Here is a 42,480-nt window from a genome sequence, read left to right as displayed (position 1 = left end):
ATATCTAAAGGTCAAAGAAGAATAAGGAAGCAAAAATCATTGTATCAGCCAAATGACTTGATTAAATATGATGGAAAAGTTTATACAGTTAAAGGCAGTCAAAATGAGGGGCAATATATAGCTTTAAAAGAAATCAAAAAAGTGCCAAATGTAAAACTAATTAAACCATATATATTTAAGAAGGGATTGAATTGGAGTTGTGGATTATGTTAGTAGAAATCATTCTAAGTGTTTGTTATTGGTACATCTGATATTTGTATGTAAATACAGAAAAAACTTGTTAATTAAATTTGGTGATGAAATTAAACATATTCTTAGTAATATAGCAAAAGAAAAAGATTTAATCATAGTGAAATGGAAGTTGATAAAAATCATGTGCATCTATTAGTTAAATATAGACCAACAATTTCTATATTAGAGATAGTAAGATGGTTTAAGCAAATTTCAACTTATAGGATTTGGAGAATTAACAATAACCAATTATATCTTAACAAATATTTCTGGAAGGAAAAAACTTTTTGGTCAGATGGATACTTTGCTTGTAGTATAGGAAATGTTTCTAAAGAAACTATTGAAAGATATATACAAAGTCAGGGATAGGCTTACATCCACTAACCTAAAGGTATAGTGGTTTTACGCCTTAATTTATAAAAATTGAATAAATAAAAACGTATGTGTACTTATCTTAGATAAATTCACATACATTTTTATATTGTTTCATTTTAATAATATTGTTAATATCATTTTAAATTTTTTCTGATATTAATCTTATATTAATTTTGCACTTAAGTCATCATTAATGAATCTTTTATAGACCATCTTTTTATACTTAAGCTACTAATTTATACTATAAATTCTCAACATTCTCATCTAAATCTGCTGGCCATTTAGCCTCTGGATGTTCTTTTGCAAATTTCTTATTCTTATAATGACCTAATGTTAGAAAAGGTATAACTATAGTGAATAGACCAAGATAACCACAATATCCATATCCATACTTAACTATGTTACTTAACCCTGTAAGAGATATAAGCATTGATACTACCATTATTGCACATGCTGTAAATACTCTTCTTTTCATTTTTGAAGAAAGGAAAGAAAGTGCTTTATGGTCTTCAAATCTATTTACAAGACCAAATATTGTAGTTACTCCTGTAGACATCAAACAAAGGAATAGTGCTACATTATAAATTATGTATATAGTGTTATTTCCAGATTGACCTGCAACATAAAGAGTAGGAAGCGTTGTTTGTCCAGCAGCAGTAAATTCTCTATACCATCCCATTAGCATAGTTACAGCAAGCCCCAACGCAACTGCATTCATAGCAAATGAAATTATCATTGCTTTAGTAGCTTCTTTAGAATTTTTAAGAAGTGGTCTTGAACAACTTGCAAGTGTAGGTATAACAACTGATTGGAATCCTGCATAAATAAAAGTATTAAGTATTGGCTTAAAGTATCCAGGTGTGAAGCTTGTTCTGTTTGAGAATATTTCAGATATTTCTGGTACCTTAGCTTTTATACCCACTATAAAAATAGTAAGAGTACATACTAATATAGCTATTGTCATTGCTGTTGCTGCTTTAGATACAAGCATAGCTCCAAATATAGTAAAAATAAGAAGTACAATTCCGATAATAAAGACGGCTATAAAATAATTAATTCCTATACTCTGAAAAACTGCTGCTGCACCTGCTATAACAGCGCTTACAGCTATTAAAACCATTAGATAATAATATATCTCCCATATTATTTCAAGTTTTGGATATGGACTCCAAAGTTCACAAAATAAATCCTTATAATTCTTACAATTATTATTATTATACATTATAATAACTTCTCTCATAGTAGCAGTAAGTATAATCATTGCTAAAATTGCCATGAGTGGTGCAATCCATCCATATTGCACATAATACTGAGTTTCTTGATTTCCTGTAGCAAATCCTCCACCTGCATGCGAACTAAAAAGAACACTTGCAACTCCAAATATAGCTAGAATAGAGCCTGTTGCTTTTGCTTTTTTTACATTTTTTTGCATAAAATCATCCTCTCTAGAAATAATAGTAAAAAATTTATAATTTAACATACATTTGACAAAATAATAACATTTTTGTCAAGTTAATTCAACAGTAATTTTTCTAAAAATTTACAATTTTAATTTTTTTATTTCTAATCAGGTAAATTTCATGCGTTTATTTTATTATTATGAATTAATAATATTTTTATATTATATTTTTTTATATGAAACTGTTTTTATAACGTTAAATTTTTTACAAACGAACTTATGTAATTAGATAATGCTTAACATACCTATAATAGTTATAATCATTTATTACTATATTTGCATTCTTATTGAAATCGTTAAGACTTATATATAAAAATAAATTTATATTTAAAATAATATTGTATTTAGATAAACTAATTTAATTTACTTCTCTTTATATCATCATTATTAATACATAATAAAATTATCTACTAATGAAAATATTAAATAATTAAAAACATCTTTTTTTTTAATTAATACTATACATCTCCTTTTATCTTAAAATAAATACATAATATAAAAAGGGGGGTGTCTCAAAATGAACTTTTTAGTTCATGAGGCACTCTTTTTGTATGAAATCAGATATATTTTCATCATTTCAACAATGAAAAAGAGGCTTATCTCTATTTTGAGACAGCCCCTTTTGCTTTTAATTTATACCTATGTAGTTGTTGTTAATTCCCTTAATTTTTTTGAAACAAACTTATTTTTTTCAAACTCATTATTGGCTTTTCTAAAACTATATAACTTAATTCAAGTCCTATATACTTATAGTTAATCCTACTCCAACTTCATTTACATTTAACATTTCATTCATCTTAGCCTTTACCTTAAAAGAAACACAGTGACAAGGATACAACATGTTTATTTCTTCTTTTTTCAAATATTGAATAGTACTACTTAGTCTATCATCTAATTCAAAAATATGAAAACCACCCAAGATTCCAACAATTCTATTATCACCACATACTTTTTTGGCATATTCCACTATATTACAAATTCCACTATGAGAACATCCTGTAACAATAAAAATACCTTTATCAGTCTTACATGCTATAGCCGAATCATCTAAAACATAATCATCATCCCATAAATTTTCTGATTTATATTTTCCTATTTTTGCTCTTTTTTCAAAGTTATTTATAGAGGGAATCTCTCCTAAGAATATACAATTTTCACTTATCTTAAAAGGTTTACTCTTTGGTTCATACATAAAAGTATTTCTAGCTTTCTCAATAGAAAATGGTGCTCCTATATTATCATCTCCACATTTTTTAGTTTCAAAACAATTAGGGTGTGCTATAAGCTTAACTTTAGATAAATCATATTTATTTTCTAAAAATTGAATACCCCTTGTATGGTCATTATGTCCATGAGAAAAAATAACATGAGTCAAGTCTCCTAAATCTATATCCATTTTTTCAGCATTTGATATAAATACCTCTGAATAGCCTGCATCAAATAAAATTCTATTTCCATCAATCTCAATATAATAACTAACTGCTGGTTCTCCAACAAAGTACCTATCAATATATGTATTATTATCAACGAGAACTTGTATCTGCATCTTTTCCATAATAATCACTCCTTAAATTGTTGTTTAGTTTAATAGTACGATATTACAATGTATTTTACAATTTAATCTCTTCAATTTCATATTAAAAAAGAGAATTCTATAATATAAAATTCTCTTTTTATTAAATTTATTTTCTTTTATAAACTCGTATTATTAGATAGTTTTAAATTAAAAATTTATACATGTTGTATATTCGTATAATTTGATATCTCAGAGTTAACTGTATATAAATCATCAACGCTCAAATCATGTATATCTTTATGACCAGAAATTCTAGCAAAAGTCTTAAGCTCTTCTAAACTAACATTTAAGAAATTTGCCACTCTATTTGCACTATTTTCCATATGTAATCTTTTTCTTAATTCCTCATCTTGAGTAGCTACTCCTACAGGACACTTACCAGAACCACATATACGATATTGTTGACATGCTGCTGCCATAAGAGCAGAACTAGCAATTGCAATTGCATCAGCTCCCATAGCTATGGCCTTAGCAAAGTCAGTAGATATACGAAGACCACCTGTTATAACTAAGTCTATATCTAATCCATGTGTATCTATGTATTTTCTAGCACGATAAAGAGCAAATATTGTTGGAACTGAAGTTGCATCCTTAAGTAACTTTGGACTTGCTCCAGTAGCTCCACCACGTCCATCAATAGTCATAAAGTCAGGTTTAGCATAAGCTATAAATTCCATATCTCTCTCAATGTGCCCAGCTGAAATTTTAATACCAATTGGACGTCCTTCTGAGACCTCTCTAAGCTCATCTACAAGTTTCTTTAAGTCTTCTTTTGATTGTATTTCTTCAAAACAAGATGGACTTATAACATCTTGTCCTACAGGCTTATTTCTAACTTTGGCAATTTCTTCAGTTACTTTTTCACCTGGAAGATGACCTCCCATACCAGGTTTTGTTCCCTGACCAATTTTTATCTCTATAGCATCAGAATTTTTAAGATTTTCTTCAGTTACACTATACTTATTTGGGACATATTCAAAAATATACTTATATGAAGCTTCCATTTCTTCTGGTAATATACCACCCTCACCACTACACATAGCTGTTTTATTTTTAGCTGCACCTTTTGCTAAAGCTATTTTTAATTCTTTAGACAAAGCGCCAAATGACATATGAGAAATATAAACTGGATTTTCTATTACCATAGGCTTTTTTGCTTTTTTTCCTATTATTGTTGTTGTATTTACTTCATCATGTTCATTTAGAGGTAATGGATTTAATTGAGCTCCCATAATTAAAATATCATCCCAAGAAATTACTGGTAGTTTAGTTTTCATAGGCTCTATTATAGACTTTCCTGTAACAGCCATTTCATGAATTATATCCATATGTTGCTCAACTTCATCATCTCTTCTTAAATATGTATTTAAATAATTTAAATCACCTGTTTTTTCACTATTTACATCAGATTTTTCTTGAACAGATGCTTCTATTTTATTTTCTTTATTTTCTTCACCTTCAAAATACACAGTACTTATTTTTCCAAAATAACTACGACCTTTTGTACATACAGGACATGTCCAGTCTTCACTTAACTCATCCCATGTTTTATCATTTTTAGATTCATCATAAATATATCCACAAACACTACATTTATAAATTGACATATTATTTTCTCCTTATACTCTATTAATCTCAAAACAAATAAAAAAAACAAATTAAGATTTGAAATTATATAAATTTATAGGAGGCTATTTTTATAGAAATAAATTTCTATTTTTTAGCCTCCTTTTTAATTCAGTTTATTTAAATATTACAATTCAGCTTTCCATAATCCATGTAAATTACAATAAGCATATGCAGATACTACTTTATCATCATCATTCAAAGCAAATTTAACTACAGGCTCTCCATCTACTGCTAGACATTTACGTTGACCACCTTGTTCAGTCATAAGATACACCCATGCTATATGATGTTCTTTAGTCATTGGATGAGCAACACTACTTACTTTAACAGTAACATTATTTCCGTCTACTTCAATCACAGGCACATGTTTTTCAACTGCTGCATCTGTTGTATTAGGAACAAGCTCTTTCATAGGCTTTCCACAACATAAAACAGGAACACCTGCACTGTGTATCATCCCTATAAGATTACCACAAGTCTCACATATAAAAAATCTTTTTTCACTACACATAAACTCACCTCATTAATTATTTTTAGAATTTGAAAAGTTAACCTACTTGGCTACACTTTCTACAATTATTACAAATCCCTTTAAAACTTATGTTATAAGATGTTATTTTTATGTCTGTTTCTTCTGATATTGATTCTTTTAAATTGCTAAGAATTTCAGATTCTAAATCGTACACCTCTCCACATACTTCACATATAATATGATAGTGATTTTCTGTTCTACCATCAAATCTATCTGGATTTCCTGGAATACTAACTTTTTTTATAAAACCATGTTCTGTTAGCTGAGCTAAATTTCTATACACAGTCCCTAAGCTTAAACTCGGATTATCTTTTTTTAGATTTTCATACAAACAATCAGCAGTAGGATGAACTGGATTATTTAATATTTCATTTAAAATCAGTTCTCTTTGTTTAGAAAATTTCATAGTTAACATTCCTTTTTAATTATAATAATTTTTAATAGTTTTCAGCTTTTATATTGAAATAAGCCTTTGGATGGTCACATACAGGGCATTTTTCTGGTGCTTCAGTACCTACATACACATGACCACAGTTTTGACATTGCCAAACAACTTCTTCTTCTCTTTTAAAGATTTTTCCTTCATTTAGGTTTTCTAAAAGTTTTAAGTATCTTTCTTCATGTTCTTTTTCTATTCTTCCAACAGCTTCAAATAAATAAGCTATTTTGTCAAATCCTTCTTCTCTAGCTTCTTTAGCAAATGTTGCATACATGTCAGTCCACTCATAATTTTCACCTGCTGCTGCATCTTTTAAATTTTCTTCTGTTGAAGGCATTCCATCATGTAAAAGTTTAAACCATAGTTTAGCATGTTCCTTTTCGTTGTTAGCAGTTTCTTCAAATATAGCAGCTATTTGATTGTACCCTTCTTTTTTAGCTTTTGATGCATAGTATGTATATTTATTTCTTGCTTCTGATTCCCCTGCAAATCCTGCCATTAGATTCTTCTCTGTTTTAGTTCCTTTTAAGTTCATAATTAATTCCTCCCTTTTTAATAATAGTAATGATTACTATTTCTATATTTATATAATATATTAATTTCCACTTTTTGTCAACTATATATAATATTATTTTTTTTATTTAAATATTCTCATTTTCTAATATATTATTTAGCATATAATTTTTAGAATTATATGCTGTATGTAACATACTTTCTGCTAAATCAGAAAGTGGACTTCCATAAAATTCTTTATAAACTTGTTTTATATCTAGATTTTCATAGCTAGATTTTATTTTTATAGTATTATCCTTATTATACAGACCAGCTATACGCTTAAACCTAATCATATCTGTGACTTCAAAAGATGTTTTTGGCTGACCTGCCCCACTTATACATCCACCTCTACATGTCATGACCTCTATAAAATCATATTTATGTTTATTATCATTCATACTCTCTATTAGACTTTTAGCATTAGCAGTACCATGTATTACTGCTACATTTATGACTTTATCAGCTACTTTAACTTCTGCCTCCTTTATTCCATCAATTCCTCTAATAGGAGTGAAATTTAGTATATTTTGAGGAGGTTGCTCTCCTGTAATTAGATAATAGGCAGTTCTTATAGCTGCTTCCATAACTCCACCAGTATTGCCAAATATAATTCCTGCTCCACTTCCTCTACCTAGTAAATCATCATATGATGAATGCTCTAGATTTTCAAATGAAATTTCTTCTTCTTTTAACCACTTTGCTAATTCTTTAGTTGTAATCACATAGTCCATATCACGTATGGATTCATCTTTATAGTATTTTCCTGAATCATTCATTTCTGGTCTTAATATTTCATATTTTTTAGCTGTACATGGAGTTACAGCTACATTTACAATTTGTTTTGGATTAAGACCTTTCTTTTTAGCAAAATACGTTTTTATCGTTGGACCTTGCATACCTATTGGACTTTTAGCAGTAGATAAATTTGGTATCAGTTCTGGATAAAATGTTTCTACAAACTTAACCCAAGCTGGACAGCAACTTGTAAATTGAGGTAGTGATTTATCATTCTTTGTTATACGCTCTATTAATTCAGATGCTTCTTCCATAATGGTTAAATCAGCTGAAAATGTAGTATCAAATACATAATCTGCCCCTAATTTTCTTAAAGCAGAAACCATCTTTTCCTCAACATATGTACCAGGTTCCATACCAAATTCTTCACCAAGTGCAACTCTTACAGATGGGGATGTACTGAATATAACTATTTTTTCTGAATCATTAATAGAACTTTTCACTTTTTCATAATCATACACTTGTGTAATTGATTCAACTGGACATACAACTGCACATTGCCCACAATGGATACAGATGGCATTATCTCCTGTCTTATCTAAGTCATACATTTTCCCTACAGCGATTTCTTTCTCACAAACAGTTCTACACTGACCACATTTTACACATTTTGATTCATCCCTAAGTATTGCAGGATTATCCTTTTCAATAGGAATTCTAATTTCAGTAAATGAGTGTTTCATCTAATCTTTCTCCTTATAATTGTGACTTTCTAGTAATTACGCTTTAATTTTCAATATTAATAACGATTACTGTTATTATTTTAGATTATATACCATATTTTGTCAATTTCGGTTTTTGTTTATTCTCTCTTTAAATATTTTAAAATATTTTCTAGAACCAAATATAGTTTAATCTTAAACATTAAAATTAGTTGTCTCAAGGTTGACATACCTTTTGAGTACATACCAATAAATTAGTTTTCTATTACAGATATGTCATTTCCATAATCTTGGATTAAATGTTTTGATATTCCTGTTTTATTACACATAAAAATGTGTACCTCCTATTTTGATAATTGGATTAATACCCTGCTTATCACCATTTTTTAGAAGAATACACATTTTATTTTATAGACTCGATTTTACGGACTTGATAAAAATTTTAATTTTTCTATATCAATTATTTTGATACTTCCTCTTGAAAGTTCTACTATTTTATCATTTTCAAACCTCTTAAGCATTCGACTTATAGCTTCTCGGGCGGAGCCTAAATTGTTAGCTATAGTATCATGAGTTATATTAATGTTTATAGAATCATTTAAATAGTATTGGTCTATTAAAAAATTAGCTACTCTACTATCTAAGCTAAAAAATACAACTTGCTCAAGAACCCACATAATTTGAGACAATTTATCTTGAGTTAAAGTAAGAAAGAAGTTTTGTATGCTAAGATTGTTACTAGAAATTTCTTTGAAAAATTTACTATCAATTATAATAACTGAAGAATCTTTTTCCGCTTCTAAATTGATATCATAAGTAAGATCTTGATATACACAAGAAGAAGATAACATACAAATATCACGTTCAAACAATTTAAAAAGAGTAATTTCTTTACCTGAATTTGAAGTCATAAAACTTCTAAGCTGACCATTTAAAACTACTACTATTCCAGTACAGGCTGAATTTTTAGAATGAACTAGTTCACCTTTATTATATTTTTGAATATAACTTGCTGAAATTAAATCTTTTACTTCACTTTCAGATAAATCATTGAAAAATGGTAGTTTATCTTTAAAATACGATTCTATATTTATATGACTCATATTAACACATCCTAATTAATTATTTTTTTATTATAGAATTTGGAAGTAGTAGAGAACCACCCATAAATAAGACTCCAGTTATAAGTAATCCCGTAAATCCTAAATTGAATAATGATGGAAACTCTGGTGATAAATTAAATAAGGTTAATTTACTCATATCTAAGCTTGAAATTAATCCAATTGATTTTAGAGAAGCATATGACATCGAAAATGCAAATGCTCCAGTAAGTCCACCTAAAATAGTACTAATTGCTTTTTTTAAGTTATCTCCTGATGCTGCACCAACACAAGTACCAGGACAAGTGCCAGCACTTCCAAATCCTAACCCAAATATAATCCCTCCAAGTATAACACCAGTGTTCATAGTTTTAATACTTAAATGATCTAAGTTAAATATTCCTATTAAGTTTGCTAAATATAGGAGTACACTTGAAAAACCTATCGCAAATAATATAACTTTAGCTAAATGTAAATCTTCTAATCTTAACATAGATAATAATTTTTTTGGGCTTGTAGCTCCAACTTTATATAAAGCGTATCCGAAGAATGCTCCAAGTAATATGGCAAGTAATATTTTCATATTATTTTCTCCTAACTTCTTATTAATATTTGAATTTCTTAACTAAAATAGCAGTTGGTATAGCAACAGCAAATACAACACCTGCAAATACATATCCACTAACACTTGATTGCATCATACCACTCATCATATGGCCACTAGTACATCCATCGGCTAATCTAGCTCCATATAATAGTAAAAATCCACCCATAAAGCTAGGCAAGTATTTTTGTATAAAGTTTTTATTTGTATTTACCTTACATATATCCTCTGAATATAGCTTATTTTCTTTTTTATTCCTAGTTGCATGACCTATAAAACTACCTAAGGGTATTGCTAGTACAAATATAAAATCATAATTAATAGGATTTTTTATTGATTTAGCTAGTTTACCATCTGATTTATCATAATACTCATTTGTACTTTTATATCCAGTTTCTCTTTCATTATCTTCTTGTATTATCCCTTGGTCCATAGAGCTATGAACTATACCTGATAGAACTGAAAATTGGGTAGATACTCCTATTGGCTTAATTAATAAAACTGATATAAAAAATGATAACCCTAATATAATTGCTCCTTTTAACCATTTTTGATTATTCATGATTACCTCCTAAAATATTGTAATACTATTTTACTTTTTCTTTGATATATAGCTCGATATTCCACCTTTTAAGTTATAAACACTATTAAATCCATTTCTAGATAATATTTTTGCAGCAGAATTACTTCTTGCACCTGATGCACAATAAACAACTATAGTAGAATTCTTATATAAATCTAAAGTGTTTAATTTAGATTTTAATTCATGTACAGGTATATTTTTAGACTTTGGAATATTGAAAGTACTGTATTCTCCTGATGTTCTAACGTCTAATATTAATGTTTTTTTGTTATTTTTTAAAAGTATGTTTAATTCCATACCATCAATATTCTCATGTTTACTGCCTTTGAAAAGTTCTGAAAAAAAGCTCATATTAATTTCTCCTTTCTAATTATAAGTTTTGATTGCGGTTGATATTTTTTATTATAGTTTAAAAAAACAAAAAGTTATGTGATTAAGTTACAGATTAAAACATGGATTTAGAATATGATAAAGATGTGTTAAAAAAATATCATAAATTTTACAATATATAAAAAGGAGATACTTTTATGAATAAAAAGATTATTATAGTAGGTGGAGTTGCAGGGGGAGCATCAACTGCGGCTAGATTAAGACGTTTAGATGAAAAGGCTCAAATTATAATGTTTGAAAAAGGTGAATATATATCATTTGCAAATTGTGGTCTTCCATATTATATAGGAGGAAGCATAAATGAAAGAGAAAAGCTAATAGTTCAAACTGTAGAAACAATGAGTTCAAAGTTTAATTTAGATATAAGAAACTTAAGTGAAGTTATAAAAATAGATAAAGAAAATAAAAGTGTAAGTGTAAAAAACCACAAAACAGGTGAAACGTATGAAGAAAGTTATGATGTATTAGTACTTTCTCCAGGAGCCAAGCCTATAAAACCACCTATTTCAGGTATAAATGAATGCAAAAACTTATTTACACTTAGAAATATACCAGATACAGATAAAATAAAAACATATGTAGATAATAATAAACCAAAACATGCAGTGGTTATAGGTGGAGGGTTTATTGGTCTTGAAATGGCAGAAAATCTTCATGATAAAGGTATAAAACTTACTTTAGTAGAAGCAAGTGAACAAGTTATGGCACCATTAGATATAGAAATGGTAAGTGTGATACATGATCATTTAATAAGTAAAGATATTGAGTTGATTTTAAAAGACGGAGTTAAATTTTTTTCTGAAAATGGAAATAAAGTAATATTATCCAGTGGAAAAGAAATAAAAACAGATATGATAATACTATCTATTGGAGTTAAGCCAGAAACAACTATAGCGAAAGAAGCAGGACTTAAGTTAAATGAAAGAGGAGCTATAATAGTTGATAATTATATGAAAACCTCTGATGAGAATATATATGCACTTGGAGATGCGGTAGAGATAACTGATTTTATAAATAAAAAACCTACAATGATTCCCTTAGCTTGGCCAGCAAATAGGCAAGGAAGATTGGTAGCTGATAATATATGTGGAAGAGATATTACTTACCAAGGAACATTAGGTTCATCAGTAGCAAAAGTATTTGATTATACAGTTGCTACTACTGGAAATAATGAAAAAACATTAAAAAGAATAGGTCTAGATTATAAAGCTATTCATATACATCCGGGATCTCATGCTGGATATTATCCAGGAGCATTTCCTATATCTCTTAAGATGACTTTCGACCCTAAGACAGGAAAGATTTTTGGAGCTCAAGGAGTTGGAATAGAAGGAGTTGAAAAACGTATAGATGTATTAGCTACAGCAATAAAAGGTGGTCTTACTGTATTTGATTTACCAGATATAGAAACCTGCTACGCTCCACCATATAACTCAGCTAAAGATCCAGTTAATATGTTAGGATATTATGCATCAAATATTATAGAGGATCTGGTTGAGATAGTACAATGGAATGAAGTTGACAATATAATAGCTGATAGTGGTGTAATAATAGATGTAAGAGAAGAGTTTGAATTAGCTACTGGAAAAATTCCAAATTCTATGCACATACCATTAGGTCAGCTAAGAGATAGACTAAATGAAATACCAAAAAATAAAAAGTTATATGCTACTTGCCAAATTGGACTTAGAGGATATGTTGCTTGTAGAATACTTGAACAACATGGGCTTAAGTGTATTAACATAGATGGTGGAGTAAAAACATATTTAGCAGTAAAAAGAGCAGAAGAAAGCATAAATAAACAGAATAAAAGTGAGAAAATAAATACAAATAGTGAGGATTTTGATATGGATATGGAAAACATAGATATAGCAAAAATAGATGCTAATGTTACACTAGATGCATTTGGACTTCAATGCCCAGGACCAATAAGAAGAGTATTTGAAGAAATCAACAAAATGCAAGAAGGTCAAATATTAGAAGTTAGAGCAAGCGATCCAGGATTTAGCAGGGATATACAATCTTGGTGTGAAAAGACAAGAAATACATTAATGAAGGCTGAGTTTGATAAGACAAAGAAAGCATTTGTAGCATATATTAGAAAAGGACTAACTGTATTAAATGTAAATCCATCTTGCAATATAAATCAAAGTGATAAAAATGGAGCAACACTAGTAGTATTTAGTGGAGATTTAGATAAGGCTATAGCGTCATTTATAATTGCAACTGGAGCTGCATCTATGGGTAAAGAGGTAACTATGTTCTTCACATTCTGGGGACTTAATATATTAAAGAGAAAAGATAAGCCGAATGTATCAAAAGATACTATGGAAAAAATGTTCGATATTATGTTACCATCTCATACAGATAAATTACCATTATCTCAAATGAACATGGCTGGAATGGGACCTAAGATGATAAACCAAATAATGAAAAAGCACAACGTTGATGACTTAGATACTTTAATAAAAAATGCTATGGATATGGGTGTAAAAGTTGTGGCATGTACGATGAGTATGGATTTAATGGGAATAAAGTCAGAAGAGTTTATAGATGGTGTTGATTTAGGAGGAGTAGCTTCATATTTAGGTGCTACTGAAGATGCTGGATTGAATCTATTTGTATAAGTTTAAATTAAAAATATATTTGTGATATTATCACAGATATATTTTTTTATTATCATAAAATATAAACATCTTATCAAGACAATAAAAATTATGGAGGATATACAAATGGCACAAGCACTTAATAATAGCAATTTAACAAGGATGTAGAAAAAAATGAGGTTGCTGTAGTTGACTTTTTTGCAATAGCGAATTTCTTGTATTTACATAAAAGAGAGTATCTCATTTATGATTTTCAAAAATCATTTTAAGACACTCCCTTTCTATATTTTTAAGATTAATTTAAATCTATTAAAATTTCATTTACTATAGATTTTGCATCACTTATTATATATTTTGGATCAACCTCATAAAACTCCCTATCTATAAATCTATCAATCTTTTCTATACTCTCTATAGAATCACTTGTAACAAATAACACTATAGATGCATCTTCTATATCATATATAGAAAGTTCATTTTTTATACTTCCATCACTTTGAATTTCATAAACTAAGTCAAACCCTAAAATATTTGCAGCTTCTTTAAGAGAATTTGAACTTTTTTCACTTTCACAAACTGCTACTATCTTTTTATTCATATTTCAGATACCTCACTAATTCTACTCCGGTACAATCATCACTATACACTTTGCTTGTTTAACTACACTTGCTGTTACTGAACCTATCATTCTTGTTAGACCTTTTTTAGTAGATTTTGTCATAACTATAATATCTACATTATCTTCTTTTGCTTTTCTAATTATTTCATCTCCTGGATAACCAAAAGTAAAATGAACTTTAACATCATACTCTCCCATTATCTCTGCTGCTCTGTCCAGGATTCGTCTTCCTAAGTTTTCAGAATTCTTTATCTCTTCAGCTAGGGATATGCCATCAATAAATACTAGTTCTTTTACATTCATTATTTCCACTTCGACTTCATCTTTTTTGAATATTCCTTGTATAAATTCCAAAGAATGCATACTTCTTTCTGTTCCATCAATTGGTACTAATATTTTCTTTTTATTCATGTCACATCTTCCTTTCTTACTTTAGAATAATTAAGTAAAATATATATTTTAAGCTATAAAAATATATAATAAATCTTTACTCTAGGAATAAATATTAATAATATATATAATAATTTTAATATTTATTATTGTGTTAATTTTATAATATTTGACTAATAGTGTCAATGAACAAAATTGTAATTAAAAAAATAAAGGGTATTAAACCGTAAAAGCATTTTCTCTCAACAAATCCCTTAAAATTTCCTCTGGAACAGGTTTAGAGAAATAATACCCTTGTAAATATTCACAATTCATAGACTTTAAATCTTTAGCGTATTCAATGGTTTCAACACCTTCTGCTACAGGTTTCATATTTAATTTATTTATAAGCGATATAATAGTTTCAACTGTGAGCTTATGCTTACTATCTTCATTCATAGACCAAATCAGACTCTTATCTAACTTAATTACTGAAAATGGTAAGGAAAGCATATTCGTAACTCCAGAATAACCAATTCCAAAATCGTCAAGTGCAAATTTAACCCCTAAATCAATTAATTTTTCCATGGTCTCTCTAATTGTATTAAATGAACCTGATGCCACAGTTTCTGTAATTTCAAATTTAAATTTAGTTGGTGACACATTGTATTTTTTCATAATATTAAACAAATCATCAGCCAAATTCTTCTGCATACATTGTACTACAGAAAGATTAACAGCTATGGTGTCTAGCTTTAAATCTTCAAAATCATCACTAGCTATAAATTTACATACCTTCTCAAAAACCACTAACCCAATTGAATTAATAAGACCTGTCTGCTCTGCAATTGGTATAAATTCATCTGGTGGTATAAACCCTAGTTCTTTATGTTCTAGCCTAATCAAAGCCTCAGCTAAAGCAAATCTATCTTTACTAGTAGAAAATATAGGCTGATAATATACATCAAAACCATCATTTTCTAGAGCTTCTTTCAAACAATTTTTTATTATATGTTTTTTCTTTATCTTTTCACTTATAGACGCATCTGCATAAATAACTTGTCTTGATTCAGAGCGTTTTGCTTCATGTATAGAGAAGTCAATTGCAACTATAACATCTTCTGTCGTTTCAGCATTTTCTGGAAAAGAAACAGCTGCAATACTAGTTGATAAATTAAAACTTATTTCTTCTATTAGCCATGGTTTTTTAAATCTTTCTTTTATCTCATTGATAATTGTCTCTGGAGATATTCCTAACTGACTATTAACAACAATAGAAAATATATCTCCTCCTATTCTATATACATGATTTACATCATGAATATGAATCAAATATTTCCCAACTTCTTTTAATGCAATATCTCCATTTTTAGTCCCAAAAGTTTCATTCATAAATTTGAAATCATCAAGAGCAATTGTAATAATAAATCCTGACTGTTCAGTATTTATATTTAAATCTAGTTCTTGAATAAAGGATTGTCTATTAAGTACACCAGTAAGGTCATCAATGATAAGACCTCGATTCTGCATAGAAAGATATGTCAAAAGTAAACTACATGCACATGCTGTTCCTGTAAGAAGATACTGTAAAAAAATCGCTTGTAAAATAATTGCTATAACTGAAACTATAAGAAAACCTCTAATAGCCCATATTTTAGATTCATGCATTGCTTTTTTGTATTTAAAAGATAAAAATGCCGAATATATTGCATAAAAGAAAAATGATAAAAAAGTTGCAGTATATCCATAGCCACGAACATAACCTGTTTCTTTTGACAATCCAAATAAAATGTGTGTAAAAGGATTAGTTATAGATAAAATTATGCAAATTATAAGTGGTATAGATAAAAATAAAAGCTTTTTTTTCATATATCTAATATCCTGATAAATAATAGCCATGACATAAAATAATACAAGAGCCGCTGGTATCGGCAATAAAAATAAATATATTTGATTCAATAAACCAGTCAAAAAAATTGGAAGTTTATTTATATTATTTAGACAAAGTGAGCCTAAAACATTTGAAATTATGAATAAAAATGAACAAATTAAAAGTGCACAGTATATTTTATTTTGTAAAGTAGGTATAAATTTACTTTTAAAAAAGTATACCATCAAAAAAACAACTATAATTGCAGAAAAAATTTCATATTCTATATGCCATACCATAAACTTACCTCACTATTATTGTTTAATTTTCACTATTTTATTTAATATAATATGTTTACAATCATATTATAATTCATATTGATAGCATATTGAGTAATTTTATGGAAAATTTTTATTTGTATACAATTTTTACCTTAAATCCTCATTAAAGCATTAAACTTATCTCAAGCATTGTTATGTATATAGAAATTAAGCAAATAATTCTTTTGCTTTTGTAGCAATTCTTTCTCCAAATATTACAGCTTTTTCGTCTTGTATTTCTGGCCCTTCAATTGAATGTACATGTCCTAAATGTATAAATGGTTTTCCTAAAGAACCACCTCCAGAGTACACAAGCATTCCCTTAACCATTAAATGCCCTACTATAGTAAGAATTGCAACATCAGGACCGCCACAGACATAGTCACATGTAGCAAAAACTGCTCCCAACTTGCCAGCTAGATTTATCTTTTTTGAATCCTCATCAAACCATTTTTTTACTTCCCAAGTTGTATTAGCTAAATATGTTGGTGTTCCAAATATTACTGCTTTACTTTCATTTAAATACTCTGTATCAATACTATCAAATCTCATAAGTCTAACTTCTATTCCTTCTACATTTTTAGCACCATCTTCTATTAACTTAGCTACTCTTTCTGTGTTTCCACTTCTTGTTTGATATAATATTGTAATTTTCAATTTCAATCCCCCCTTAATGTGTAATAAAAACAATTTATTATATGTCAAATTATAGCACTTATTTTACTATCCTACAAAGGACTATCCAATTATTTTTTAATTAACTATTTTATATTAAAAAATCCCCAAACTCACCTTTAACTTGTTTATTTCAATCTCAACTATATCTGATATATCTTCAAAAGACATGCCTCTATCATGAAGTTTTCCTGCAATTTTGATTTTTGCATTTTCTTCTCCTTTTTTAATCAAAGCTCTATTTTCTTTTTCTATTACATTTCTAACATATCTTTTTGCAAATGGCTCATTCCCGTCGCATAAATCTTTATATTTTTCTTTATCTCCTTTGACAAAACTAAGTGCTCTTTTATCTTGTTTAACAGCCTCTGTACAAATTTCTTCTGTTTGTTCTTTCACAAATTTTAGAGCCATTCCATATTGTCTCACTGCTTTCAAGCATATTCCAACAGTCTGTTCCTTTACAAATTCTAAAGCCATACCATTTTGTCTCACTGCTCTTAAGCATATTGTTTCTGTCTGATTTTTTACAAACTTCAAATCAAGCCCATTTTGTCTTACTGCCTCCATGCATATTTCTTCAGTCTGATTTTCCACCCATTTTAAATTATAACTACATTGTTTAACTGCTTCCATACATATTTTATCTGTTTGATTTTTTACTCTTGCTAATCCAAACTCACTATTTCTAACTGCTTCTATACATATTTCTTCTGTTTGCTCTTTTACAAATGCTAAGGCTGTACCATTTTTTTCAACAGCTCTTAAACATAATTCTTCTGTCTGATTTTCTATATATTTTAATGCTGTTCCATCTTGGCTAAGTGCTAACATACATATTTCTTCTGTTGGATCTTCCACAAATTCTAACATTCTCCAATCTTGCTTGACTGCTTCCATGCAAATTTTTTCTGTTTGATTATCAACACATTTTATCGCATTACAATTTTGTTTAACAGCCTCCAGACATATCTTTTCTGTTTGATTTTTTATGTATATTAAATTTAACCCATTTTGCTTTACTATTTCTAAATATTCGTCTTCTGTTTTATTGTCAAAGTCATTGTTATCTATTGATTCAAATATATCATTTTTATTCTCTTGCATATCTTGAACTCACTCCTTATAAATTTTATAAAATTCAATAAATTTACTCTTATTTTTATTCTATCAAATAATATAAGAATTTTTCAGTCTTGTTTTTTTTTATAAAATCATTTGTATGTTAAAAAATAAATTAATTGCTTCAATTCCAGTATACAATACCCAAAATATGTGGTATATTTTAACTATAATATATTTTTATATATTACAGTTGAGATATTTAAAGTTAAATTTATATAAAATATCTTTATTTATATATCATTTAGATTGGATATATTTTTTATTTTCTTTTTTAGTTTTTCGGGTTAGTAAGGGGTTAGTAATTTAGATTTTCATAGGAAATTATTTTTAAAATTAGTTTTTATTTATAGCTAATTTATTTATGTTGTAATTAAATAAAACTAAATATAATTTAAATAATTCCTTGAGATAAATTTAATAAAACTTAGAGTCCTTATCTAAGCTTAAAATACTAAAATTATTAGGAGGATATAAATTATGGACCAAATTAAGCGCTTACACGAATTGCAACAAAAGTCATACTTAACTAAAGAAGAGTTTGAGGAGTTAAAAAACAACACATATATTGAAAAATTTGAATTGAGAGATGAATGTGACAACTCTTATATTTATAATTTTTACACTAATGATAAATGTAATGATATAAAGTTTATAAAATCACAATTTATTGTTACTCTTATAAAAAACGGTTTCTTATGTGATTGTGGTGGTGTATTTAGACAAAAGAAAATAGTTGATGAATATGATTACGGATATAATGCTATATATAAATGTGATTCTTGTGGAAAAGAACTTGATAAAGAAGTAGAAAATTATGATTAAATAACAAAAGAACTATTCAAAACAGTTTTTATAAATGTTAGATAAAAGTCACTCTAATTTTGAACGATACCCCTCTTAGGAGACAGTTAAAATATGTAAAACTGTCTAAAACTAGGAGGGTTTTGTTATGTCCAAAATTAATTAATCTTAATTAAAGTCATCTTAATTGTTTAATTCAATTTCATACTTTTTTATTTTCTTATACAAAAGACTTTTGTGTATTCCCATAACCTCTGCTGCCTTAGAACATTTCCAATTGTACTTCCTTAACACATCAATAATTAAACTCTTCTCATAATTTTCAACCATTTCATGAATTGAGCAATTACTATCCACATTACATTGAGCCACTCTGCTGATATTATCCATTTTAGATGGAAGGTCACACATCATAATGACCATATCATCACTTACAGCATAGGCGCTTTTTATTACATTTTGTAGTTCTCTTATATTTCCTGGCCAAATATAGTTAATAAAACAATTTTTAACCTTATCACTTAAAACCTTCAATTCCTTATATTCAACATTTAATTTATTTAATATATAATTTGCTAGCAATAAAATATCATCTTGTCTATCCTTTAATTCCATCATATGAATATTTATTACATTTAACCTATAGTATAAGTCTTCTCTAAATAATCCCTCTTCAACCATTTTACTTAAATTCTTTCTTGTAGCAGAGATTACTCTTACATCTATCTTTATAGTTTTAAGACCTCCAACTGGTTCTATCTCACTTTCCTGAAGAACTCTTAAAAGTTTTGCTTGCATGGTCAAAGGCATGTCACCTATTTCATCTAAGAAGATTGTACCATTATTCGCAACTAAAAATTTACCTTTTTTGCCGCCTTTTTTTGCTCCTGTAAAAGCTCCTTCGTCATACCCAAATAGCTCTGATTCTAATAATTCTTCTGGTATTGCAGCACAGTTTATACTAACCATGGGTTTGTCTGACCTACTGCTATTATTGTGAATTGCTCTAGCAAAAACTTCTTTACCTGTGCCAGTTTCACCTGTTAAAAGAACTGAGAAGTTCGTTTTAGAAGCTTTCACACCTGTTTTCTTAAGTTCTATGAAATCTCTATTTTCACCTATGAGCTTGTCAAAACCACAGTTATCCTTAAACTGTTCTTTATAATATTGGAGCTCCATATATTCTGACATTAACTTTTTAGCTACATCAAAGGATTGCAATCTAAATTTAACTTGAGCTACTCCTGCAACTACTTCTCCATTGTCATTTTCCACATAAGACCTACTTACTATTACACTTTTTTCTTTTGTATTTCCACCTGAGTAATGATGTATAGCTCCTTCTTCACAATACTTATCTCTCATAATGTCTAGCATTTTTGTATTTGGTATAATACTTTGTATATTGTGTCCTATTATATCGTCTCTTTCTTTCCCTAAGAAGTCACAATATTTATCGTTAATATCTATGATTACTCCATCTTTATTTACAACAATAAAACCATCATCAGTCATGGATAACACTCTTGCAAATATATCCTTATACCAGTGCTCTTTCATTGTTTCATCCCTCCACTATAACCTTCAGCAAAAATAATAAGTCTTACAATACAATATTATAAGACTTACCATTCTATGTATTCAATGTTTTCTAGAAGTTACCTATTTAATGATTCTATTATTTCAGGTAGAATTTCATATAAATCTCCTACAATTCCATAGTCACATATACTGAAAATAGGGGCTTTGGAATCTTTATTTATAGCAACTATATATTTAGAATCACTCATACCTGCTAAATGCTGTATTGCTCCAGATATCCCACATGCAATGTATAACTCTGGTCTAACAGTAGTTCCTGTTTGTCCCACTTGATGAGAATGCTCTATCCACCCTGAATCTACTGCCGCTCTTGAAGCACCAATCTCTGCCCCCAATTTATCCGCCAATTCTTTTATTAGTTCAAATCCTTCTGCCTTCTTTAATCCTCTTCCTGCTGATACTATTATTCTAGCATCAGTTAGATTTATGGATTTCTTTTCTTGTGGAAGCATTTCTACTAATCTAGTTCTAATCATTTTTTCATTAAGTTCTGGAGTAATAACCTCTAAAACTCCAGCCTCTGATTCACTTCTTACAGCTTTTGCCATAACCCCTGGACGAACTGTTGACATCTGTGGTCTATTTTTTGGACAAACAATAGTAGCCATTAAATTTCCACCAAAGGCTGGTCTTGTTTGTAATAACTTATTATCCGTTGAATCTATTTCAAGTTTTGTACAGTCAGCAGTTAGACCTGTTCCAACTTTACCTGCAATTCTAGGTGCGATATCTCTTCCTATAGAAGTAGCTCCAACTAGTACAACCTCTGGCTTTTTCTCTTCAATTAAACCTGCTATTGAAATTGCATATCCATCAGTTGTGAAATCTTTAAGAAGAGGGTCGTTGATATAATATGCTTTATCAACACTATAGTGAAGTAACTCCTTTACTTCTTTCTCTACTTCATATCCAGCTATTACAACTGCAAGCTCTTTTCCTAATTGGTCAGCAAGCTTTCTTCCCTCACCAATAAGTTCTATAGTAACAGGATTGATTTTGCCTTCCCTTTGCTCTCCTATTACCCAAACGCCATTATAATCATTTAAATTTATACCTTGATTAACTTTTGCTCTCATCATCTTAACACTCCTATACTAGTTTCAAATCGAATAGTATTTCTACTAATTTCTCAGCTTTTTCCTTTTTATTTATACCTTCGATTATTTCATTATGCTTGTCTTTAACTGGTACAAAAGACTTGTAAACATTTGTAGGTGAACCCTTTAATCCAATTTGAGTTGTATCAACAGCTAAGTCTTCAAGTGTTAACACAGTAATCTTTGCATCTCCATTATTATAAGCTCCTAAGATTCCTTTGACACTTGGATATCTTGGATTATTTAACTCTTTTATAGCAGTTAGTAAAACTGGCATCTTTGCTTCTATTAAATAATCTCCTGTCTCTGTATAACGAGTTACTAGTAATTTATCATCTTGAACCTTTACTTCTTTTGCATAGGTAACCTGTGGTACCCCTAAGAATTCTGCAACCTCTGGTCCAACCTGAGCTGTATCTCCATCTATAGCTTGTCTTCCACAGAATATTACATCATACTTTCCAACCTTCTCTATAGCAGCAGCAATAATTGTAGATGTGGCCCAGGTATCTGAACCACCAAAAGCTCTATCTGAAATTAAGTATGCTTCGTCAGCGCCCATTGCCAAAGCTTCTTTTAAAGCACTTTTAGCCTGAGGAGGTCCCATGCTTATAACCTTAATCACTGCTCCCAGTTCATCTTTTATTTTTAAAGCTTCTTCTAAAGCATTTCTATCATCTGGATTGATTATACTTGGTACACCATCTCTTATTAGGGTACCTGTCTCTTTATTTATTTTAACTTCATTAGTATCTGGAACTTGCTTTAAGCAAACAACTATATTCATGCTCTTCCTCCTATCCTAGTACTGCTCTTGAAATAACAACCTTGTGTATTTCTGAAGTACCTTCATAAATTTCTGTTATCTTGGCATCTCTGTACATTCTCTCTAATGGATAATCCTTCATATATCCATATCCTCCATGGATTTGAAGAGCTAGGTTTGTAACCTCTCTTGCAGTACGTGACGCATTGTATTTTGCCATAGCAGCTTCTTTAGTATGTTTTTCTCCTCTAGCTTTTAAGTCTGCAGCATAATATACCAACAACTTTGCTGATTCCACCATAGTCGCCATATCTGCTATATACCATTGAATACCTTGCAAAGCTGAAATTGGTTTGCCAAACTGAACTCTTTCTTTAGAATATTTGATACTTTCTTCTAAAGCCCCTTCAGCAATTCCTACAGCTTGAGCTCCAACTCCAATTCTTGCTCCATCTAGGCAAGTCATAGCTATGTTAAAGCCTTTTCCTTCTTTTCCTAATAAATTAGACTTTGGAACTCTACAGTTATCAAATATTAACTCTGCAGTTTCTGAACCATGGATACCCATTTTTTCTTCAATTTTTCCTATTGAAAAACCTGGAGTCCCTTTGTCAACGATGATAGCAGACATTCCCTTTATTCCCTTTGATGGCTCTGTAAGTGCAAATATTATTAATGATTCTGCTTGACCTCCACCAGAAATAAAGCACTTAGTCCCATTTAAGACATATTCATCAGTTGCTTCATCAATGATTGCAGTTGTTGCAGCTCTTGCGGCATCTGAACCAGCATTAGGCTCAGTTAAAGCAAAAGCACCTACACACCCACCTTCAGCCATCATCGGAAGGTATTTTTTCTTTTGCTCCTCAGTACCAAATTTTAAAATAGCTTGAGCATATATTGTGTGTATTGATAATATTGCTGCAGATGCTGCACATTTTTTGGCAACCTCAGTAACAACAATTACCTTTTCTATATCTGCTCCACCAGAACCACCATACTCTACAGGTGTTCCAATACCATTAAAGCCTATTTTAGCCATTTTGCTAAAAAGCTCTCTTGGAAAAATACCTGTTCTATCAGTTTCAGCAGCTATTGGTGCTATTTCCTTCTCTGCAAATTCTTTTGCTACTCTTTGAAGCATTAATTGTGCTTCTGTTAATCTAAAATCCATAAAATTTCCTCCTATTTATTAACGTACTTCACATGTTTCTTTATTCATTGCTACAATTCCAGACTCAATTAGAACTTCTATATCAGAATCACTGTATCCAAGTTCTCTCAATATCTCATCTGAATGTTCTCCTATAAGTGGAGCATCACAAGTCATGTTAACTTCAATATTTCCAAACTTAACTGGAGTGGATGCAAGCATTGTCTTATTTCCATTTTTACTTGTATGTTCATATATATAGTTATTAGCAATAGCCTGTTCATCAGTTACTACATCATTAACATGTTGAATTCTTTCATGGGCTATATCCGCAGTAGTAAGCTTTTCAACCATCTCATTTTGAGTGAATTTTGCAAATTCACCATCCAAAATATTAATAAGCTCTGTAGCATTTTTCTTACTTTCTACTGAAGATGCAAATTTTTCTTCTTTTATTAAATCTTCTCTTCCAAATAATCTGCAAAGTGCCTCAAAATATCTTTCATGCTCTAGGATACTTAAGAATATCCACTTTCCATCCTTACAACGATAAGAGTTTATTACTGGAGAAATAGCATTTTTTCTAGTTTTTGGATACTCATCGCTAAACTGTGTAGATGCTAATAAAGATGATGCATTCCATATTGCTTGTCCAAATAAAGATGCCATTACTTTTTGTCCTTTTCCAGTCTTAGCTTGTTGATACAAAGCTGCACATATACCTCCAGATAAACTACAAGAAGTTGTGGCATCTCCAAAGGCTATAGGTGGGTTTATTGGGCTTGTATCCTTCTCTGCGATATCAAGCATAGCTCCACTTCTTGCCCAAAAGGCAACTGTATCAAAACCTGCATTATCCTTAGCAGGTCCAAAATCGCCAAAACCATTTATTTGTCCCCAGATAAGATGTGGATGCTTTTTGCTTAATGATTCATAGTCAAGACCTAGTCTTTTTAATGCTCCTGTTCTATAGCTTGAAACAAATACGTTTGCTTCACTTAAAAGCTTATCCATAATTTCAATTCCAGTTTCACTCTTAAGATTTATAGACAAACCTCTTTTATTTGAATTATATGTGCTGTAGAAAGGATTATTATAATCATCTATTGGCATTGTCATTGTTGCCCCTGTCTTTCTTCCTGGGTCTCCAAAGCTTGGCTCTACCTTAATAACATCAGCACCCCAGTCAGCTAATATTTTGGAAGTTCCTGGACCTGCTACAAAATATGTTAAGTCAATGACCTTAACTCCTTCTAATGGTTTATTTAACACTTTCAATTCCTCCTTATACTGTCAACTTGGTATTTTAAATATGGTATTTATGGTATTAAAACATAAAATTTATTGTATATACTTTATATACTTTGAAAATTGATTCTACAATATCAAAATATAATTTATACTTTTTGTCTTTTCTGTTATGGTAATCCTGGGAACATTGTAAACATAAGAACTGCTACTACGGTTCCAATAATCGGGGTTAAAACAGTTACCCAGAATATTGGCATATAAGCATCCTTATGTGATTCATTACATAGACCATTTGTTACAGTAACGATATATCCATTGTGTGGAAGTGAATCTAATGCTGCTGACGAAATTGCCATAGTTCTAGTTAATGCTGCAGCAGAGACACCCTTAGCTAAAAATACTGGTCCAAGAAGTGGAGCCGCAATTCCAAGTCCACCTGAAGCTGACCCACAGATACCCGCAATAACTGTAGTTCCAACTGCAGCCCCTGCAATAGGAGGTCCAGGAATATTAGTCATAGCATTAACTATGAAGTCAAAACCGACTGCTGATTTTACAACTGAACCAAATGCTACTACAGCACAAGTATTACATATTGCTACTACTGTAGTTTTACATGCATCACCAACATGGCCAACTATTTTTGCATTATCTTGATATTTATTTAACAATAAATATACTAATAAAGCTCCAATAAATACTCCTACCTCAATTGGTACTATTGCTTGTCCATTAATTTTCACATTAATTATTAGGATTGATACTATTAATGGAATTAACGCAATTAGACCATTAGGACCATTTTCTCTCTTAGAATTAGTTGTTGCTACTTCATCAAATGTATCTGATTCATGTGCTATAAAATGCCCACCATTGGCTTTTTCTTTTGAAACCATCTTGTATAAAATGGTGCTTCCAACTATAAACATTACTGCACATGATATAAATCCATTTACTGCTCCAGCCATAATATCTGTCCCTAATGTTGAAGCTGGAATAATATTATGAATCTGAGGTGCCCCTGGTGCAACCATAGCAAAAGTTGAACATCCAAAAGTCAAGGCTGCTGGTATAAATCGTCGTGGCAAATCAGCTTCTTTAAAAATTTCTAAAGCTATCGGAAACACTGCAAAGCTTACAACGAAAACGCTTACTCCTCCATAAGCTAATATTCCACAAGCTATTGGAATAGAAAGTAATGCTTTATCCTTACCAATCCATCTTACAATCATCTTAGCAATAGATTTTGCTCCACCAGTAATCTCCATTATTTTTCCCATTAAGGTACCTGTTAGGAAAATAAAGAAATTTGCCTGAAGAAATTCAACAAATCCTGTCATATAATCCACCTTAAGTGCATCATACACATTTAAATTCCCTGTTATAGCAACTAATAATGAACATACAATTGCTATTATAAAAATATTTACTCCCTTCATAACCATTACAACTAGAAGGGATAGAGCCATGATAATCCCTACTAAACTTATAATTACTCCCGTATTCATAAATTAACTCCTTTTAAAATTAAACTATAAAACTATATGTATTTTTTCACGAAATTTAGATTTTGAATATATTCTATATTTGTTCTAATTTTAGTTATAATAATTACTTATTTTCAAAAATCGGTTTTCTCTTTTCTATAAATGCATCCATGCCTTCTTGCTTATCTCTTGTAGCAAAAGTTAAGCCTGCAATATCTTTCTCTAGTTCAAGAGCATTTTTTAAATCCATATCTATCCCTTTATTAATAGCAACTTTTGCATATCTTATTGCTATTGGTGCTTTTTCAACTATTTGGTTCATCATCTTAATTGTCTCTTCTAAAAGCACATCACTTGGAACCACTTTATTAATAAGACCAATAGATTTAGCTTCTTCTGCGTTTACTTGTCTTCCTGTAAAAATTAATTCCTTGGCTATCCCAGTTCCAACAAGTCTTGATAATCTTTGAGTTCCACCAAAACATGGAATGACTCCTAAATTAACTTCAGGTTGTCCAAATATAGCCTTTTCTGATGCAATTCTAATGTCACAACTCATAGCAAGTTCACATCCACCACCTAATGCATATCCATTGACTGCTGCTATTACTGTTTTCTCAAGAGCTTCAATTTTATCAAAAATTCCTTGGGCATAACCTGCATATTTTCTGCCTTCTTCACTTTTATAGTTTTGCATCTGACGTATATCAGCTCCAGCTACAAAAACTTTACCTTCTCCAGTAATAATAACTCCTAATATTTCCTCCTTTTCTGATACTACATCAATAACTTGAGATAATTCTCTAAGAGTGTCATTGTTAAGAGCATTTAAAGCTTTAGGTCTATTTATAGTAATAACACAGACTTTATCCTTAACTTCCACCTTAAGATTTTTCAAATTTTCCATTACAAATCCCATCATATTCCCCCCATTATGCATTGTTATTTTTTCTACATTTCTTGTTAATATATAATAGCAAGTTCTACGCCAACTTATATTAAATTCCTTTATTTTTGTTAAAAAATTATTTTTTTTGATAAAATAAACAAAATATACATAAATTTCACTTAATTTTTAATCATTTTTAACTTTAGAATTGATTAAATTATAATTCACTAAAGAATTTTTATCCAACAAAACCCATAAAACCATATTTTTGTCTCATTTTCGAGAAAATACTTTAAAAACACAGTCTCATTTTTGAGAATGTAGTCTCATTTTTGATATTTTCATTAAAATAGTTTAAGTTGTATATCCATAAGTTTATTTGCACTAAGTTTATTTGCACTCTAGTAAAAGAGTCCTTATTTAACATATTAGGTAATTTATTTTCTATTAATTTAAATTGTTAATACTTTAGTTTAGTATATCTATGTATATGTTCCAATAGTATAAATTTTTTAACGAAAATAGGAAAAACCACAAAGACTTAATGTCTAAATAGTTTTTCCTATCTTAAATACTCCTGATAATTTTAGATTTGATTTATAATGTTGATTTAATCTTTTATTTGATATTATTCTAAAATTAAATAACTCCACTCTCTTTTAACTCATTTATTTTTCCACCATCAAACCCAAGCCAGCTATTATAAATCTCCTCATTATTTTCTCCTAAAGATGGTGCTGGTACATTAATTTGAGCTTTTGTTGTCATCAACTTAACTGGATTTCCATTGACTTTCATATCTCCTATAATAGGATGTTTAATATCTACAATCATTTCTCTTGCCTTTGCAATATGTTCATTTGTTGTAACATGACCGAGGTCATATATAGGAGCAGCAGGAACTCCTGCTTTCGATATTAAATCAACAGCTTCTTCTATTGTATAGTTGATAGACCATTTTTCTATCTCTGGTTTGAGAGATGCATGGTTTTCACAACGGTTAAGATTTGTATTAAACCTTTCATCTATTAAAAGGTCTTCTCTAAAAAGAACCTTCTTACATAAATTTTCAAAAAGTTTATCATTACCACAACCTATTACAAAATTACCATCGCTTGCTTTAAAAGAATCATAAGGATAAGCTGAGGCATATCTATTTCCCATAAGTTCAGGTTGACCTGAATCAAAATATCTCTGTATACCAGTTTCAAGAGATGATACAACAGAATCAACGAGGGAAACATCTACTCTTTGTCCTTTTCCTATTATCTCTCTAGCATTAAGTGCTGCAAGTATACCAATAGTTAAATTCATTCCACCCAATACATCTCCCATAGCATTACCTACTCTTGTTGGTTCTCCTCCTTCAGTTCCTGTTATACTCATAAGACCACCCATTGCTTGTGCAATAATATCATATCCTGGACGCTCTGAATATGGCCCATAACATCCAAAGCCTGATACAGCTCCATAAATTATTTGATTGTTCACTTTAGCTAGCTCATCGTAACCCAATCCTAGCTTTTCCATAACACCTGGTCTATAATTTTCTACTACAACATCAGCTTGCTTTACCATATCTAAAAATATCTTTTTGCCTTTTTCTGACTTAAGATTTAAAGTTACACCTTTCTTATTTCTATTTATATTTGCATAATATAGACTCTCTCCATTTACAAAAGGTCCAAAACCTCTTGTATCATCACCTTTTTTTGGTACTTCTATTTTTATAACATCAGCCCCAAAATCAGCCAACATCATTGTGCAATATGGCCCTGCAAGAACTCTAGTAAGGTCAAGTACTTTTATATTACTTAATGCTCCCTTTTTCATAACTATACCCCCAATTTATATTATATTACTCAATATTAAAAGTTGAGTTTAATAACAAATTCTCCGATTATCGAAATTAATGCATTATATGTGCTATTCCATTAAAAAATAGAACTGATACTACTGCAATAACCAATAGTCCAACTGCACTCATAATGAAAAGTTGAACAAACACCTTATTTTGTTCTTCTTTATTGAAGTCTTTTTTACTTGACCCCATAGCTGCCAAAATCAATGCACCACCAGTAGAAAGTGGACTTACACCAGCAAGAGAACCTCCCACACCAACTGCTGCAATAAGTGCTAGTGGGTCTACTCCTCCAACTGACTTAGCTATATCAACACACATAGGCATCATGGTTGGATACACTACTGCTAATGCTGAACTAACCATAGACATAAGCCCTGCTGAAATACTCATAATTGGGGTAGCTGTTTTACTATTCATCAATGATGACAATGCATTACTCATTAAATCAATTCCTCCTGCTGCGTCTACGATTGTCATCATTGCACCTACTCCAAGTACCATTACTATCGTGCTCCATGGAATTGCTTTGATACATTCTCCATCTTCAGCAATATTGAAAAGAAGAAGTACAGCTGAAACTGAAAAAGCTGCAAGTCCAACATTCATATCAAAGATTATGATAAAAGCAATCATAACCACTATACTTGTCAGAGAAATTATCTGCTTTACATTAAATTTTTCTATTTCCTTACTATTTATAACATTTATAGGCTTTTTAAGTTTATATCCTTTAAAAATTATAAACAATACTATTGAAAATACGATTGTTGAAAGAGTCTGACAAGCTAAAACAGCAGGCATAACATTTTCAATTCCAACTCCCTCTGCAACAGTTGTTATGATTTGACCTTCTGGAGTAATAGGAGTCATACGTCCTGCCATTAATCCACATTCACCTATAAGTGCAAGCATCACAGGATTATAACCAACAGTTATTGCTACAGGAACAGCCATTGCAGGAATAATTGCAAGTGCTGGGATTGCTCCAGGCCCAACACCAGCAACAACAAACCCTGCTATAAAAACTGCTATAGGTATAAGCCAAACACGTTTACCTGAAGCAGCTACAATTTTTTCTGCAACAAGCTTCAATGCTCCTGTTGAATTCACTATTGCAAAAAGTAATGTTATACCAACAAGCGTAGTAAACATTGAGTTACTTATAGCTCCATAAAGATCTTTATCATCCATACCAAAAATTCTAACAGCTATAACACCAATAGCTAAAGCTAAAATACCTGCATTATTCTTACGTACAAATGCAAGAATAATAACTCCTAAGAATAAAAGTAAAGCTATAACATCCATACTAATCCCCTCAATTCTTTTATTTATTTTATTAACTAATATACTTTATTAATAGATATGTTTCGTTAATCAATAGGACTGACAATTAGAACTCTCAGACTTTATATTTACATGATGACCACTATATACACCATTTACAGAACTCATCTGATACTTTGATAATTCAAGAAGTTTAACAAAATCAACGCCTGTATCATACCCCATGCGTTCGAGCATGTATACTAAATCTTCAGTTGCAGTATTTCCAGATGCTCCAGGAGCAAAAGGACACCCTCCTAATCCCCCAAGTGTAGACTGCACAGTGGTAATTCCGCATTCAATAGCAGCAAGAGTATTAACCATCCCCATATTTCTAGTGTCATGAATATGTACCTGCCATCTGCACTCTGGCAAAGCTTCAACTAGTGCACTAATAGTATCTCTTACTTGTTTAGGGTCGGCAATGCCTATTGTATCTGCTAGGTTTATCTCTCTGATACCGTTTTCCCAAAGACGTTTGGCAAATGCTATGGCATCTTCAATTTTTGGCAAACCTTCAAAGGGACATCCAAATACAGTAGCCATTCCAATACATATATTCATATCTGGATAAGTACTCATTATTTTTTTAAGCTCATCAATAGACTCTTCATGAGTACGATTTATATTTTTCTTGTTATGAGTTTCACTCAAAGAAATAACATAAGATATATCTCTTATACCACACTCCCATGCAACTTTAGCACCATATAAATTTGGAACTAATGCATAAAGTTTCACATCAGGATAATTTTTTACACAGTAAGTTGCTACTTCCTTTGCATCTTTCATCTGAGGTATTGCTTTTGGGCTTACAAATGAACTAATTTCAAGTTGTCTAATCCCAGATGCAATAAGACCATCAATAATCTTAAGTTTTTTATCAGTATCTAAAAATTCCTTCAGATTTTGAAATCCATCTCTAGGACCAACTTCAAATATATTTACCTTACTCATTTCTTTTCCCCCTTTTTACAGTCACATAACAAGCTAGCATTGTATGTTCCTGCTTAACTTCGCTTAATTTAACTTAATTAATAAGCTTATTTAAGCATATTATAATCCTATAAACTAAATTCTGTCAACATAATCTGTCAACATAATAATAAATTTTTTAAAATTTATTTATTCTAGACATGTAAAATATACGCGTTGTAGAATATTGTTCTTTAGTTGAATATATGTTAAGATTATTGATATAAGCAAATTTAAGCAACTACTCAAGGAGGATTTTATCATGGCAACAATCAAAGATATTGCAAAGGACTGTGGCCTTTCTTCAGCAACTGTCTCGTATGTCTTAAGTGGTAAAGGAAATGAGCGTAGAATTCCACTACAGACACAAGAACTTGTATTAAATTCAGCAGATAGGCTTGGATATAAACGCTCTACTCCTATTAAACGCAACAATATACAAATAGCATTTTATTGGCAAGATGAAGGATTTGAGTTGGCATCAACTAATATATTTCAAGCAATAAACCACATAGTTTCTTTAGAACATTTAAATATAAATATCATAATACGCCCTTACAGTGTTGGCCATCTATGTGATGATGAATATCTTTTTTCAAATAATTATTATGATGGAGTTGTTTTAACAGGTATCAATGCTGATGACATAGAATATCTATTAAAAAATAAACCTAAAATTCCTGTAGTTGTTGTAAATCGTGAAATACCTGGTTTTTCAAGTGTCTCTATTGACAATGAAGAAACTGGTCGTATAGCAGCTTTACATGCTATCCAAAATGGTAAAAATGATATTGCAGCTGTATTCAATCCAACGTCTTTCACATGCATGACCTTGCGAGGTAAATCTTTTTTAAAAACATGTAAGGAACATGGAGTACAGTTATCAGACTCTATATATTATTGTTCTAATAAAATAGATAGTGGATACGATATTGCTCAAAAAATGCTTGCAAAAAATTCACTAAAAAAAGTAATTTTCTGTAATCATGACGTGGTAGCTCTTGGTATGATGAATGCATTTAATGAATCGGGAATTGTAATTGGAGAGGATGTTCAAATATTTGCAGCAAGCAATGGTCCTGCACGACTAATGGCAAGAAGTATTCCTCCTTTGACAGTTATAGATTTGAAGATGGAAGAGACAGCAGAACGTAGTCTTAGGATGATTATTGATATAGTAACTGGTCGTATAAGCGGTATTCAGCAACAAGTGATATACCCATCAATTATTTATAGGCAATCAAGTCCTGCTCAGAACTTACTTTAAAATTCTTAACTTATAAATACATTTTTTACAGCTATCTTCCATACACAAAAAAACACCTCTAACCCATGTTCACATATTATTTATGCAGACATAGTTTAGAGGTGTATATGTTCATTTTAATAATTACTTATTTTATAAAATTTATCACATAGTAAAATTAATGTAATAATTACAAATCTCAATGTGATATAATATTTATTCTACTTCCCAGTTATGGTAGATATCTTGAACATCATCATCTTCTTCAAGCATATCAACTAATTTATTCATCATTTTTAGATGAGATTCTTCTGTTAAAACAGTTGTAGTTTGAGGTATCATCTTTACATCAGCAGATATAAATTCATACCCTTTTGCTTTTAATTCATCACGAACACTAGAAAAATCTTCTGGTGTAGTTATTATTTCATAACCATCTTCTTCTGTTATAAAGTCTTCAGCACCTGCTTCTAATGCAACATCCATTAATTCTTCCTCTGAAACGCCATCTCCTGCACCAACTAATATTTGTCCTTTGTTATCAAACATAAAAGACACACATCCAGTAGTTCCTAGGTTTCCTCCGTTTTTATCAAAGTAGTATCTTACATTACCAGCAGTTCTATTTTTATTGTCAGTTAAAGTCTCTACTATAACAGCAACCCCACCAGGTCCATATCCTTCATAAACTATAGTTTCATAGTCTTCTCCAGCACCTGCACCTGCACCTTTAGCAACAGCTCTATCTATATTATCATTTGGCATATTATCTGCCTTAGCTTTTTCTATAGCTGTTTTTAATGCTGCATTATATTCTGGGTCTGCGCCACCTTCTTTAGCTGCAACGGCTATTGCTCTAGCATGTTTCGTAAATATTTTTGCTCTTTGAGCATCTTGTTTACCTTTTCTATTAATTATATTTCCTATACGTCCCATATTTCCACTCCTTAATACGTACAATTAATTATTCTAATTTTTATCACTTGTAAATTTTATCACAAATCGTGAAAATAGTAAATTAGAACTTAGGAGGTTGTGCAGGCGTTTTTCTCTTGTGTTCACTTATTCTATGAAGTCTTTCTATTATCTCTTGGTCTCTTTGAGGAACTTCATCTAATCTACCTTCTAATACAGCATCTATCATATTGTAAGTAGTTCCCATTTCATTTTCATCTGTTTGTCCTTCCCAAAGACCTGCTGAAGGAGCTTTATTTATTAAATCTTCATGAACACCAAGTTCTTTTGCCCATTCATATACTTCAGCTTTAGTTAAATTTGCAATTGGTAAAATATCAACTCCACCATCACCAAACTTAGTAAAGTATCCAGTGTGTATTTCTGCAGCATTATCTGTACCAACAACTAAGTATCCTAGATTGTTAGCAATTGTGTAAATAGTACTCATTCTTACTCTTGCTCTTAAGTTTGCATCTGTCATTTTTAAATATTCTTCTCTATATAAATGTTTCTCTTTTAAATTTCCTACTACCATGTCTAATATAGCACTTTGTGGTTCTATAAGGTCTAAATCAAGATATTCTATATCACATCCTTCTATAACCTTAAGTGCATCTTCTCTATCTTGAGGATTACTTTTTATGCTCATTATAACTCCCATAGAGTTTTCTGGAAAAGCTTTTTTAATTAAATTAGCAACTACTGCTGAATCAATTCCTCCAGATACACCAACAATTAATCCTTTTGCATTTGCCTCATTAACTTTATTTTTAAGCCATTCTACAGTTTTGTCTATTTGTATTTTTATATTTGACATCATTATCTCCTCTCAATTTACTACTTTGTTTTAATATATTATACCATATATTAATATGTTGTTTTAACATGTTTTTTTTTATGCAAATTTAAGCAAAAATGAAGGATTATATTTAATATTATTTTATATAAATATAATTTGCCTATTTTGGTAAAACTATTTCAGAAGGTGGTTTTTATGAAAAATACTAATAACTTAAAGAAAAAATATTTTGATTTCAATATAAAAAATACGATAATTGGAGTATTTACAGGATTTATAAACGGGGTATTTGGCTCTGGAGGAGGTACTCTTTTAGTACCAATACTAAATGATATTGTGAAGGTAGAAGAACATAAATCTCATGCAACAGCTCTTTCTATAATAATTTTCTTGACAACAGCAAGTTCTGTTTTATATGTTTCTAAAGGAACTTACGATATTAACTTAACAATAAAAGTTGCAGCAGGAAGTATTGTTGGCGGCATTATAGGGGCTAAATTACTAAATAAAGTTACTGGAAAGTTTCTTAGAATTTCTTTTGGATTAATTATGATAATTGCAGCATTAAGGATGGTGTTTTAATGTTATTTGCTTTAATTGGATTTTTTGCAGGAATTATTGGAGGAATGGGAATGGGTGGTGGAACTATTCTTATTCCTGCTCTCGTTTTACTTGCTGGTATAGATACTAAAATAGCACAGAGTGTCAACTTACTTTCATCCATACCTATGACACTTATAGCACTGGCTATACATATAAAAAATAAAAATGTAGTTTTCAAATTAGTTATCCCAATAGCTGTATTTGGAGTGTTAGGAGCTATATTTGGTTCACTATTAGCTAATTATTTATCTTCTGATATATTGAAGAAAATATTTGGAGTGTTTTTACTTTTAGTTGGTTTATTCGAAGTTAAAAAAGGATTCTGTGCAAAATCTGATAAAAGCCATTAAATTATTTTAATATAAATTAATGGCTTTTATTTTCTATATAACTATTCTATTTTTATGCTTTTAGGTTAAATTACAGTAAGATTTTTATAGTAAAATTTCTCCATCCTGTTCAGATAAATAAAATTCTTCTCCTAAAACTATCTTCCCTGTTCCACTTGTTATATCAATCATTTTCTCTGATAGTTTTTCCACATATTCTAACTTTGAATATACTATTATCTCAACATTATCCTCATATATGGTATCTTTTATAAAGTACCCTAAATTCATCAGTTCATTTTGTACCTTTCCAAGTTGAGTATAATCTATCTTAACTTTAACTTCTTGGTACATTACCTTACTAATTATTTTTCCAGATTCTAAGCCTAACTTAGCACCTTTTGTATAAGCTCTAACCAGACCACCTGCACCTAATTTTATACCACCAAAATACCTAGTAACAACAACTACCACGTCTCTCAAATCCTCTTTTTTTATGACTTCTAATGTTGGTATCCCTGCTGTTCCCTGTGGCTCTCCATCATCACTATACCTTTGTATATTCATATTTTGTCCAACTGTATAAGCCCACACATTATGATTTGCATCTTTGTGTTTTTTCTTTATTTCATTTATAAATTCTACTGCTTCTTCTTCACTTTGTATAGGCTTAGCATATCCAATAAAAACAGATTTTTCAATTGTTATCTCATCTGTTCCAAATTCGTGTAATGTCCTATAATTACTCATTATAACTCCTCCTATTTTTGTCATTTGCTAAAATATATCTTTATTTATAAAAATTACTCCACTTAAAATGTAAATAGAATTTTTAGTATTCATTTTGTTAGCATTATAAGTCAATTATATAATAAAATCACAAGATTTTTAATTTTTATTTTTAATATAATTTATTGAGACATAAATCAATATAATTTATTAATATACAAATCAGATAAACTATAAAGTATACACTTCTAAAACTTGGAATTAAAAAAGGAAGGGTCTAACCCTTCCTCAAAACTCTATAAATTCACTACTAGTTTGCTGGAACATCGTCGCCCTCTGAAACTAATTTCTTTAATTCTTTAAACTTTTTATAAGATACTTCAACTAAAGCTTGCTCTTTATGATGTGACAACATTTCTAAAGCATCTTTTATCTTGTAAAATCCACCTTCTTGAAATTCAGGAGCAAGTACACATTCAGTATTACAAGCTTCCATAACATACCACATTATCGCATTACAAACTTCTTGTTGTCTACTTCTTGAGAAAAATTCATACATAGTATCGCCAGCTACATCTATCATTTTAGCATCTATGCCAGTTTCTACTTTAACTCTTTCAACAGCACTTTCATATGGAAGTCCTCCTCCAAGTATCTTTCCTTTTGGAAGTGTCCATTCACCTCTATCATTTTTTACAATAAGTACTTTATTAGCATAAAACACTACTCCACCTGCACAACGTCTTACTATCATTTGAAACCCCTCCCATTAATTTATTAATTACCTTGTTAAACTCCATAAATAAATCATTAAGTAAACAAATTACTTTAATAAAAAATCACTTTTTCAAATTTGATAATGCTTTAATGGCTTCATCATAAGCTCTAAGCACGTACTCTTTTTCAAAATTCTTATTCTTATCTTTTAACTGCTGTAAAATCTTTAAACTGTTTTCATCTCCTAATTTTGAAAGAGCTTTTGCACAATATTGTCTAGTTTGTGCATTTTTATCGTAGAGACCTTTTTGCAAAACTTCTCTACTACTTGGTGACTCAATCTTTCTTATTGCTGAATAAGTTATTCTTCTAATATCTGAGTGTCTGTGGTTTGTGAGCTGATGGAGTAACTTCAAAAACCTATCATCTCTTAGCTCACCTGTTGCCCAAATTAAAACAATCAAATCTTCAGCATTTTTTTCTACAAGGATTCTTTTGAAAACCTTTCTCTTAAAGTATACCATTTTTTCGTCATCTAAGCTATCCATAAAATCAAGTCTCTTAATTTTATCTAATTCTAAAAATTTATCTAAAATATCCTTAGATGCCTCAAAATCATCTTTTTGCATTTCTTTTATCTTCAACTTTGCTTGTATAAGTTGCTCACTTGCTTCAACATTTGAAATATTTCTAATTTTACTAATTTGAGATACTGTTTTGGATTCTTTGTAAAGAAGATAGGTTATAAAATAATCTTCAAGATTATCTATATTTTCCCAATTTATATCCATATCAAACCTATTTTTCTAATATGTACTCTCTATAGATATTAAAATCTTCTTCATCTAAATTTACATCTAATGTTATACCATTTTCCCCATACTCAAAATTCTCCACATTGTATTTATCTTTTATTCTACTAAATATATCACCTCTTTCATAAGGTAACATCAAACTTACTGAATAAGTATTTTCCATTAAAGCAATTTCTATCATATTTAATAGCTTATCCATATTTATGCCTTGTTTTGCAGATATATACACAATATCTTCTTGACTCTTAGGATATATATCTAACTCTAACTTATCTACTTTATTATATACAAGTATATGTTTTTTATCATTTGCACCAAGTTCTTTTAATACACCCTCAGTTGTACTTTTTTGCAATTCATAACTAGTATTAGTTGTGTCAATTACATGTAAAATTAAATCTGCATACTGTACTTCTTCTAGTGTAGCCTTAAATGCCTCTACTAAATCATGGGGAAGTTTACTGACAAATCCAACAGTATCTACTACTAAAAATTCTTTTTTATTTGGCAAAAGAGCTTTTCTTAAAGTTACATCTAAAGTTGCAAAAAGCATATCTTTTACAAAAACTTCTTTTTCTTGTTCATAATCCTTGTGTGTCTTTATTAATTCGTTTAGTAAGGTCGATTTTCCTGCATTTGTATACCCAACAAGTGCGACAATTGGTATATTTGATTTTAAACGCTTAACTCTTTGTGTCTCTCTATTCTTTTTTACCTCTTTAAGTTCACGTCTTATATCTGCTGCTTTATTAAGTATATGTCTTTTATCTACTTCTAACTTTTGTTCTCCAGGCCCTCTAGTTCCAATTCCTGCACCTGTTCTACTCATCTCACCACCCATTCCATAAAGTCGTGGTAATCTGTATTTTAATTGTGCTAATTCAACCTGTAATTTACCTTCTTTACTAAGTGCTCTTTGAGCAAATATATCTAAAATTAAGGTAGTTCTATCTATTACTTTTTTTCCAACAACATTTTCAATATTCCTAATTTGAGCGCCAGATAATTCGTCATTAAAAATTACTAAAGTAGCATCTAATGATTCACTATATGCTCTTATTTCCTCTACCTTACCTTTTCCTATATAATAAGCTGCATCAACAGCTTGCTTATTTTGAATTAAGCTACCTACAACCTCTGCACCAGCAGCTTTAGCTAATTCTTTTAGCTCTTCCATGGATTCATTAATGTCTATATCATCACTTTTTTTAATTATTGTTGTCAAATTTAGACCTACAAGAAGTGCTCTTTCTTGAATTTCTTTCACTTAATCACCTCATTTTTTGTTATAAAGCATAATATAATTGTATTAAACACTTACATTATTTATCTGTTTACTAATTATACCATTAATAATATGATTAATAATACTATATTATCAACTATTAATAAGAATATTTAGTATAATTATATTATCACCAAAATCTTATATACTTATAAAAGATTTGATATTTTATTTAAATTAGGAGGAAAATATGGGCGAAAATTATAAATTTTTTAATCACAAAGATTGTGAGTTTTTCCCTTGTCATAAAACGAATAAACCAGAAGAATTTAACTGTTTATTTTGCTATTGTCCTTTATATGCTTTAGGAGAAAATTGTGGAGGAAACTTTAAGTACACAGAGAAAGGAATTAAAGATTGCAGTAGCTGTATGCTACCTCATAAAAAAGATAATTATAATTATATTATGGGAAAATTTCAAGACTTAGTTAAAATTACTTGCAAAAAATAATTTTTTATTAAAAATAGCTATGTATAAATATTTATTGACTACTTTTAGTCTAAATAGTATTACATAGCTATTTTTATTGTATAAGTTTTAATTTATATCTTTCTACTTTTAAATAATTTACATAATTTATACATTGCAAAAAGCAACATACTTACTGCAAAAATCAATATCAAAATCATCAGTCCAGCATGAAAGAAAAATTCTTCTGGAAGCATATTTATAACTGGGTCTAAATCAGGATTAAATATCCAATAATCATTTCTAAATAATAATTTATGAAAAATAATAAATGATTTTTCAAAATTCAACAAAATAGGAAATGCCAACACTACTGGCATGATTATCAATGTCATTGATGTAGTTTTTAGTAGTTTTATATTTTTATTTTTTACACTTAATATAATTCCTACCAAAGAAATTATCATTAATAACTTAGATAATTTATTGATATTTTGAAATATATTTCTCACTTCTTCAAAATGTATTTTCCCTTCTGGAGAAGATTCTAATGTTGGTAACTTAAACTCAGATACATCCTTACTTAGGTTGTAATCTATTAAGTAATCATAATTTAATTTTATATTATCTTTAGATAAACCAGATAACTCTGATATGTTTAAATAATCAATATCAAAATAATAAAGTTGTTTAAATCCAACAGTAAAATTAATAGCACTTACTATTATAACTATACTGATACACACTGAAAAAATTATATTTAGAAACTTTTTCATGAAATCCCCCCAGTAATAAATTAAATCACTACACGATTTTAGTTGTAAAATCTTCTATATTCCATACATCATCGACAATATCTGAATAGAATTCTGGTTCATGACATACCAAAAGAACTGTTCCCTTAAATTCTCTGATAGCTTTCTTCAATTCATCTTTTGCCTCAACATCTAAGTGATTTGTAGGCTCGTCTAGTACTAAGAAGTTTATATTTTTTAGCATTACTTTACAAAGTCTAACCTTTGCAGCTTCTCCACCACTTAGTACTCTCATTTGACTAGTTATATGCTCATTTGTAAGTCCACATTTTGCAAGAGACTGTCTAACCTCAAAGTTTGTAAGCCCTGGGAATTCACTCCAAATTTCATCCATAGGTGTATTACTATTTTCTCTTGAACTCTCTTGTTCAAAATATCCAAGCTCCAAATAATCACCTAGCTTAACACTTCCTTCAAATGGTTTTATTATTCCAAGTAAAGTCTTTAATAAAGTAGATTTTCCAATACCATTCATCCCTTTTAAAGCAATCTTCTTTCCTCTTTCTAAATGGAAGTTAAGTGGCTTTGTTAATGCTTCATCATAACCTAAAACTAAGTCTTCCGTTTCAAAAATTATTTTACTTGCTGCTCTGGCATCTTTAAAAGAGAAAGTAGGTTTTATCTTTTCCTTTGGTCTTTCCAGTATTTCCATCTTATCTAGTTGTTTTTGTCTACTATTAGCCATTCCTCTTGTTGCAACTCTAGCTTTATTTCTGGCTACAAAATCTTCTAATCTCTTTCTTTCTTCAACTTGTTTATCATAAGCTTGCTCTTCTTGACGTTTCTTTATATCATTCAGTCTTACAAATTCATCGTAATTACCTTTATATCTATTTAACTCACCATTTTCCATATGATATATTACATTACAAGTATTATTTATAAAGTCAATATCATGTGATACTAGAACAAAACTGTTTTCATATTCCTGAAGATACCTAGTAAGCCATGTTATATGTTCCTCATCTAAATAGTTTGTAGGCTCGTCCAGTATAAGAATAGTTGGATTTTCAAGTAAAAGTTTAGTCAGAAGTACTTTTGTTCTTTGACCTCCACTTAAATCAGTTACATCCTTATCAAGACCAATTTCTCCAAGACCAAGACCATTTGCAACTTCTTGTATCTTTGCATCTATCATATAAAAACCACTATTTTCAAGTATAGTTTGTATCTCTGCTGTTTCTTCAAGAAGCTTACTCATCTCATCATCACTAGCTTCTCCCATTTTGTCATACATAGCAATCATTTCTTGCTCTAAATCAAACATATGCTTAAAAGCTTCTCTAAGCACTTCTCTTATACTTTTACCTTTACTTAATACTGTATGTTGGTCTAAGTAACCTACTGTAGCTCTTGAAGACCATTTTATATTTCCAGCATCAGGCATAAGCTTTTTCGTTATTATATTTAAAAAACTCGATTTTCCTTCTCCATTAGCGCCAACTAGTGCAATATGTTCACCTTTTCTAAGTCTAAAGGATACATTTTCTAATATTGTTCTTGCTCCAAATCCGTGGCTTACGTTTTCTACTACTAGCATTTTAACACCTCTCAAAAAAATTTTACACATTCTATACTATAATATATTCTTTTGAAAGTTAAATCAAGTATTACCAATATTTTTAGTTATATTTACAACAATTTAACCAAAAATAAACTTCATCATTATATTATGTAAAATAAAAAATAGATACTTTCATCAATAATAGAACTTCTTTATCGACTAAAAAAGCACATGCATGCTATAATTTCTTTGTAGACTGTTTAATCTTGAAATTATAAAATGGTTTCTGATATTATTTCATTAATCAAAACTCGTAATAGTAAAAAGTTTTCTTTATTTAGTTTTCTTCCTATAATACACATAATTTTTTTGTTGTTTTCTTCTTTTTTTGGTCTTTTCTTAATAAAGTATATCAACTTTAAATTCTTCCTAAATCTTATCTAACTTTACAAAACCATATAGTTGGGATTTATTGTGAAAATATAGGTCATATGTGTAAATGTCTATCTGTCCATTTAATGTAGATTTGTAGGTTCTTATACAAACA

At 29.8% G+C, this 42,480-nt stretch carries 40 protein-coding genes and 2 pseudogenes; 8 read left to right on the top strand and 34 right to left on the bottom strand.

All coding sequences use genetic code 11. The features are described 5' to 3' along the window. Both KGF36_RS11395 and tnpA read left to right on the top strand, forming a co-directional pair. Positions 1 to 213: pseudogene (locus tag KGF36_RS11395) on the top strand (paclitaxel/taxanoid biosynthesis susceptibility protein TS1); the annotation flags it as partial. After that, positions 191 to 600, top strand: a pseudogene (tnpA, locus tag KGF36_RS11390) (IS200/IS605 family transposase). The pseudogenes KGF36_RS11395 and tnpA, both read left to right, overlap by 23 nt. Positions 601 to 847: 247 nt before the next feature. Here the strand turns inward: tnpA and KGF36_RS11385 are convergent. The 11 genes from KGF36_RS11385 to KGF36_RS11335 all read right to left on the bottom strand — a co-directional run bounded on the left by KGF36_RS11385 (position 848) and on the right by KGF36_RS11335 (position 10,891). After that, complete coding sequence (locus KGF36_RS11385) at positions 848 to 2,038, bottom strand: hypothetical protein (RefSeq protein WP_227843016.1); 1,191 nt, start codon at positions 2,036 to 2,038, stop codon at positions 848 to 850. A 766-nt stretch (positions 2,039 to 2,804) separates the two neighbouring features. Next, entirely contained in the window at positions 2,805 to 3,620 is an 816-nt protein-coding gene (locus tag KGF36_RS11380; protein ID WP_227854713.1) for an MBL fold metallo-hydrolase, read from the bottom strand. A 176-nt stretch (positions 3,621 to 3,796) separates the two neighbouring features. Next, on the bottom strand, positions 3,797 to 5,248 hold the full coding sequence (locus KGF36_RS11375; protein ID WP_227842805.1) for a glutamate synthase-related protein: 1,452 nt from the start codon (positions 5,246 to 5,248) through the stop codon (positions 3,797 to 3,799). Positions 5,249 to 5,394: 146 nt separating this feature from the next. Further along, a complete protein-coding gene (locus tag KGF36_RS11370; protein ID WP_227854712.1) occupies positions 5,395 to 5,781 on the bottom strand; it encodes a desulfoferrodoxin family protein in 387 nt (128 codons plus the stop codon). Positions 5,782 to 5,818: 37 nt separating this feature from the next. After that, on the bottom strand, positions 5,819 to 6,208 hold the full coding sequence (locus tag KGF36_RS11365; RefSeq protein ID WP_227829639.1) for a Fur family transcriptional regulator: 390 nt from the start codon (positions 6,206 to 6,208) through the stop codon (positions 5,819 to 5,821). Positions 6,209 to 6,239: 31 nt separating this feature from the next. After that, complete coding sequence (gene rbr / locus KGF36_RS11360) at positions 6,240 to 6,776, bottom strand: rubrerythrin (protein WP_227433364.1); 537 nt, start codon at positions 6,774 to 6,776, stop codon at positions 6,240 to 6,242. Positions 6,777 to 6,882: 106 nt separating this feature from the next. Continuing rightward, positions 6,883 to 8,274 carry a [FeFe] hydrogenase, group A gene (locus tag KGF36_RS11355; protein WP_227829640.1) on the bottom strand — a complete coding sequence of 464 codons (1,392 nt, stop codon included), beginning with the start codon at positions 8,272 to 8,274 and terminating at the stop codon, positions 6,883 to 6,885. Positions 8,275 to 8,675: 401 nt separating this feature from the next. After that, positions 8,676 to 9,356: a Crp/Fnr family transcriptional regulator gene (locus KGF36_RS11350; RefSeq protein ID WP_227829641.1), complete on the bottom strand. Its 681-nt coding sequence runs from the start codon at positions 9,354 to 9,356 to the stop codon at positions 8,676 to 8,678. Positions 9,357 to 9,375: 19 nt separating this feature from the next. Then, on the bottom strand, positions 9,376 to 9,936 hold the full coding sequence (locus KGF36_RS11345; protein ID WP_227829642.1) for a DUF6691 family protein: 561 nt from the start codon (positions 9,934 to 9,936) through the stop codon (positions 9,376 to 9,378). Between the two features lie 22 nt (positions 9,937 to 9,958). Continuing rightward, complete coding sequence (locus KGF36_RS11340; protein ID WP_227829643.1) at positions 9,959 to 10,519, bottom strand: YeeE/YedE thiosulfate transporter family protein; 561 nt, start codon at positions 10,517 to 10,519, stop codon at positions 9,959 to 9,961. A gap of 30 nt (positions 10,520 to 10,549) precedes the next feature. After that, positions 10,550 to 10,891 (bottom strand): rhodanese-like domain-containing protein, encoded by a 342-nt coding sequence (locus KGF36_RS11335; protein ID WP_227829644.1) that lies wholly within the window; start codon positions 10,889 to 10,891, stop codon positions 10,550 to 10,552. 176 nt (positions 10,892 to 11,067) lie between these two features. Between KGF36_RS11335 and cdr the strand changes: the two genes are divergently transcribed. After that, a complete protein-coding gene (gene cdr / locus KGF36_RS11330; protein WP_227854711.1) occupies positions 11,068 to 13,557 on the top strand; it encodes a CoA-disulfide reductase in 2,490 nt (829 codons plus the stop codon). Between the two features lie 274 nt (positions 13,558 to 13,831). Here the strand turns inward: cdr and KGF36_RS11325 are convergent, their stop codons facing one another. From KGF36_RS11325 to KGF36_RS11305, 5 genes are all read right to left on the bottom strand, one after another. After that, positions 13,832 to 14,134: a PTS sugar transporter subunit IIBC gene (locus KGF36_RS11325; protein ID WP_227829646.1), complete on the bottom strand. Its 303-nt coding sequence runs from the start codon at positions 14,132 to 14,134 to the stop codon at positions 13,832 to 13,834. Between the two features lie 21 nt (positions 14,135 to 14,155). Next, on the bottom strand, positions 14,156 to 14,566 hold the full coding sequence (locus tag KGF36_RS11320; protein ID WP_227433366.1) for a universal stress protein: 411 nt from the start codon (positions 14,564 to 14,566) through the stop codon (positions 14,156 to 14,158). A 198-nt stretch (positions 14,567 to 14,764) separates the two neighbouring features. Beyond that, positions 14,765 to 16,693: an EAL domain-containing protein gene (locus KGF36_RS11315; RefSeq protein ID WP_227829647.1), complete on the bottom strand. Its 1,929-nt coding sequence runs from the start codon at positions 16,691 to 16,693 to the stop codon at positions 14,765 to 14,767. A 189-nt stretch (positions 16,694 to 16,882) separates the two neighbouring features. Beyond that, positions 16,883 to 17,371, bottom strand: coding sequence for a flavodoxin domain-containing protein (locus KGF36_RS11310; protein ID WP_227829648.1), 489 nt, complete (start codon positions 17,369 to 17,371; stop codon positions 16,883 to 16,885). 114 nt (positions 17,372 to 17,485) lie between these two features. Beyond that, on the bottom strand, positions 17,486 to 18,496 hold the full coding sequence (locus KGF36_RS11305) for a DUF4116 domain-containing protein (RefSeq protein WP_227829649.1): 1,011 nt from the start codon (positions 18,494 to 18,496) through the stop codon (positions 17,486 to 17,488). A gap of 495 nt (positions 18,497 to 18,991) precedes the next feature. Between KGF36_RS11305 and KGF36_RS11300 the strand changes: the two genes are divergently transcribed. After that, positions 18,992 to 19,336 carry a hypothetical protein gene (locus KGF36_RS11300; RefSeq protein WP_227433370.1) on the top strand — a complete coding sequence of 115 codons (345 nt, stop codon included), beginning with the start codon at positions 18,992 to 18,994 and terminating at the stop codon, positions 19,334 to 19,336. A 162-nt stretch (positions 19,337 to 19,498) separates the two neighbouring features. On the opposite strand, the gene KGF36_RS11295 is transcribed toward KGF36_RS11300, so the two are convergent. The 10 genes from KGF36_RS11295 to KGF36_RS11250 all read right to left on the bottom strand — a co-directional run bounded on the left by KGF36_RS11295 (position 19,499) and on the right by KGF36_RS11250 (position 31,707). Beyond that, on the bottom strand, positions 19,499 to 20,875 hold the full coding sequence (locus KGF36_RS11295; RefSeq protein ID WP_227829650.1) for a sigma-54 interaction domain-containing protein: 1,377 nt from the start codon (positions 20,873 to 20,875) through the stop codon (positions 19,499 to 19,501). A 98-nt stretch (positions 20,876 to 20,973) separates the two neighbouring features. Next, the gene (locus tag KGF36_RS11290; RefSeq protein WP_413841237.1) at positions 20,974 to 21,993 is read right to left on the bottom strand and encodes an electron transfer flavoprotein subunit alpha/FixB family protein; all 1,020 of its coding nucleotides are present in this window, start codon (positions 21,991 to 21,993) and stop codon (positions 20,974 to 20,976) included. A gap of 13 nt (positions 21,994 to 22,006) precedes the next feature. Further along, positions 22,007 to 22,801: an electron transfer flavoprotein subunit beta/FixA family protein gene (locus tag KGF36_RS11285; RefSeq protein WP_227829652.1), complete on the bottom strand. Its 795-nt coding sequence runs from the start codon at positions 22,799 to 22,801 to the stop codon at positions 22,007 to 22,009. Between the two features lie 10 nt (positions 22,802 to 22,811). Further along, positions 22,812 to 23,954 (bottom strand): acryloyl-CoA reductase, encoded by a 1,143-nt coding sequence (gene acrC, locus KGF36_RS11280; RefSeq protein WP_227829653.1) that lies wholly within the window; start codon positions 23,952 to 23,954, stop codon positions 22,812 to 22,814. Positions 23,955 to 23,972: 18 nt separating this feature from the next. Next, complete coding sequence (locus KGF36_RS11275; RefSeq protein ID WP_227842799.1) at positions 23,973 to 25,205, bottom strand: CaiB/BaiF CoA transferase family protein; 1,233 nt, start codon at positions 25,203 to 25,205, stop codon at positions 23,973 to 23,975. Positions 25,206 to 25,351: 146 nt separating this feature from the next. Further along, positions 25,352 to 26,692, bottom strand: a complete 1,341-nt coding sequence (locus KGF36_RS11270; RefSeq protein WP_227854710.1) for a GntP family permease — start codon at positions 26,690 to 26,692, stop codon at positions 25,352 to 25,354. Positions 26,693 to 26,795: 103 nt separating this feature from the next. Next, the gene (locus tag KGF36_RS11265) at positions 26,796 to 27,590 is read right to left on the bottom strand and encodes an enoyl-CoA hydratase-related protein (RefSeq protein WP_227842798.1); all 795 of its coding nucleotides are present in this window, start codon (positions 27,588 to 27,590) and stop codon (positions 26,796 to 26,798) included. 609 nt (positions 27,591 to 28,199) lie between these two features. Further along, entirely contained in the window at positions 28,200 to 29,393 is a 1,194-nt protein-coding gene (locus KGF36_RS11260; protein WP_227842797.1) for a CaiB/BaiF CoA transferase family protein, read from the bottom strand. Between the two features lie 76 nt (positions 29,394 to 29,469). Then, positions 29,470 to 30,732, bottom strand: a complete 1,263-nt coding sequence (locus KGF36_RS11255) for an SLC13 family permease (RefSeq protein WP_227842796.1) — start codon at positions 30,730 to 30,732, stop codon at positions 29,470 to 29,472. Positions 30,733 to 30,801: 69 nt separating this feature from the next. Continuing rightward, positions 30,802 to 31,707 (bottom strand): hydroxymethylglutaryl-CoA lyase, encoded by a 906-nt coding sequence (locus tag KGF36_RS11250; RefSeq protein ID WP_227829659.1) that lies wholly within the window; start codon positions 31,705 to 31,707, stop codon positions 30,802 to 30,804. Between the two features lie 280 nt (positions 31,708 to 31,987). On the opposite strand from KGF36_RS11250, the gene KGF36_RS11245 reads away from it, so the two are divergent. Next, positions 31,988 to 32,992, top strand: coding sequence for a substrate-binding domain-containing protein (locus tag KGF36_RS11245; protein WP_227829660.1), 1,005 nt, complete (start codon positions 31,988 to 31,990; stop codon positions 32,990 to 32,992). A 195-nt stretch (positions 32,993 to 33,187) separates the two neighbouring features. Here KGF36_RS11245 and KGF36_RS11240 read toward each other — a convergent pair whose 3' ends face one another. Both KGF36_RS11240 and nadE read right to left on the bottom strand, forming a co-directional pair. After that, a complete protein-coding gene (locus tag KGF36_RS11240) occupies positions 33,188 to 33,907 on the bottom strand; it encodes a YebC/PmpR family DNA-binding transcriptional regulator (RefSeq protein ID WP_227829661.1) in 720 nt (239 codons plus the stop codon). Positions 33,908 to 33,989: 82 nt separating this feature from the next. Next, on the bottom strand, positions 33,990 to 34,745 hold the full coding sequence (gene nadE / locus KGF36_RS11235) for an NAD(+) synthase (RefSeq protein ID WP_227433380.1): 756 nt from the start codon (positions 34,743 to 34,745) through the stop codon (positions 33,990 to 33,992). Positions 34,746 to 34,922: 177 nt separating this feature from the next. Here nadE and KGF36_RS11230 point away from each other — a divergent pair, with 177 nt between their 5' ends. Both KGF36_RS11230 and KGF36_RS11225 read left to right on the top strand, forming a co-directional pair. Then, the gene (locus KGF36_RS11230) at positions 34,923 to 35,309 is read left to right on the top strand and encodes a sulfite exporter TauE/SafE family protein (RefSeq protein ID WP_227829662.1); all 387 of its coding nucleotides are present in this window, start codon (positions 34,923 to 34,925) and stop codon (positions 35,307 to 35,309) included. Then, entirely contained in the window at positions 35,309 to 35,680 is a 372-nt protein-coding gene (locus KGF36_RS11225; protein ID WP_227829663.1) for a sulfite exporter TauE/SafE family protein, read from the top strand. Before KGF36_RS11230 ends, KGF36_RS11225 begins: the two co-directional genes overlap by 1 nt. A gap of 84 nt (positions 35,681 to 35,764) precedes the next feature. Here the strand turns inward: KGF36_RS11225 and KGF36_RS11220 are convergent, their stop codons facing one another. The 4 genes from KGF36_RS11220 to hflX form a co-directional block, all read right to left on the bottom strand. Continuing rightward, complete coding sequence (locus KGF36_RS11220) at positions 35,765 to 36,409, bottom strand: YigZ family protein (RefSeq protein WP_227829664.1); 645 nt, start codon at positions 36,407 to 36,409, stop codon at positions 35,765 to 35,767. Positions 36,410 to 36,698: 289 nt separating this feature from the next. Continuing rightward, complete coding sequence (locus KGF36_RS11215; RefSeq protein WP_227433384.1) at positions 36,699 to 37,142, bottom strand: NUDIX domain-containing protein; 444 nt, start codon at positions 37,140 to 37,142, stop codon at positions 36,699 to 36,701. 85 nt (positions 37,143 to 37,227) lie between these two features. Then, positions 37,228 to 37,896: a HEAT repeat domain-containing protein gene (locus KGF36_RS11210; RefSeq protein WP_227829665.1), complete on the bottom strand. Its 669-nt coding sequence runs from the start codon at positions 37,894 to 37,896 to the stop codon at positions 37,228 to 37,230. A gap of 7 nt (positions 37,897 to 37,903) precedes the next feature. Next, entirely contained in the window at positions 37,904 to 39,187 is a 1,284-nt protein-coding gene (gene hflX / locus KGF36_RS11205; protein WP_227842794.1) for a GTPase HflX, read from the bottom strand. Between the two features lie 208 nt (positions 39,188 to 39,395). Here hflX and KGF36_RS11200 point away from each other — a divergent pair, with 208 nt between their 5' ends. After that, a complete protein-coding gene (locus tag KGF36_RS11200; RefSeq protein WP_227829667.1) occupies positions 39,396 to 39,656 on the top strand; it encodes a cysteine-rich small domain-containing protein in 261 nt (86 codons plus the stop codon). A gap of 92 nt (positions 39,657 to 39,748) precedes the next feature. On the opposite strand, the gene KGF36_RS11195 is transcribed toward KGF36_RS11200, so the two are convergent. Together KGF36_RS11195 and KGF36_RS11190 are read right to left on the bottom strand one after the other, a co-directional pair. After that, positions 39,749 to 40,390, bottom strand: a complete 642-nt coding sequence (locus KGF36_RS11195; RefSeq protein WP_227842793.1) for a TIGR01906 family membrane protein — start codon at positions 40,388 to 40,390, stop codon at positions 39,749 to 39,751. Between the two features lie 28 nt (positions 40,391 to 40,418). Then, entirely contained in the window at positions 40,419 to 41,969 is a 1,551-nt protein-coding gene (locus tag KGF36_RS11190) for an ABC-F family ATP-binding cassette domain-containing protein (protein ID WP_227842792.1), read from the bottom strand. Positions 41,970 to 42,480: the final 511 nt, after the last annotated feature.

Source organism: Clostridioides sp. ZZV14-6009, from assembly GCF_020658095.1.
Lineage (GTDB): Bacteria > Bacillota > Clostridia > Peptostreptococcales > Peptostreptococcaceae > Clostridioides.
This window is presented reverse-complemented; position numbering and strand designations above follow the sequence as displayed.

Bases quoted from the DNA above. Each gene is read 5' to 3' on its own strand.
- KGF36_RS11385 (WP_227843016.1), bottom strand. From the start codon at position 2,038: ATGCAAAAAAATGTAAAAAAAGCAAAAGCAACAGGCTCTATTCTAGCT.
- KGF36_RS11380 (WP_227854713.1), bottom strand. From the start codon at position 3,620: ATGGAAAAGATGCAGATACAAGTTCTCGTTGATAATAATACATATATT.
- KGF36_RS11375 (WP_227842805.1), bottom strand. From the start codon at position 5,248: ATGTCAATTTATAAATGTAGTGTTTGTGGATATATTTATGATGAATCT.
- KGF36_RS11370 (WP_227854712.1), bottom strand. From the start codon at position 5,781: ATGTGTAGTGAAAAAAGATTTTTTATATGTGAGACTTGTGGTAATCTT.
- KGF36_RS11365 (WP_227829639.1), bottom strand. From the start codon at position 6,208: ATGAAATTTTCTAAACAAAGAGAACTGATTTTAAATGAAATATTAAAT.
- rbr (WP_227433364.1), bottom strand. From the start codon at position 6,776: ATGAACTTAAAAGGAACTAAAACAGAGAAGAATCTAATGGCAGGATTT.
- KGF36_RS11355 (WP_227829640.1), bottom strand. From the start codon at position 8,274: ATGAAACACTCATTTACTGAAATTAGAATTCCTATTGAAAAGGATAAT.
- KGF36_RS11350 (WP_227829641.1), bottom strand. From the start codon at position 9,356: ATGAGTCATATAAATATAGAATCGTATTTTAAAGATAAACTACCATTT.
- KGF36_RS11345 (WP_227829642.1), bottom strand. From the start codon at position 9,936: ATGAAAATATTACTTGCCATATTACTTGGAGCATTCTTCGGATACGCT.
- KGF36_RS11340 (WP_227829643.1), bottom strand. From the start codon at position 10,519: ATGAATAATCAAAAATGGTTAAAAGGAGCAATTATATTAGGGTTATCA.
- KGF36_RS11335 (WP_227829644.1), bottom strand. From the start codon at position 10,891: ATGAGCTTTTTTTCAGAACTTTTCAAAGGCAGTAAACATGAGAATATT.
- cdr (WP_227854711.1), top strand. From the start codon at position 11,068: ATGAATAAAAAGATTATTATAGTAGGTGGAGTTGCAGGGGGAGCATCA.
- KGF36_RS11325 (WP_227829646.1), bottom strand. From the start codon at position 14,134: ATGAATAAAAAGATAGTAGCAGTTTGTGAAAGTGAAAAAAGTTCAAAT.
- KGF36_RS11320 (WP_227433366.1), bottom strand. From the start codon at position 14,566: ATGAATAAAAAGAAAATATTAGTACCAATTGATGGAACAGAAAGAAGT.
- KGF36_RS11315 (WP_227829647.1), bottom strand. From the start codon at position 16,693: ATGGTATGGCATATAGAATATGAAATTTTTTCTGCAATTATAGTTGTT.
- KGF36_RS11305 (WP_227829649.1), bottom strand. From the start codon at position 18,496: ATGCAAGAGAATAAAAATGATATATTTGAATCAATAGATAACAATGAC.
- KGF36_RS11300 (WP_227433370.1), top strand. From the start codon at position 18,992: ATGGACCAAATTAAGCGCTTACACGAATTGCAACAAAAGTCATACTTA.
- KGF36_RS11295 (WP_227829650.1), bottom strand. From the start codon at position 20,875: ATGAAAGAGCACTGGTATAAGGATATATTTGCAAGAGTGTTATCCATG.
- KGF36_RS11290 (WP_413841237.1), bottom strand. From the start codon at position 21,993: ATGAGAGCAAAAGTTAATCAAGGTATAAATTTAAATGATTATAATGGC.
- KGF36_RS11285 (WP_227829652.1), bottom strand. From the start codon at position 22,801: ATGAATATAGTTGTTTGCTTAAAGCAAGTTCCAGATACTAATGAAGTT.
- acrC (WP_227829653.1), bottom strand. From the start codon at position 23,954: ATGGATTTTAGATTAACAGAAGCACAATTAATGCTTCAAAGAGTAGCA.
- KGF36_RS11270 (WP_227854710.1), bottom strand. From the start codon at position 26,692: ATGAATACGGGAGTAATTATAAGTTTAGTAGGGATTATCATGGCTCTA.
- KGF36_RS11265 (WP_227842798.1), bottom strand. From the start codon at position 27,590: ATGGGATTTGTAATGGAAAATTTGAAAAATCTTAAGGTGGAAGTTAAG.
- KGF36_RS11260 (WP_227842797.1), bottom strand. From the start codon at position 29,393: ATGAAAAAGGGAGCATTAAGTAATATAAAAGTACTTGACCTTACTAGA.
- KGF36_RS11255 (WP_227842796.1), bottom strand. From the start codon at position 30,732: ATGGATGTTATAGCTTTACTTTTATTCTTAGGAGTTATTATTCTTGCA.
- KGF36_RS11250 (WP_227829659.1), bottom strand. From the start codon at position 31,707: ATGAGTAAGGTAAATATATTTGAAGTTGGTCCTAGAGATGGATTTCAA.
- KGF36_RS11245 (WP_227829660.1), top strand. From the start codon at position 31,988: ATGGCAACAATCAAAGATATTGCAAAGGACTGTGGCCTTTCTTCAGCA.
- KGF36_RS11240 (WP_227829661.1), bottom strand. From the start codon at position 33,907: ATGGGACGTATAGGAAATATAATTAATAGAAAAGGTAAACAAGATGCT.
- nadE (WP_227433380.1), bottom strand. From the start codon at position 34,745: ATGTCAAATATAAAAATACAAATAGACAAAACTGTAGAATGGCTTAAA.
- KGF36_RS11230 (WP_227829662.1), top strand. From the start codon at position 34,923: ATGAAAAATACTAATAACTTAAAGAAAAAATATTTTGATTTCAATATA.
- KGF36_RS11225 (WP_227829663.1), top strand. From the start codon at position 35,309: ATGTTATTTGCTTTAATTGGATTTTTTGCAGGAATTATTGGAGGAATG.
- KGF36_RS11220 (WP_227829664.1), bottom strand. From the start codon at position 36,409: ATGAGTAATTATAGGACATTACACGAATTTGGAACAGATGAGATAACA.
- KGF36_RS11215 (WP_227433384.1), bottom strand. From the start codon at position 37,142: ATGATAGTAAGACGTTGTGCAGGTGGAGTAGTGTTTTATGCTAATAAA.
- KGF36_RS11210 (WP_227829665.1), bottom strand. From the start codon at position 37,896: ATGGATATAAATTGGGAAAATATAGATAATCTTGAAGATTATTTTATA.
- KGF36_RS11200 (WP_227829667.1), top strand. From the start codon at position 39,396: ATGGGCGAAAATTATAAATTTTTTAATCACAAAGATTGTGAGTTTTTC.
- KGF36_RS11195 (WP_227842793.1), bottom strand. From the start codon at position 40,390: ATGAAAAAGTTTCTAAATATAATTTTTTCAGTGTGTATCAGTATAGTT.
- KGF36_RS11190 (WP_227842792.1), bottom strand. From the start codon at position 41,969: ATGCTAGTAGTAGAAAACGTAAGCCACGGATTTGGAGCAAGAACAATA.